The following is a 57,671-nucleotide window of genomic DNA, read 5'->3' as shown; positions in this document are numbered from 1 at the left end:
TACGCCGACGTACTCGGGTTGCCCGGCGATGCAACAGATCGCCGAGGACATCGACGCCGCCATGACGCGCGCGGGCCTCGGTCCGTGGCACGTCACGACGGTGCTCGCCCCCGCCTGGACGACCGACTGGATCAGCCCCGAGGCGCGCGAAAAGCTGCGCGGCTATGGCATTGCGCCGCCCACGGGCACGCACGCCGTGGCCGCCGACGCGCCCCGCAAGATCACGTTCTACGGCCGCCCGAAAGACGGCGTGACGTGCCCGCATTGCGGCTCGTCCGACACCGAAGTGGTATCCGCATTCGGTTCGACGGCCTGCAAAGCGCATTACCGTTGCCGTACGTGCCGCGAGCCGTTCGACTATTTCAAGCCCTATTGATTGACCCGATTGATCCGGCTTCGCGCGTAGCGATGCCGACACTTTGCCCGGCGGCAACCGCACCCGAGCATCAAGGAAGCCCACGATGACGACCCCGCAATTCCATTCGCTGACCATCCGCGAAATCCGGCCCGAGACCGCCGACGCCATCTCCATCGCCTTCACGGTGCCGGACGCGTTGCGCGACGCGTATCGCTTCACGCAAGGGCAGTTCCTCACGCTCAAGACCGAGATCGACGGCGAAGAAGCGCGTCGCTCCTACTCGATCTGCGTCGGCGTGCCCGACTACGATGCCACGGGCGAACTGCGCGTGGGCATCAAGCGCGTGCCGGGCGGCAAGTTCTCGAACTTCGCGAACGATCAGTTGAAGCCGGGGCAACAGATCGACGTGATGACGCCGGATGGCCGTTTCTTCACGCGTCTGTCGGCCGACCACACAAAGCACTATGTCGGCTTCGCCGGCGGCTCGGGCATCACGCCGATGCTCGCGCTCATCAAGACGACGCTGGCCGCCGAGCCGCACAGCCAGTTCACTCTGGTCTACGGTAACCGCGCGGTGCCCGCCATCATGTTCGCCGAAGCGCTCGAAGACCTGAAGAACACCTATCTGGGCCGCTTGCGTCTGTATCACGTACTCTCGGACGAAGCGCAGGAGGTGGAACTGTTCAACGGCCTGCTCAACCAGGACAAGTGCACCGCTTTCCTTGAGACGCTCATCCCGGCATCGAGTATCGACGAAGCGTTCATCTGTGGCCCGGGCCCGATGATGGACGCCGCCGAAGCCGCGCTCCATGCCGCCGGTGTGGCCAAAGAGAAGATTCATGTCGAACGGTTCGGCGTACCGACGCCGCAGGTCGCTGCGAAGCCGGTCGTCATCACCGACGATACGCCGATGGCGGAGCTGGTCGTCGTCATGGACGGCAAGGAGCGCCGCCTGCGTCAGCCGTATGAGGGCCAGAGCATCCTGGATACCGGTCTTGCCGCCGGTCTGTCGCTGCCGTACGCCTGCAAGGGCGGCGTGTGCTGCACGTGCCGCGCCAAGGTGCTCGAGGGCGAAGTGGCGATGGACAAGAACTACACGCTGGAAGACTACGAAGTCGAGCAAGGTTTCGTGTTGACGTGCCAGGCACGGCCCCTCACGGAACGCGTTGTGGTGAGCTACGACGAGCGCTGAACCCGCGCCGAATCTACGTTGAATCTGCGTTGAGCATTCGACTCGCCGGAGCCGCGACAGCGGAGCCGGCGGATCGAACGCCTGTTTGCCAAGTCGTGCGAACACTACGTCAACACGGCGGGAACAGGCGTGAAATCCCGGCAATGTCCCGATTATTTCGGGCATTACGGGAGCGTCAACCCGAGGTTGCGGGAATACCGTAAACTAGCGGGCATGAATACCATCCATGTCGTCTGTGGCGATATCGCCGCGCAGCAGTTGCGCGCGGCGATGGCGCAAGCGCTTCGCGCCGATCCCGTGCTTGTTCTGCGTGACGATCTGGCCATTGGTCCGCTGCGCGAGATCGACGAGAACGAGCGGCAGCGGGCGGCATTCTGGCAACGCGTGCTGCCGTCTGCCGGGCGCGACTACGCGGGGGAATTGCGCGAGGAACTGGCGTCGCTGCAACGCTTGGTCGAGGGCGACAGTGCGGTGGTCTGCTGGCATGGGGACAGTGCGTCGGACCAGCTCACGCTGCGACGCGTGGCCTTCATGTTGCGCAATACGCCCGCACGCCTGAACGAGATCGTGTTGCGTGGCAGCGATCTGGCGGCGTCCGGGTCCGCGCAGGACGCCACGCGACGGACGAGCGTCGGCATGTACGCGCCAGAGGTGCTGGCCGAGCGATTTGCACGTATCGCCCCGATTTCGCTGCTGCGCATTGGCCGTCTGTCGTTGGAATGGCGCGCGCTCAAGCAGGCGAACACACAGGTCCGCCGCTGGGTGAACAACACGTTCGAAGGCGCGACGTTCGGCGAAATCGATGACCAGATTCTCGGCCTGGCGCCCGTCGCATGGACGCCCATGGCCGCCTTTCTCGGCGAGGCAATGCCGCGCTTCGAAGGTTTTTTTGCGACCGACAGTTTTCTGCTGTGGCGCTGCCGCGAACTCGGCGCGGCAGGCCGGCTCGCGTTGCGCGGCGACACCACGGCGCCCGCCGCGTGCGATCTACGACTGGAGTAACCCCCGTTTATGGCACGTACCAAAGCGCCCGATCACGAATCGCAGCGCGAACAGATTCTCGATGTCGCCGCCGAAGCATTCGCACACGCGAGTTATCCGAGCGCCTCGATGTCCGAACTGGCTGCCGCGTGCGGCACGTCGAAGGCCCGGTTGTATCACTATTACGCGAGCAAGGACGCCATCCTGTTCGATCTGCTCGAGCGCTACACCAAGCGCTTGATGCTGATCGTCACCGAGGTCGAGGCGCTCGGCCAACGCCGCGGGCTGTCCGAGCGCGATACGTTCCATGAACTGATCCGCGCCTTTCTCGATGAGTACGAGACGTCGCAGACGCGTCATATTGCACTGCTCAACGACGTGAAGTTTCTCAACGACGAGCAACGGGAGATCGTGCTCAATCGTCAGCGTGACGTGGTCGCGGCGTTTGCCCGTCAACTCTCGCGAGCGTTCCCTGACCGGGTGACCAAGCACAACCAGACGGCACTCACGATGATGCTGTTCGGCATGATCAACTGGACCTTCACATGGCTCAAGCCCGGCGGTCGCATGCGGTATCGCGATTTCGCCAACGAGGTGATCGCCGTGCTCGAGCACGGCCTCGTCACCCCGCTGCCGGGCGGGATCGAAGCCGCCATCCCCGCAGCAGCGGCGCCATCGCGCGCTTAGCCAGTAGTCACTCACTTTCAAAAAAAGGGCGATGCATCGCCCTTTTTTGTTGCTTCGCAGCAACTTATCGTCGAACGTCATTGGGGGTGACATCGAGAAACGGCGCGGCTCTTCAGCGACTTAGACACTTCCCTCCAGACACTCCCGCCACAAACTAGGGTTTTCACCTAGCCAATCAGGTATAATTCTTTTGCGTCGCACAATCCAGTGCACGCACTAAAGAATACCCAAGGATTGCGCCATGACTGCCCCGAACCCCACGCCCGACGTCGCACGCGCGACGGTTGCCGCCAACGAGCGGTCGAGCGTGCTGATTCGTGAGCTGACCTCCGGCGACATCCATCGACTCCAGCGCCACTTCCTGGCCCTCGGCGAAGAAGACCGTCTGCTGCGTTTCGGCCAGATCGTCACCGATGACGTGATCACTCGTTACGTCGCCAGCCTCGACTTCTCGCGCGACAGCGTTTTTGGCGTGTACGACGACAATCTGGCCCTCGTGGCGGTCGCTCATGTTGCGCATCTGCCGGAAGGCCAGAACGGGCGTGTCGCCGAATTCGGGGTCTCGGTGCTCGAATCGGCCCGTGGCCGCGGGATTGGCTCGCGTCTGTTCGAACGCGCCACGATCCACTGCCGCAACCAGCGCGTCGACACGCTTTACATGCACTGCCTCTCGCGCAATGCCCGCATGATGCGCATCGCGAAGAAGGCCGGCATGGAAATCAACTACGCTTACGGCGAGGCCGACGGTTATCTGAGCCTGCCCCCCGCCGACACGCAGTCGATGCTCTCGGAAATGATGCAGGAGCAGGTCGCCGCCTTCGATTACGCGGTCAAGCGTCAGCTTCGCACTGCCCGCCGCCTGTTCGGGGCACTCCTACCGAACCAGCGCGCCGCCTGAGCCGCGCATCCACACCCCCTCCCGAAAAAACGAAACCCGGTCAGTTGGCCGGGCTTTTTGTTTGCGTCAGAATAGCGACCACCGCCGATTTACGGAAGCGGCAGCGCTGTCGTCTCCTTGAGCTGATCGAGGACGAAACTTGTTTTGACGTCGACCACGCTCGGATGCACGAGCAACTGCGCCTGCATGAAGCGCGAGAAGTGCGCCATGTCGCGCACGTGCACGCGCAGCAGGTAGTCCATGTCGCCAGCCATCGCATAGCAGCCGACGACCTCCGTCCAGGTATCGACCACGGCGCGGAAGTGTTCGATGACCGAGCCACCCTGCCCATCGCCAGGATGGCGCTTGTCTAGCCGTACATTGACGTAGGCCAGCAGGCCGAGGCCGATGCGCGTGGGCTCCAGCAAGGCGACATAGCCGCGAATGACGCCCGCTTCCTCGAGGCGACGAATGCGTCGCAGGCATGGGCTCGGCGAGAGTCTCACCTGCTCTGCGATTTCGAGATTGGACAGCCGGCCATTGCTTTGAAGCAAGGCGAGAATGCGGCGATCGATCTTGTCCAGTTCGAGTTTTGGCACATTATTCCCCGTTATTGCTACTAGTTCGCAATATTATTGCGCTTGATTCCAATCTCAAGGAATCCATCTCCCTGATTCGATGATTACGGGAGATTACAGCAAAGGCACTCGGGACAAAAAAAAGCGCCACCGGGTGAGGTGGCGCCTTGGGGTGTCGGGGCGCATCGCTGGTGGGCGACGCCTGTGGGACATCGGGTCGCCTCAGCGACGCTGGAATTCTCGCGGATCGATCGTGCGCTGGTCGAGCGGGCCTTCGTAACGCTGCGGCGATTGCGTGGAGCGCGGCTGCGTGATCGGGGCCACCGGGGAAACCGGGGAAACGATCGGAATGGGTTCGGCCGTCGTGTCGCGCGCCATTTCGTCGGCGCGAGCGACGCTCACTTCCAGGGTCAGAAACGAAGCGGAAACCAACAGGAATTTGGCGATGTTTCGTTGATTCACAGTGACTCCTTCTTACGTATTGCGGCATTGCAACGCGCACTGATTGTGCGCAAAGTACGTACCCAACGTGTCGGGTAAAGCGTTAGTAACCATTCTGCCCGCGCCGTTCCCTCCCGCCGCCAACCGTTACACGTTGTTACCCGCGCGTCAGAAGATGCTGACAAGCGTACGGTTGCCGACATCATCGCGACACAATCGCGCCATTTCGAAGTGAAATCCGAAAACCGCCCGTCGTCGCGATGCCGCATCGGTGGACACGACGAGGCACGGCACACCCACCCCATCGACGAGGGTATACGAGAGCTATCTGACGTTTACGTAAACGTCACAATGATCGTTATACTTCGCTGGATCGGTCACCGATGAGACGTCACCGTCCCCGTCAGGCAATGCCATGACACCGGTGCTACCATGAGTTCGACCGGTGAGCGCAATACAAAAAAGGCCCCCGCTCGCCTGGTGGCATCACGCAAGTGAGTCCCCGGGCACGGAACAATCAGAGGCCGGCATTCACCGCTGCCGTCCTGCTTCACGAGAGCGGGAGGGGCAGGAAGTTTTGGCGATCCCAAAATCAGTGAGAGTGAGGAGCACACCCCATGAACGCCCCCGTCAATCCGAGCTTGCTGGCCGCACTGGAATCGGTCACGCTCGACGACAAATACACGCTCGAGCGCGGTCGCGCCTACATGAGCGGCATTCAGGCCCTGGTCCGGCTTCCGATGTTGCAGCAGGCGCGCGATGCCGCGGCCGGACTCAACACCGCAGGCTTCATATCGGGCTATCGCGGCTCGCCGCTGGGCGGGCTGGATCTGTCGCTATGGAAAGCGAAGCAGCACCTCGCCAGCCACCATGTCGTTTTTCAGCCCGGCTTGAATGAAGATCTCGCGGCGACCGCCGTGTGGGGGTCGCAGCAGGTCAACCTGTACCCCGCCAAGTACGACGGCGTGTTCTCCATGTGGTATGGCAAGGGCCCCGGCGTCGACCGCTCGATGGACGTGCTCAAGCACGGCAACTCGGCCGGCTCGTCGAAGCACGGCGGCGTGCTGGTGCTCGCGGGCGACGACCACGCGGCCAAGTCCTCCACCCTCGCGCACCAGTCCGAGCACGTCTTCAAGGCCGCCGGCATTCCCGTGCTGTATCCGTCGAACGTGCAGGAGTATCTCGATTACGGCCTGCATGGCTGGGCCATGAGCCGTTACTCGGGCCTGTGGGTCGCGATGAAATGCGTGACGGACGTGGTCGAGTCGTCGGCCTCGGTGATGATCGATCCGCACAACGTCGACATCCACCTGCCGGACGACTTCATCATGCCGCCCGACGGCCTGAACATTCGCTGGCCCGACCCGCCGCTGGTGCAGGAAGCGCGTTTGCTCGACTACAAGTGGTACGCGGGCCTTGCGTACGTGCGCGCCAACAAGCTCGACCGCGTAATGATCGATTCGCCCCATGCGCGCTTCGGCATCATGACCGGCGGCAAGGCGTATCTCGACGTCTGTCAGGCGCTCGCCGATCTGGGGCTGGACGAAGCCACGTGTCAGCGCATCGGCATTCGTCTGTACAAGGTGGGCTGTGTGTGGCCGCTCGAAGCGCAGGGTGCGCGCGCGTTCGCACAAGGGCTCCAGGAAATTCTCGTGGTCGAGGAAAAGCGCCAGATCCTCGAATACGCGATCAAGGAAGAACTGTACAACTGGCGCGACGACGTGCGCCCGCGCGTGTATGGCAAGTTCGACGAAAAGGACGGCGCCGGCGGCGAATGGTCGGTGCCGATGGCCAACTGGCTGCTGCCCGCCCACTACGAACTCTCCCCCGCGCTGATCGCCAAGGCGATTGCCACGCGTCTGGAAAAGTTCGAGTTGCCGAGCGACGTGCGCGAACGCATCGCGGCCCGCCTGCGCGTGATCGACGCGAAGGAGCAAGCCCTCGCCAAGCCGCGCGTGGCCGTCGAGCGCAAGCCGTGGTTCTGCTCGGGTTGTCCGCACAACACGTCGACCAACGTGCCCGAAGGCTCGCGCGCCATCGCCGGCATCGGCTGTCACTACATGACCGTGTGGATGGATCGGCGCACCGACACGTTCTCGCAGATGGGCGGTGAAGGCGTGCCCTGGATCGGTCAGGCACCGTTCTCGTGCGACGAGCATATCTTCGCCAATCTGGGCGACGGTACGTACTTCCACTCGGGCCTGCTCGCGATTCGCGCGGCGATCTCGTCGAAGGTCAACATCACCTACAAGATCCTGTACAACGACGCGGTCGCCATGACCGGCGGCCAGCCGGTCGACGGCACGCTGACGGTGCCGCAGATCGTGGCGCAGGTGGATGCCGAAGGCGCTACAAAGATCGTCATCGTGACGGACGAGCCCGAGAAGTACGACGGCGTGAAGCTCGTCGGCGATGTGCCGGTTTACCACCGCAACGACCTCGACCGCGTGCAGCGCGAACTGCGTCTGGTCAAGGGCACGTCGATCCTGATCTACGACCAGACGTGCGCCACCGAGAAGCGCCGCCGTCGCAAACGCGGTGCATTCCCCGATCCGGCAAAGCGCGTGGTGATCAACGAAGCGGTCTGCGAAGGTTGCGGCGACTGCTCGGTGAAGTCGAACTGCCTCTCGGTCGAGCCGCTGGAGACGGAATTCGGCACGAAGCGTCAGATCAATCAGTCGACGTGCAACAAGGACTACTCGTGCCTGAACGGCTTCTGCCCGAGCTTCGTGACGGTCGAAGGCGGTCAGTTGCGCAAGCCCAAGACGGCGCAGGTCGACAGCAGCGAGCTGCCACCGCTGCCGGAACCGGCGCTGCCCGCCATCGCACGTCCGTACGGCATTCTCGTGACGGGGGTGGGCGGCACGGGCGTGGTGACCATTGGCGCGTTGCTCGGCATGGCCGCGCACCTCGAGAACAAGGGCGTCACCACGCTCGACGTGACCGGCCTCGCCCAGAAGGGCGGCGCGGTGACGAGCCACGTGCAGATCGCTCTGCAGCCGGAAGACATTCATGCCACGCGCATCGCCATGGGCGACGCCCGCGTCGTCATCGGCTGCGACGCCATCACGACCGCGAGCGACGACACGCTCTCACGCGTGCAGCACGGCGTGACGAACATCGTGGTCAACAGCGCGCATACGCCGACGGCCGACTTCATCCGCAATCCGAACTGGCGCTTCCCCGGCACGAGCACGGAGCACGACATCCGCGCGGCTGCCGGTGAAAACGTTGACTTCGTCGACGCCAATCACCTCTCGCTGCGACTGCTCGGTGACACCATCTACACGAACCCATTCGTGTTGGGCTACGCATGGCAGAAGGGCTGGGTACCGCTCTCGTACGCTGCGCTCACGCGCGCCATCGAGCTCAACGGGGTGGCCGTCGAGAAGAACAAGCAGGCGTTCGAATGGGGACGTCGTGCCGCGCACGATCTGGCGAGCGTGCGCAAGCTCGCGCAACAGAACGAGGCGCCGGAGCCGGCGGCCGCCGGTGGCAAGCTGATCACGCTGCACACGCCGCGCGCGCTCGACCGGTTGATCGAGCGTCGCTACGACCAACTCGTGGCATATCAGGATCGCGCCTACGCCGAGCGCTTCAAGCAGACGGTGGATCGTGTGCGCACGACCGAGGCCGCGCTGACGCCTGAGGGCATGCCCATGCCGCTCACCGAAGCGGTCGCCCGGGCGCTCTACAAGCTCATGGCCTACAAGGACGAGTACGAAGTCGCGCGTCTGTACACCGACCCGGCGTTCATGAAGAAGCTCAACGAGCAGTTTGAAGGCGACTTCACGCTGCGCTTCCATCTCGCGCCGCCGTCGTTGGCCAAGCATGATGACAAGGGGCATCTCATCAAGCAGGCGTACGGCGCGTGGATGATGAAGGCGTTCGGCGTGCTCGCCAGGTTCAAGGGGCTGCGCGGCGGGCCGTTCGACATCTTCGGCCGGACGCAGGAGCGTCGCATGGAGCGCGCACTGATCGGCGAGTACGAGACGCTGGTCAACGAGGTGTTGTCGCGTCTGGGCGAGCACAACCTGTCGCTGGCCGTGCAATTGGCCGAGCTGCCGCAGGAGATTCGCGGCTTCGGGCACGTCAAGGAGCAGAACCTCGCCGCCACGCGCATCAAGTGGACGAAGTTGCTCACGCAGTTCCGCGAGGGCGATTCGCATCGCGTGGCCGCCTGATGCGCTGACACGTCACCCGTCAGTCCAATAAAAACCCCGCCAGCGCGTGAGCATCTGGCGGGGTTTCTTTATGCGCTAGCGCACCGTCGACGGACATGCACGCCGCAACATCGGCGGCGGCACATCCGTCCTGACACTCAACGGGTGACGTTGGCCGCGGCAACGGCCGTCATGTTGATGATGCGGCGCACCGTGGCGGCCGGCGTCAGGATGTGAACCGGCTTGGCGCAGCCGAGCAGGAACGGGCCCACCGTCACGCCTTCGCCGCCCGTCATCTTGAGCAGGTTGTACGTGATGTTGGCCGCTTCCACGTTCGGCATGATGAGCAGGTTCGCTTCGCCCGTCAGACGCGACGCCGGATACGCGGCACGACGCACCGCCTCCGACAGCGCGGCGTCGCCGTGCATTTCACCGTCGACTTCCAGCGACGGTGCACGCTTGGCGAGCAGTTCGCAGGCGCGGGCCATGCGTTGTGCCGAAGCCGACTTCACGCTACCGAAGTTCGAGTTCGAGAGCAGCGCCACCTTCGGGGCGATGCCGAAGCGCTCGATTTCCTTCGCGGCGAGCACGGTCATCTCGGCGAGCTGCTCCGAGGTTGGCGTCTCGTTGACGTAGGTGTCGCTGATGAACAGGTTGCGCTTCTCGAGCATCAACAGGTTCATCGCCGCGTAGTTCTCGACACCGGCGGCACGGCCCAGCACCTGATCGACCACATCCAGATGGCGGTGGTACGTATCGATCATGCCGCAGATCATGCCGTCGGCTTCGCCCAGATGCACGAGGATCGCGCCAATCAGCGTGTTGTCCTTGCGCATGGCGGCCTTGGCGACTTCCGGCGTCACACCGTGACGCGCACCCAGGTCGTGATACGCCTGCCAGCAACGCTGATAACGCGCGTCGTCTTCCGGATTCACGATCTCGAAGTCAACGCCCGGCTTGAGCTTCGAGCCGATCTTCTGCAGGCGCATTTCCACCACGGCCGGACGGCCGATGATGATCGGTTTGGCGATGCGCTCGGCCAGCACGAATTGGGCAGCGCGCAGCACACGCTCGTCTTCCCCTTCGGCGAACACGATGCGCGCGGCGTCGTTACCGAAGCGCGCACGGGCGGCAGCGAACACCGGGCGCATGATGAACCCGGTGCGATACACGGTCGTGCCGAGTTGCTCGCGGTAGGCGTCCATGTCCGCGATCGGACGCGTGGCCACGCCCGAGTCCATCGCGGCTTGCGCCACGGCCGGTGCGATCTTGATGATCAGGCGCGGATCGAACGGCTTCGGAATGATGTATTCCGGCCCGAATTCGAGCGACTGGCCTTCATAGGCGCGCGCGACTTCTTCGCTTTGCTCTTCTTCCTGCGCCAGCTCGGCGATGGCGCGCACGGTGGCGAGCTTCATCTCTTCCGTGATGGTGGTCGCACCAACGTCGAGCGCACCGCGGAAGATGAACGGGAAGCACAGCACGTTGTTGACCTGGTTCGGGTAGTCCGAACGGCCGGTCGCGATGATGCAGTCCGGACGCGCAGCCTTCGCGATTTCCGGACGGATTTCCGGCTCGGGGTTGGCGAGCGCGAGAATCAGCGGCTTCGTGCCCATGGTCTTGACCATGTCGCCGGTCAGCACGCCGGCGGTCGAGCAGCCGAGGAAGACGTCGGCCCCGTTGCTCGCGTCGGCCAGCGTACGGGCATCGGTCGCCGCGGCGTAGCGCGCCTTGCTCTCGTCGAGCTTGTCGCGGCCGGTGTGGATCACGCCCTTCGAATCGAGAACGAGAATGTTCTCCTTCTTCAGGCCGAGATTCACGAGCAGGTCCAGACAGGCGATAGCGGCAGCGCCCGCGCCCGAGCACACCAGCTTGACGCGGCCGATGTCCTTGCCCACGACCTTCAGGCCGTTGAGGATCGCGGCCGAGGCAATGATGGCGGTGCCGTGCTGATCGTCGTGGAAGACGGGAATCTTCATGCGCTCGCGCAGCTTCTTCTCGATGTAGAAGCACTCGGGCGCCTTGATGTCTTCGAGGTTGATGCCGCCGAGCGTCGGCTCGAGCATGGCGATCGCTTCAACGAGCTTGTCCGGGTCATGCTCGGCGAGTTCGATGTCGAACACATCGATACCGGCGAACTTCTTGAACAGGCAGCCCTTGCCTTCCATCACCGGTTTGGCGGCGAGCGGACCGATGTTGCCCAGGCCGAGCACGGCCGTGCCATTGGTGATCACACCGACGAGATTGCTGCGCGACGTGTAGCGATTGGCAGCGAGCGGATCTTCGGCAATCGCCTCGCAGGCGTAGGCCACGCCGGGAGAGTAGGCCAGCGACAGATCGATCTGGTTCGACAGCGGCTTGGTCGGCGTCACCGAGATTTTGCCCGGACGCGGATTCTCGTGGTACGCCAGGGCGCTTTGTTTCAGTTGTTCATCCATATCTCGATACCTAAGAACAGGGCGACGGCCGGGTCCGTGCCGCATGCGGGCAGCGCGTGGACTCAGCCGTCTTTTGACGGATCACGGCGGGGGAAGAGCCAACCGGAGGGATTCGGCGATTGTGTCGTCGACGGGGTTCTTCACCGCGCGGCAGCGTGATGGCCGCCGCGCGTCCCCCGATCCTGCATGCCGCGCTCGCGCGCGTCGGACCGTGGGGGCTTGCGGTGCGCCGGATGCACCGCAGGACGCAAAGTGTACACCTTGCGCCGAAAGCTCGACGCTGCCTGCGCGGCCGGCGTAGCGGGCAACAGAGGTTAGGACAGCGCTTCGCCGCGACGCTCCGGAATCAGGAAAAGCGTGGCGAGAATATCGAGCACATAAATGCTAGCGAGGAAGACGAGCGCCAGCTTGAACGAGTAGGCCGCCGCCAGCGCACCGACGGTGAGCGGCCCGAAACCGCCGACGGCACGGCCGATGTTGAACAGCACGTTCTGCGCCGTGGCACGCGCCGCGGTCGGGTACAGCTCCGAGATCAGCGCGCCGTAGCCGCCGATCATGCCGTTCACGAACATGCCCATCGCCGCGCCGCCGATCAGCAGCGAGAACGGCGTGTGCAATTGCGCGTAGACGAACACCATCACGACCGCGCCGATCTGGTAGCCGATGAACGTCGGCCGACGTCCGAAGCGGTCTGCAAGCCGGCCGAACAGCCAGATGCCGAATGCCATGCCCAGCACCGTCACCGCCGTCCACATGGCCGACTTGGTGAGCGAGTAACCGAACGTCTTCGACAGATACGAGGGCATCCAGATCATCAGGCCGTAGTAGCCGAAGTTCTGTACCGAGCACAGAATCGCCACGCCGAGGCTCGCGCGCGTGGTCGTGCCGTCTTTGACCAGCAGCTTGAGCGGCGCGTGTTCGCGCGGCTGCCGCTGTTGTGCAAGGAACATCTCGGGCTCGCCGAGCGCGCGACGCATGATGAACGACACGACCGCCGGCAGCAGGCCGACGGCGAACATGCCACGCCAGCCGATGTGCGGCAGCAGCAACGGCGTGAGCAACGCGGCGGCAAGCACCCCGGCCTGCCACCCCAGCCCCACGAACGACGATGCCCGCGCACGACGCGCCGGCGGGCAAGCCTCCGCCGCGAGCGCCATGCCGATGCCGAACTCGCCGCCCAGTCCGATACCGGCAATCGTCCGGTAAGCCAGCAGATCCCAATAGCCCTGCGCAAGCGAGCACAGGCCCGTGAACACCGCGAACAGCAGAATCGTCCACGACAACACGCGCACGCGCCCGTAGCGATCGGACAGCATGCCGAAGACAATGCCGCCAACGACCGCGCCCACGAGGGTCCAGGTGACAAGCGCGCCCGATTGGGCGCCGGTGAGCGCGAGATCGGCCGCAATGGCCGGCAGGATGAAGCCGAGGATCAGCAGATCGAAACCGTCCATGGCGTAGCCGATGGCCGACGCCCACAGGGCGCGGTTCGCGTAGGCGGTATCGTGCGGCACCACCGGTGCGGCAAGCGAGGGCGAGGCATCGTTAGGCATGGGCGCGTTTCGTCAGGTCGGAATTTTGGGCGTGAGTGTATGCCTGTCATTAAGCGCCGGCAACTGTCTCTTTTTTTGGATTCATCTGTCGGCGGCGGGTTCTGATATGCGCCGTGCGCAAACATTGTGCGGAGTGATCGAATGGTGAATATACGCTCCGTGCATAATTGACCGCGCGTTTGCTGAAACTTGTGGCATAATTCGCGCTTAAGCGCCGGTCGGTCGTTGCCAGACGTGCCGACCCGCCGCCTTAGACGGTGTCCTGCCGCAGCGCCTTGCGCTACGGTCCCCGCCGACTCACCCATGACTCCTGGCTGCGCGCCGCACGGCGGGCAGCTACGCTTAGGAACCGCATCATGATTGGCATCGACCGCCAGGCGATTTCCGACATCACCGCCAAGATCCTGCTCGAAGTGGGCGCGGTGCATTTCAACGCCGAGAAGCCGTACATCTTCACGTCGGGCTGGGCCAGCCCGGTGTACACCGACTGCCGCAAGTTGATCTCGTACCCGCGCGTGCGCCGTACGCTGATGGATTTCGCCGAAGCCGTCATCATTCAGGACGTCGGCTGCGAGCAGTTCGACACGGTCGCCGGCGGTGAAACCGCAGGCATTCCGTTCGCGGCCTGGATCGCCGACAAGCTGATGCTGCCGATGCAGTACGTTCGCAAAAAGCCGAAGGGTTTCGGCCGCAACGCGCAGATCGAAGGCGATCTGCCGGAAGGCTCGCGCGTGCTGCTCGTCGAAGACCTCACGACCGATGGCCGCAGCAAGATCAACTTCTGCAAGGCGCTGCGCGACGCCGGTGCGAAGGTCAATCACGTGTTCGTGGTCTTCCACTACGACATCTTCCCGGAGAGCCGCCAGGTGCTCAAGGACATCGATGTCGAGCTGCACTCACTCGCCACGTGGTGGGACGTGCTGCGCGTTGCCAAGCAGCAGAACCACTTCGACACGAAGACGCTCGACGAAGTCGAGAAATTCCTGCACGCGCCGGCCGAGTGGTCGGGCGCGCACGGTGGCGCCACGTCGTTCCCGAAGGACTGAGTCTCGTGGCAACGCCCGCAGTATTCGCTTGAGAGGCGAGAGCGGCCGGCCTGAAAAGGTCGGCCGTTTTTTTCTCCGCATCCGCTCGGCAGAGGAGTCAACCATGTTTGCGTCGGTCTTCGCCATCAGCCTCGGGGCAGCGTTAGGCGCGCTACTGCGCTGGGCACTGAGCGTACAGCTCAATGCGATCCTGCCGACGCTCCCGCTCGGCACGCTCGTCGCCAATCTCGTCGGCGGCTATCTCATCGGTGTTGCCGTCGCGCTCTTCAGCCACTTTCCGTCGATTCCGGTCGAGTGGCGACTGTTGATCGTGACCGGCTTTCTCGGTGGCCTCACAACGTTCTCCACCTTCTCCGCCGAAGTCACCACGCTGCTGCGCGAAGGGCAGATGGGCTGGGCAGCGCTCACCGTGGCGGTTCACGTCGGGGGCTCGCTCATCATGACCCTGCTTGGCATGGCCAGCATCACGCTGCTCATCCAGTGGTTGCGCCCAGCCCTCTGAGCGACCGCACTACGGCAGCAACATCACGAGCTTGACGTCGTCGTGCCCCGACAGGCGGAACGTGACCTGTGCGAAATCGATATCGCCGCGCACCGGGTGATGAAAACCACGCCGCCCGCCTTCGCGTTCGACGACATCCTGCTGCGACCAGAGCGAGGCGAACCTGCGGCTGTCGCGCTGCAATTCGTCCGTGAGGGCACGCACGGGCGTATCGTCAAGGTAGGCACTGCATTCGGCACGAAACTCCGCGACCACCCGGCGCGCGCGACGCTCCCAATCCTGAATCAACGTGGGCGCACCCGCATCGAGAAAGATGTAGCGCAGCAGATTCTTCGCGCCCGGCGCGTCGAGCCAGCCATGGAAGATGTCGGCGGCGGCCGCGTTCCAGGCCAGGACGTCCCAGCATCGATCCAGCGCGTAGGCCGGAGCCGCCACGGCGGCGACGGCCGCCTGCACCTGTGCCGACGCATGGTGCGGCAACGGCACGGCACCGCGCTCCGGATCGCGCTTGCCCGCCAGATCGAACAGGTAGGCCCGTTCGGCACGCGAAAGCCGCAGCGCGCCGGCAACGGCCGCCAGTGCGCCCGCCGAGATCGACACGTCGCGTGCCTGCTCGATCCAGGTGTACCAGGTGGCCGACAAGCCGCACAACTGCGCCACTTCCTCGCGCCGCAATCCCGGCGTGCGACGCCGCCCCAAAGGCGGCAGTCCGGCGGCCGCCGGGGTCAGCCGCTCGCGATGCGCGCGCAAGAAGTCGCCGAGCGCGCGACGCTGGCGCGCATCGTCACCGTGAGGGGCTGGCGCGTCAGACGCCAATTCGGGCTTAGGGATAGGGGTAGTTTTCATACCAGGATAAATAGGTAACTTGTACCGGTATCAACGAGCCATTATCGTGAGACTTACCAACATCGCGCAAGCGCCCAGGCGGGCCGACTCCCCTTGCATCGCGCCCTGCCCCACCCACGTAGGAGACTCACCGTGAGCGAAACCCCGTCATACCCTTCCCGCCCGGGTTCGTCCACCGCCCCCGCAGGGGCGCAGGACACCCACCACGCGCATCATGGCCATAACGCCGTCGTCACCGGCCAGTTCGGCCCGCAGGCATCGGCCTATCTGACGAGTGCCAATCACGCGCAGGGCGCCGATCTGGAGCAACTCGCCGCGATCGCTCGCGCGCATCCGGGTGCGCAGGTGCTCGACCTGGGGTGCGGCGCGGGACACGTGAGCTTCTTCGCGGCGCCGCACGTCGCGCGCGTGGTGGCGTACGATCTGTCCGCCGACATGCTCGGTGTGGTCGCAGGCGAAGCGGCCAAGCGCGGCCTGACGAACATCGACACGCAACTGGGCGCAGCCGAATCGCTGCCGTTCGCCGATGCCAGCTTCGATCTCGTCTTCAGCCGATACAGTGCGCATCACTGGGCCGACGTGGGTGCCGCGCTGCGCGAGATGCGTCGCGTGCTCAAGCCCGGCGGACGCGTCGTGATCTGCGACGTCGCCTCGACGGGGCGGCCGCTGTTCGACACGTATCTGCAAGCGGTCGAAGTGTTGCGCGATACGTCGCACGTGCGCAACTACGCCGCGAGCGAATGGCTGACGATGGCCGCTGGGGCGGGATTATCGGTGGCGTCGCTCACGCCGCGCACGCTCGATCTCGACTTCAAGACGTGGATCGCGCGCATGCGTACGCCAGCGCCGATGCAGGTAGCCATTCGCGCGCTGCAAACGGCCATGGCCGACGACGTGCGTCGTCATTTCAGGATTCAGGACGACGGCTCGTTCACGCTCGACACGCTGACGCTCGAACTGATTGCCGGTTGAGCGTCGGGAGGTAGAGGCAGGCGAGCGCGATCCCTCGTAGCGACGCGCCCGCTTTCCTTTTATGAGCGGTCACTTTTGTCCGTTTTTCCTCACACCCGCCAAATCCCGTGGGTAACGCGATGCGGAACGTCGCGGCGCAAATGCGAGCGCCGCGCGCTGCGAGGCAATCCGCCAGGCAACCCGCGCCGTCACCGAGGGGGCAAACAACGCGGACGGCGGCTCGACCATGTGCATCACGCGCAGAAAGCGTCGGTAGATGGCGGCATCGTCGACGGCGAGACCGAGCAGCGACTCCACGTAATGTTGCATGAGCCGCGCCCGCCAATGCGTGGCGCCCCGCTCCCCCGTCTGACGTAAATCGACGCCAGTCGCGAAAATCCACGCGCGCTGCGCCACGTGGGCGAGGGCGCGCTGCAAGGCCAATCCACCCGGGGCATCGTTGGCGCGACGAATGAGATGCAGATGGGCGTCGAGCGCCACCGCGCTCAATGCCGCAATCGTCATGCCCTGCCCGTACACCGGATTGAAGCTGCATGCGGCGTCGCCAAGCACCGCGAAGCCCGCGGGCCAGCGCCGCATTTCGTCGAAGTGGCGTAACCGATTTTCCGTCCGGCGAAACTGACGGATCGACGAGACCGGCTCGGCGTGGGCAATCGCGTCGTGGAGGGTCGGCACCCGCAGGCTTTTCGCGAAAGCCAGGAAGCCGTCGGCATCACCCGGCGGATAATCGCCGCCCGCCCCCGTCAACGTGACGATCCATCGGTTGTCCTCGATGGGGAAGATCGTGCCGCTGCGCAGGCATTCGGGTGGCCGGCCGTGCACCACCAGCGCTTGCCAGTCGCGCCAGACCGACGGCTTCGGCACCGCATAGAGTCGGCTCGCGTACCCGACACGGGCGTCGACGACCGTCTCGCGTACGGCGTCCAGCCCCATCGCTCGCAGCCACGACGGCGCATGCGAGTTGCGACCGCTCGCGTCGACAACGAAGGCGGCCGGCAAGGTCGTGACATCTTCGGCATCTTCGGCTTGTCCGCGCGATCCGCCCGCGCGACGCCGAATCGTCACGCCGCAAACGCGTGCGAGCGTCGCATCGAAGCGCAACCCCGTGACGTCGCAGCCCGTCAGAACACGAACGTTCCGCTTGGCGAGCACGCGCTGGCGCACCGCGAACTCGAGCAGGCCACGGCTCGTCGACCATGTGACGAAGCCCTCGCCTGCGGGCGGCATCCAACCCGCGGCACCGAACCAGCGCACGGACCGATACCAGTCGAGCGGCACCGCGCCCGCGTCGAGCAAGGCCTGACCCAAATCGGGAAACAGCGCGTCGAGCGTTCGGCGCCCCCGCATCAGCAGTTGATGCACATAGTGCCCCTGCGGCACGCCCGCCCTCGGGGCTGGAGAATCGGGCAGCGCGTCGCGCTCGACGAGCCACACTTCATCGAAGTGCCCCGCCAGTGCATGCGCGGCGAGCAAGCCCGCCATGCCTGCGCCGACGACGATGGCACGCCAGGCGGTCGATGGGGCTTCGGTGGGCGTGCAGCGCGCCCGTGTCGATGAAACCGTCATGATCTCCCCCGGATTATCGGAACCAGCGATTCAATGGCGTCGACGATGGCGGCACGTCGATCCGGTGGGCGATCTGCCGATGGAATTCCGGTAGCCGGCTCCAGTGCAAGCCCGGCCGCACGTGATGCGCGAGGTGGTAGCCGTTGTTGAAAAACACAAGATTGAGCCACCGGTTGGCCTTCGTGTGCGATGCCTTGAACGGATCGCTGGCGTAGAGATCGATATGATCGTCGTACGTCATGTGAATGAAGTTGAGCCAGACCAGGATCCTTGGCACGACGAAAAATAGCAGCGCATTGCGCGGGTCGTGAAACAGCAACGCGACCAATACGAGGTTGCTGGCCGCGACCTGCCAGAGGCAGCGTCGACGCAATCGCGCGCAGGTCCGCCCGATGCGCAGCACGTGATAATCGTATGTCAGGAAATAATGAGCAACGTAAGCGAGCCGCGACATCCGGCAACCGCCAGCATCGATCCAGCGCGACGGATCCCGCTCCGGTTCGGTGTAGTGCAGGTGATGTCCCCGGCTGTGATGCAGGCGAAACTTTGCCGCGTACATGCCGGTCTCCAGGGTCATCACCCATTCCAGCACGCGATTGGCCCAGGTGCCCGCGAACATGCCCATGTGCGACTGGTTGTGCACGGCGGTCGAAACGGCGATCTGGGGCAACAGGAGCACCGTCGCGCACGTGATCGCCACCCACGGATCGTGCACGAGAAAATAGGCGGCCCACTGCAACAATGCCGCACCGGCCACCAGCGCCAGCGGTGCAAGATCTTCGGTGTAACGCAGACCCAGAAGTCGGGCGAGATGTCTCATGATGCCTCCCTGCAACGCACGGCTCATCGCCATCGATGCGATTCAATGGATGTCGTCCGCCTTGGCCGAGTGACGCAAGCGGGCAAGCAGCGCCGGCGAAGAGAAGCTCCAGCGCGCGTTCATCGTGCCCAGTGGGCGGCCGAACTGCAGCCACTGCGTTTCGCAAGCCAGCGCGGACAAGCGGTCATGACGATAGGATTTGGCGACGATCACGAATCGCACCGACAGTGGCGCGTGCAGCTCGGCGAAATGCTCGAAGGTGACTTCCAGCGAATTGAGCACAAAGACGAGGTCGTGCGGCACCTCGTAGAAGCGGTGCGAGATCGCAGTGCCGGTCTGGCGAGTGGCTTCGATCATCATCAGGCCGGGAACGTGGTCGAGTGGATGTTCGAAGAAGAACGCGTGGTGCGGATCGATCGCAAGCACAGCGGAAAAGGTATCGTGCCCCTCGGGTGTGGCTTGCGCCCGCTCGATCGACGCGACGAAGACATTGACGGGATTGGTCTTGTGAACCATCGCCCGGTCGAGCTTGCCCGGCATGGCAAAGGCGTCAGCGGTGGTGACATCGGAGGTACCGGCAGGGCGGCCGGTCACGGGCGTTTGAAGGTTCATGGCGACTCCGTTCAGACAATGGGGGGGACGGAACCTGGCCCACCGGGTTGACGGCGAGCCGGCCTGGGGGATCGATGCTGGACTTACGACGATGCGTGCAAGCCGTAATCGATGGCGCGCGATGCGCGTAGATCGTGCGCGAGGTGCGACTGGGCGATGCGAACCGCCGCCTCCTGCGCAGAGAGCATGCAGGCCTCAATCGACGCGCCGCGCAGATAATCGCCGGCGAACGCAAGACCGTCGATGCCATGGCGCCGATCGTCGAGCCATGCGCGCAGCCGATAGTGATGCGGCGCGTACGCACACAACCCCGGATCGAAAAGATGCGCGACAACGTCGCGCCGGTCGGCCCGTTCCACGGGAACGTACTGGCGCAGGGTCGTCTCGGCGAGATCCAGCAATGCTTCGGCTTCCGGCCCGGCAAGGCTGCCCGCGCTTCGCGCACTTGCGATGACGGCGCGCGCCTTGCGGCCACTGAACGTGTAGCGCACGCGGTCGAGTCTGTCGATGCCGTAGGCGCCGGCGTTGCTCAGCGCATTGTCCGGGCCGAACGACAGCCCGCGCACGTTCGCAGAGAATATCGGCCGGCGGTAAGCGGCCACCACCACGAGCACCGGAAAATAACGTATTTCGTCGAGTGCGGCGGCGAGTGCCGCGTCGTGTTCGCGCAGCAGATCCGCGCTCACCCCTGCCGGCGTGGCGAGCACCACATGGTCGTATTCCAGATGATCGGTACGCCCATCGAATTGCCGCACCTGCAAACCGGAAACCCGTCCGTGACGCACCATGAGCCGCTCGACGCGGGCATTGAATCGCGCCTCCAGCGGTGCGGTCGCCGCACCGATAAACGCCCCCATGCCCGCCTCGAGCTGATCATAGGTGTCGAGCCACATGCCCAGGTGGGTGCCGAAATTGCCGAGGTGAATTTCGTCGGGCTCCGCACCGTTCATTCGCACCGACATTGCCCGCACCACAGCGCGACAGAACGCCGGGCTGAAATGCGAAGCCAGCGGCGCATCGTCGGCATCTCGCGCTAGCCGGGCAAATGACGGTCCGTCCAGGAACCGATTGCGCGCGTCGAGCCACACGCGTGCGCAAAGCGCGGCAAGGCGCATGGCATCCGCCGCAGGACAACCGCGCAGATACGCAAGCGTGCTGCCAAGGCGGCGCGTGCTATCGAGCGTGACGATCTTTCCGTCGCGAATGCGCGATGTGTTGATGCCGAACGGCTCGAACGCGAAGGGTCCGAGGGCGTGCGCGAGCTTGCGAAAGCGCAGATAGTGCCGGCCGATGTTCTTGCCGCCGAGATCGATTCGGTCGCCGTCGAGCGTCGCAGTGGTGATCCGGCCACCGGGGGACCGGTGCTGCTCTATAAGCTCGACATGAAGGCCGGCGTCGCGTAGATAATGCGCAGCCGCAATGCCGGAAATACCGCCGCCAACGACGGCGCACGTCGCAGTGGTTGCCATCAGGGATCCCCCGCATGTTCATTAGGCATGCTTTAAGTATCGTGAAAATGACACCTGAATATCACGACATCCTAAGGATAGGCGAACGCGGTTCATCGTTTGCATCCCATCGGGCGGTCACCGATAGTGCTCTACACGAGCGATGGCAAACGTGAACTCCACAACGCATTGGATCCCAATCCAATCATTGGATGGCACATGACGACGGCAACGCGGGCGCGGTGCGCTGCCTCACCGAACGCGCTGCGTGGCGCGGAAAAACGAAAGGGCTGGGTTCTGCCTGACACAGAACCCAGCCCTTTGGGACACAACACTGAACGCTACGACGTTGCCCGATCAGTCCATCGACACACTCGCGCGCCCTGCCGCACCTGGCTGGACACGCACGCCGCTCCGACAGCCGACCATCCGCTATTGCACACGCACCGGTCCGTCATCGTCGTTGGCGCCGCTAATTTCGGCGACACCGGCGAGCAGCGCCACGTAGTGCCGCAGTGCCCGCGCACGCGCCTGCTCGTACAACTGCGCGGCGATGCGCTCGGCCACGCGTTCGTAGGGCGGCATGTGCCCTTTCACCCGGCGTTCGATCCGCACAACGTGGAAGCCGTAGCGCGTGTTGACCAGTCTCGGCACCACGCCGAGTCGGTCGCCGCAAAACAGCACCAACTCAAACTCGGGTGCGCCACTGCCACGCGCGAGCATACCTAGACTTCCGCCCGTGCGACCTGACGGGCAATCCGACATCGATTGCGCCACCGCTTCGAACGAATCGGGATTGGAGCGCACGGCATCCAGTGCCGACTGCGCCCTCTCCAAGGTCGTCGACAGCGGCACACTCGCCGACATCGCAAACAGAATATGACTCGCCTGCACCCGGTCGCCCACACGGAACTGCCCGGCGTGTTCGTGGAAGTAGGCCCGGCATTCGGCGTCGGTGGGACGATGCACTTGAACGTCCCGCGTGAACAGTGCATCGACGATAGCGTCGTCGCTCGCGGGCATCGCGTCGTTCTCGTCGAATAGCCGCAAGTCGAATGCGCGCTGGCGCAGCAATTCGCGACTCACCAACGCGTGCTGTGCGGCGACCTCCGGATCGGCCTCGTCCTGATGCTGATCGATCTCATCGGCGACGCGACGTGCGTCGATGACAATTCCGTTGACTCGCAAAGACATAACGCACTCCCGCCAAAACATTGACTGCCACCGGTCGCGCCGCTTCGCATGCCGGGGCGCGACGGTATATCGAAGTTGTAGGCGATGCGCGTCAGAAAGGCAAATGCCCGCGATGACGGTGTGGGCGGCCGTTGCGCGCCGCACACACTCGCATGCGGCGCACGAAAACACTCAGTGAGACGGACGTGTGACCACCGCCGGCGCATCGTTGGCGGTGCCGGTCGGACGACCCCGCCAGTAGCCCGCGAGCAGCGAGCCCGACAAGTTGTGCCAGACCGAGAAGAGCGCCCCCGGCAGTGCGGCGAGCGGCGTGAAGTAGATTTTGCCGAGTGTTGCCGCCAGGCCGGAGTTCTGCATACCGACTTCGATGGCCAACGTGCGGCAGATCGATTCGTCGAAGCCCAGCAGACGACCGCCCCAGTACCCGCCCAGCAGGCCCAGACCGTTGTGCAACACGACACCGAGCATCACCAACGGACCCACCGTGGCAATGTTGCCCTGATTCGCGCCGACTACCGCGCCGATGATGAGCACGATCGCGATCATCGACACGAGCGGCAGATAGCCTTCGACCGCGCGCACCGCACGACCGAAATAGCGATTGATGAGCAGGCCCGCGCCAATCGGCAGCGCCACGATTTGCAGAATCGACAGCAGCATGCCCTCGACGTCGACCACGATGGAGGCGTCGACGTACAAGCGCGTGAGCAGCGGGGTCGCGAACACGCCGACAAGCGTCGACATTGCGCTGATCGTCACCGACAGGGCCACGTCGCCGCGGGCGAGATAAATCATGACATTCGAGGCTGTGCCGCTAGCAACGCTGCCCACAAGCACCATGCCGGCCGTCAGATCGGGCGGCATGTGCAGCACGCGCGCGATCACCCAGGCGGCCAGCGGCATCACGAGATAGTGCAACACCACCCCGGCGACGATCGGCGCGGGTCGCGTGAGCACGCGCTTGAAGTCGTCGACGGTGAGCGTGACGCCCATCGCAAACATCACCACGGTCAGGAGCGCCGTGACGTGCGGCGTAACGCTGGAAAAACTGCCCGGCGAGAAATAAGCGGAAACGGACAGCAGCAGAGCCCACAACGGGAACAGCCGGGTAATACGGGCGATCATGAAATCCTCAGGGAAGGGGAATGCGGCACGTGCGCGGCTGAGCCGATGAGGCCGCCTTGCCTGACGCCTCATTGTCCCTGCCACGCCCGGGCCACCGGGCGCAAAAGCTTAATATTTTACTTAATTTGCGCCCGATGCCCTTCCTGAGCCGTTCAGTCGCGTTTTGCCTTGCCCATCAGCAAGGCGCCGCCAACCGCGTCGCGACGCGCCGGACGCGGCGCGCGCTGTGCGAAATCGCTGCGCTCCGCGCCGCCTCCTTGCCCGCGCGAGGCGGTCTGCCCCGTGCGGCCGTCACGACCTTGGCGTGCTGCACCGGCCGCCGGTGTGGCCGCGCGTTGGGCATCGCCCTGACGCTTGGGCGCCTGCGCCTGATGGCGTTGCTGCCCGCCTTGTCCCGCGTTCGCGACCTGCGCGCCGTGCCCCGCATTTCCGCCGTTCACGGCACTGCTGTTCTTTCGGCCACCGCGCTCGCCTTCGCGACGCGCCTTCGGCTCGTTGCCCTGGCGTGCGCCACGACCGCCATCGCGCGGCTCACGCGCTTCACGCGGGGCGCGGGCCGGTTGGCGCGCGTCGTCGTCGTCGCCGCCGCGCCCGCCCCGTCCACCACCGGCCCCACGGCCTTGTTGCGCCTTGCGAATCGGTTGCGCCACGGCATGCGGATCCGGATCGAAGCCCGGGATCACTTCGCGATCGATCGTGCGCTTGATGAGACGTTCGATCTGCGTGAGCAGTTGATGCTCGTCCACGCACACAAGCGACACGGCCTCGCCGTTTGCGCCGGCGCGTCCGGTGCGGCCGATGCGGTGGACATAGTCCTCCGCCACTTCCGGCAGGTCGAAGTTGACCACGTGGGGCAACTGGTCGATGTCGATGCCGCGCGCGGCAATATCGGTCGCAACCAGCACCTGCAATGTGCCGCTCTTGAATTCGGCGAGCGCTCGCGTGCGGGCGCCCTGACTCTTGTTACCGTGAATGGCGAGCGCCGGAATGCCGCCCTTCGTAAGCTGCTCGGCGAGCCGGTTCGCGCCGTGCTTGGTGCGCGTGAACACGAGCACCTGGAACCAGTTGTGCTCGCGCACGAGGTGTTCGAGCAGCTCGCGCTTACGGTCGCGATCGACCGGGTGGATCTTCTGCGCGACGGTTTCCGCCGTCGTGTTGCGACGCGCCACTTCGATGAGCGCGGGCGACTTGAGCAGGCCGTCGGCCAGTTGCTTGATCTCGTCGGAGAACGTGGCCGAGAACAGCAGGTTCTGGCGCTTCGACGGCAGCACCGCCAGCACACGACGAATATCGCGAATGAAGCCCATGTCGAGCATGCGGTCGGCTTCGTCCAGCACGAGAATCTCGACGCCAGAAAGATCGACCGTTTTCTGCTGCATGTGATCGAGCAGACGGCCAGGGGTCGCGACGAGAATGTCCACGCCGCGCGCCAATTGTTTGACCTGCGGCACCATCGACACGCCGCCGAACACGGTCATGGACGTGAGCGGCAGGTACTTGCCGTATTGCGTGACGCTTTCCTCGACCTGGGCGGCCAACTCGCGCGTGGGCGTCAGCACGAGCGCGCGCACGGAGCGCTTGCCGTTGGCCGCCGCCGCGCGCGCACGCGTGGAGAGCATTTGCAGGATAGGCAGCGTGAAGCCCGCCGTCTTGCCGGTCCCGGTCTGGGCACCGGCGAGGAGATCGCCGCCTTGCAGGACGGCCGGAATCGCTTGCAGTTGAATGGGCGTCGGGTGCGTGTAGCCAAGGTCGGCCACGGCACGCAGGATGTCGGCCGACAGGCCGAGCTTTTCAAAAGACATATATGGACCAATGCGCGGACTCCACGAAGTGTGTCCCCGCGCGTATCGATGTTGTGTGTTCTTGAGGGAATGCCCGCGTAGGGCGTGCGACAGGCATCGCGCTCACTAGGGCGATGCGCCGAAAGACGCCTGCAAGACGACCCGCCGGCGAATGAAATCAAGCGGCTTGGCGGGCGAGGCCGTCGCGGGTACGGCCGTGTCTTGGAAGCGCGTAGTTTACCATGTGCCCTTTCCCAAGTCAGTCGGCATCGCCATTTGCCCTCCCCGGGGTCCGAAATTCGGACGTTCCACCGGGTGTCTGCGCGCCTATCGCCCAAGCCGCTACACTGGCGTCATTGCCCCCGAAGCCTCCCGGCCTGCCTGCCCCGTGCGATTCGACCTGACCGACCTGCGACTGTGCCTGCTGGTTGCCGAAGCCGGCAGCATCACCGGCGGCGCCGAGCGCGCCCATCTGACACTGGCGTCTGCCAGCGCCCGTATCCGCGGGCTCGAAGAGGCGCTGGGCGTCGCGCTCTTCATGCGCCACCGCCAGGGCGTAATGCCCACCCCCGCTGGCCGCGCCCTGCTCGCTCACGCCCGGCGCGTGCTCGCCCAGATCGAGCAGATGCGCGGCGAACTCGGCGAATACGCGGCTGGGCTCAGGGGGAACGTGCGTATTGCCTCGAACACCGTGGCGATGTCCGAGTTTCTGCCGGATCTGCTGGGGGCATTCCTCGCCGAGCATCCGAATGTTGAGGTCTCCCTGCGCGAGCAGACGAGCCCGGCCGTCGTGCAAGCGGTCCTGGAAGGCGCCGCCGACATTGGCGTGGTCTCGGACTGGATCGAATTGACGGGGCTCGAGACGGTGCCATTCCGGCAGGACCGGCTGGTGGTCGTCACGCCGCCTGGGCACGCATTGGCCTCGCGCGCCGAGGTGGCTTTCATCGACGTTCTGGACTCGGAGTTCATTGGCCTGCCCGAGCACAGTGCACTGGCCGAGCACCTCGACGGGCACGCCAGGCGAGCCGGTCGGCCGTTGCACTACCGTGTGCGCCTGCGAGACTTCGACAGTCTGTGCCGCGCCGTGGCGGCGGGGGCCGCGCTGGGCATCGTGCCGCTGAGCGCCGCCGCACGCTCGGCCGCCGCGCTGGGCCTCGGCATCGTGCCGCTCTCCGACGCGTGGGCCCTGCGCACGCTGGTGCTGTGCGTGCGTGAGCGCGACGCCCTGCCTGTCTACGCGCGGCAATTGCTTGAACGGCTGCAGGCCACGCCCGCTGTCACCCATGAAAACGGCACGACGTAATCATCGTGCCGTGATCTCTCGTGCCGTCAATTCCGGCGAATCCAGCCGGTCCAGCGCGTCCGGTGTGACCGGTGAGGCGAGCGAGTCGACCTACATCGCCGCCGGTGCCGACGCCCCACGCCCGCGCAGCAACGCGTAGAGGATGATGGCGCCGAACGTGGCGCAACCGATGCCCCCCAGCGAGAAGCTACCGAACTTCAGCGTGAAGTCGCCCGCGCCGAGCACCAACGTGACGGCGGCAACGATCAGGTTGCGGTTATCCGAGAAGTCGACCTTGTTCTGCACCCAGATGCGCGCGCCGGCCACGGTAATCAGACCGAACACCACGATCGACACGCCACCCAGCACCGGACCCGGAATCGTCTGAATCACCGCGCCGAATTTCGGCGAGAAGCCCAGCACCAGCGCGATCACCGCCGCCACGGCAAACACCAGCGTCGAATAGATCTTCGTGACGGCCATCACGCCGATATTCTCGGCGTAAGTCGTCACGCCCGTGCCCCCGACGCTGCCCGACACAATGGTCGCCAGACCATCGCCGAGGAAGGCGCGGCCCATGTAGCGGTCGAGGCTCTGCCCGGTCATGGCGCTTACCGCCTTGATGTGTCCGAGGTTCTCCGCCACAAGGATGATGGCAATCGGGGCGAGCAATACCATCGCTTCCGGCTTGAACACTGGCGCCGCGAAGTGCGGCAGGCCAAACCAGGCGGCATGGGCCACCACGGCGAAGTCGATCGGCTTGCCGAGGCCCATGCCGTTGGTCAGCACGGCGTACAGCGCATAGGCCAGCAGCAGGCCCACGAGAATCAACAGGCGTTGCACCATGCCGCGCGCGAGCACCGCCACGAGACCGACGCACAGCACGGTCGCCAGCGCCATCCACGTGTCGAAGGGCGTCGCCGAGACGCCCTTCACCGCGACCGGCGCGAGGTTCAGGCCGATGACGGCGACGACCGCGCCCGTCACCACCGGCGGCATGAGGGCTTCGATCCAGCGAGTGCCGACGGCCATCACGATCAGGCCGATGATGGCGTAGAGCACGCCGCAGGCGATGATCCCGCCGAGCGCCACCGGAATATTCAGGTTCGGCCCGCTGCCCGCATAGCCCGTCACCGAGATGACCAGGCCGATGAAGGCGAAGCTCGAGCCGAGATAGCTGGGTACGCGTCCGCCGACGAGCACGAAGAAGAGCAGCGTGCCAATTCCCGACATGAAGATGGCAAGGTTCGGATCGAACCCCATGAGCAGCGGTGCAAGTACGGTCGAGCCGAACATGGCGACCACGTGCTGCACGCCCATCGCGATGGTTTGCGGCCACGCCAGACGCTCATCGGGGGCGATCACGCGGCCGGAGGCCGTGTCCTGCTGCCGCCACTTCGGGAAATAACCCTCTGCCATGTCGATCTTCTCCTGGGTGTCGTGCCGCCGAATCCGAACGGTGCGGAAGGTGCGGGACGTGGGTCGATGGGAAAACTGGCGGCAGTGTACGGAGCCACTGCACGGAAGGCAAGGCGGCGCGCCAAGCGGCGCCGCCCCGCCATCGGCCGTCACCGCTTGGCGACGCCCTGGAGAATCACGTCGGCCAGCCCAGTGTAGTTCCCGTCGAAATGGTGCCCGCCGGGCATCTTGACGACCTGAACGCGCTTGGGATCGAGCCCCGGACAGTTGCTGTCGTCCTCGTCGGCCCCATAAATGCACATCGCCATCCCGTCGGGCAAACGCTCCACCTCCGGACGAATCGGCAGGCCGTTCTGGCTCGACATCACCCAATTGGTCATGCGGAACTCGAAGTCCGCCTTCTGCCCGAGTCCCATCAGCACCAGTAGCGCCACCCGCTCGCGGGCCACCGGCGACAGACGATTGACCATGAACGGCAGCACATCGGCCCCTTGCGAGTAGCCGATCAGGATCACGCGCTTCTTGTTCCAGCGCGTCTGATAGAAGCGCATGAGGCGGTCGATATCGAGCGCGCCGGAAGCCGGGGTGCGCGCCGACCAGAAATAGCGCAGCGAATCCACGCCCACCACCGGAATGCCGTGCGCGGAGAGCGCGCCCGCGACATCGCGGTCGAGTCCGGCCCAACCGCCGTCGCCCGACATCAGTATGGCGAACGTGTCGGTCATATTGGGGGCGGGCTTGCCGGTGGCCGGCACCTCGACGACGGGCAGATCGGCCACCGCGGCGGGCGGCCGGGCCGTTCCCGCCACGTGGTGCGCGTTCAGACGCCGGAACGCGTTCTTGTACTGCGTCACCCAATCGGCCAGCACGGACGTCGGCGGCGTGCCCGTCTCGGCGGGCGTGCCCGAGACCTCCATCGCGCCCAGGCTGCCCGCCAGCCCACCGACGAGCCAGCTCGAATTCGGCGTGCGGGCGGCGAACGCCTGTGCCACGTGATCCGGGCAGCGCGGCGCGCGCGCGTTGGGTCCGCCGACCGGCCCGCCCATTGCCACCCATGGTGCGCTCATGACAGGCGCGGGCAGCAATCGCATCGGCGCGCCGCCGGCCGTGTGCGTGATACCGCGTCCGAAGTGCACCCCCTCGCCCTGACACAACGGCCGGGACATCGGCAGTACCGGACAGAAGTCGACGGACAGCGCGCCGGAGAACGTATCGTTACCCGCCTGCGCAAGCATCGCATAGGCGAACGTGCCGCCCACACCGTCGCCGACGAGAATGGGCGGCGTGTAGCCGGGCAGCTTGACGGCCGCCTCGACCCATCGACCGAAGTTGTCGAGATCGCCCGCCGCATATACGCAAGCGATCTCGTCCTTGGTGTAATTCGCCATCAACCGTGCCGTGTCGATGCCGGCCACCAACGCGCCGGTGTCCGCGAGGGCGCGAGCCATCCGTTCGGCGCGCGGCGTCCAGCCGTCGTCGTCGGAGAAAAAGAGCACCGTCGCATTCGGCGCCCCTTCCGGACGGAAGATGGGCACGTTCTCGAAGCGGCCATGCGTCAGGATCTCCGGGGCTTGCGCGGGTGCCGGCGTCTGGGCCAGTGCGGCGACGGACGTCATCATCACCGCCCCTGTCGCGGCACTCGCCGCGACGCGGCGGACCCAGCGCGGCGCGCCCTCGCCGCGCCCGCGCTTGCGCGATCTCGCCTGCCCATCGTCCGCCTTGTCGTGCATCGCCATCGTGTGACCTGTCATTTCGTCATGATTCCTTTCCATCCGCCGCCCACCAGCGAGGCCACGTCGGCCAGCGTGAGCATCGGCGCGATACCGCCCGGCGTCATCAGATAACGCGCCTCCCATTGCGGATCGAATTTGTCCTTGAAGCTGCGCAGCCCGCGGAAGTTGTAGAAGCGCGCGCCGTGCGCGAACATCATGCGGCCGAAGCGATGCCAGCGGGGCGCAAGCTGATGCGTCTCCATGCCCGACATCGGGGCCATTCCCAGGCCGAAGCGCTGATAGCCCTGCGATTTGAAGTGCAGCATCAGCTTCGCGAACAGGAAGTCCATCGTGCCGGGGGGAGCGTCCGGTACCTGCCGCATCAGATCGATGCTCGCTTCGATGCGCTGGACGTCGGGACACATCAACGTGGCAAACGCGACGAGACGCGTCTCGCGGCGCACAAGCGCCACGGGTTGGCGCGCCACATACGCGTCGGTGAACGCGCCCAACGAGAAACCCTTCTCGCGCGTATGTTGGCGCGCAAGCCACGCGTCCGACACGCGCCGCATTTCGGCGAGATGCGGCGCGACGTCTTCCGCCGCCACAATCTCCAGCGTCAACCCTTCGCGTTCACCGCGCGCCACCCCATGCCGCAGATTGGCGCGACGCGCGCCTTGCAGCCCGAACTCCGGCAGCGAGACGAACGCTTCCTCGCCGAGCTTGAAGGCCCGCAGTCCCGCGTCGATATAGAGCGGCAGCGCCTGCGGGCGGGTCTTGTAGAACGCCGCGCGTCCGCCGTGCGCATCGGCCAGCTCGATGAAGCGCCAAATCAGTTCAGGCCACTCCTTCTGGTCGCCCACCGGATCCGAGAGCGACACCCACGAACGGCGATGCTTTGCGTACATGATGAAAGCGTTGCCAGACGGCGAGAACAGGAAGCTCTTGTCGCCCATCAGCGCCAGACAGGCGTCGGCGGCCGGTTGCTTGCGGATGACGGCGCGCGCGCGCGCCAGTTCCTCCTCGCTCGCGGGCACGATCGCGCCGGCGGACTGACGCAGCAATTGCCACAAGGACAGCCCGAGTCCGATCACGGCCACGACCATCAACGCGCGCATGGAACGCGGGGCGTCGCCGTCGAACGTGAACTGCCACCAGAGCTGATTCGCGTATTCGACGCGCCGGTACGCCATGAACATCAGCCAGGTACAGGCCCCGAGCACCGAGAGCACGGCAATGATCCAGCCCGGCTCGAACGTTTGCGTGAAAAGCGACGAGCGCCGGTCGAACTGTTCGCGCGAGACGAGCAACAGCGTCGCCAGCATGGCCAATACGAAGCACTCCGACACTGCAATGCCCTTGGGAATCGCGAGGACGGCAGCGATGATCGTCAGGCCGAGCGAGCCCCACCAGGCGGCATCGAGCCGGTGCAGCAGACCTCGCGCGAGGAACAGCATGGCCAGCCCCGCCACACTGCCGAGCAAGTGCGACACTTCAACGAGGAACAGCGGCACGTGGTGGCGAAGGAAGTCTTCCGCGTCGCGCGTGGCGGGCGTCACACCGGAGATCAGCAACATGACCCCGGCAACGAGCGTGAGCGCCGCCAACAGGCCGGGGAAGAGCCGCACGGCCGCACGGCCAATCGGCGCCGCCGGGCCCTGGCGCAACTCGAACCCGGCAAGCAGACAGGCGGCAAGCATCAGCGGCAGCAGATAGTAAATACCGCGATAGAGCACCAGCGCCCCCGCCACCTGACTGATCGGTGCGTGCCCGTTGGTCGCGAGCAGAATCACCGCTTCGAACACCCCCACGCCGCCCGGCACGTGGCTGAGTACGCCAAGCGCCATAGCAATGGCATAGAAGACGACGAAGGTCGGCAGATCCACCACATTGGCGGGCAGCAAACACCACAAGGCGGCGGCCGCCATGCCCAGATCGGCGGCCGAGATCAGCAACTGGCGCACCGCGACCCGCAGCGGCGGCAGCGGGATCGGCCAGCGGTTGAGCAAGCGCACCGTGCGCTTGCGCGCGCACAGTACCAGGAACGCGGCGGCGCCGGCCAGCAGCAGCAAGGCGAGCATCTGCAACACCCACGCCGGAATCGGCACCAGCGCCGAGACGCGCGACGCGCCCCACAACATGCCGAGCGAACCGAACACGGTCATGCCGAGACCGAACGCGCCGGCGTTGAACGCTACCGCCTGCGCCACCTTCGATGCATCGACGCCCGCGGCGGCGTACATCCGCATTCGCACCGTGCCGCCGGTGAGCACCCCCAGACCGACGGAGTTTCCGAGCGCGTAGGCGATGAACGAGGTGAGCACGACTGTCGAGCGCTTGACCTTCGCCCCGGCGAAGCCAAGGCCTGAGATGTCGTAACCGGTGAGGGCCGCGTAACTCGCCAGGGTTGCCAGCATGGCAAGCGCCAGACGTGTCACGGGGGTGTTGTGTATCTCGGCAACGATGTCGTCGTAATGCACGTGACGCAGCATGTGATGCAACGCGTCGAAGACAAAGAGGCCGAGCAGAACGACGCCGGCCGCGATCAGCCACGGCCGGGCCGCGGTCCACGGCACGCGCCGGAGCCAGCGCAGGGGCGCGGGCAACGCAAACCAGGCGGCTTCGTCGGCGGGCGGCGGCTCGGGCGGGCCGCCCGCGGCCCCGCCACCGGCGGACGCCGCAACGGCATCCATCGGCAGCGCCACGGAGGAAGGTGCATCGGCGGGCCGGCTCGGGCGCGCGCGGGAGGGTTCAGTCATGTATCGGTCGATCCTTCAGCCGGCACGACGTCACCTACGGGACGCCGCTCCCATGGCCTGTGGGCGAGTCAGAGCCTGTCAGGGCGATAGCTTACACCGCGATGCGTGACAGGTCTCGTCGGCGACGGCTCGGGAGCCGCCCCGGCCGCCCGACGTTGCCACCGCGCGATTGCGCGCCACTATGGGTGTTTGATCTCCATAAATGCAATTTAATGTAGAATTCAGCGTTTTTACTGGTTACTTGAACGAAGTTTTTCCTAAACTTCGATATCGAAGAGCGCCGCAAAGCGGCACGTGCGCACCCCGAACCTTTCCGTCTCCGAAGAGAGTCGATTTGTGGTTCGAAGCATCGTGCGCGGGGGGAATAGAAAATGTACGTCGAACGGCACAGCCGTCCGGCAGGGGCACGTCTGACAATGCCGCGGGTATCGCGGCGCAACGAGCATGTCGTCGCTCTCGCGACGGGGCGACGGAGTGCCTCCGTGCGCCGCGCTGTCGTCGGTGTCCTGAGTGCCTTGCTGGGCACTGCCATGTTAATGACCGCGGGCCATGCGCTCGCCCAAACCGCGTCGACGGCCACGTCCACGTCGGCAGCGGCGTCGTCGCCCGTTGCCGCGAATACGAATCCGGTGGTCGTGGCGCTGCCGTCATCCGGCGCGCCCAAACCGATCCAACCGGCGGTGCCCATCGGTCAGGCGACGCTCACGCAGGGCGTGGCGCAGCTCAAGGAGCGCTACAACCTGTCGCATGTCTGGCTGCGCACGGAATCCGATGCAGGCGTGGGGCTCGAAGCGGCCACGTCGGGCGACAACGTCCGACAGCTGCTGCCCGTCGCCAGCCTGTCGAAGTCGGTGACGGCCATCGGCATCGCGCTGCTCGTGCAGGCGGGCAAACTCTCGCTCGACGCAACACTCGGCGATCTGCTCGACACTTATTCGAAACAGCACGGCAAGCCGCTCGACCCGTCGTTGCGCGAGCTGACCGTGCGACGCCTGCTGGCGCATCGCGCGGGGCTTGCCACGAACGGCTACAACGATCCCGTGAACGGCCTGTTCAGCGGACTGGCGATCCGGCGTGTGGGCGGCAGCGCGGACTTCTTCAACTATCTCGACGCCGGCGACGCCGGGCACTCGACCGGCAAGTCCGATTTCGTCTACTCGAACGTGTCGTACCTGTTGCTCGGCATGGTGATCGAAGCGGTTTCCGGCGACGATTACAAGCACTTCTGCGAAACGCACATTTTCGCGCCGCTTGGCATCACCGGCGCCACCCTGCCCGACAACTGGCGTCTGCTGGCTCCGTTCGCCGGGTGGCAGATGTCGACGAGCGCGCTGCTCAAGGTGTGGCGCGTGTTCGACATTCGCCGGCCGAGCCTGCTCACAGAGAAGACGCTGCGCACATTGTTGCTTGACAAGCGGTCCGGCCCGGTCAGCGCGGATCGCGACGTTTACTACACGCTTGGCGTATTCATGGTGCCCGGCGCGGGCGAGCGAAACTATCGCATCAGCCACGACGGCATCGCCGACTTCTTCCGCACCCAGTCGACCTATTACACCGTGGTGGAGAAGACCGTACCCGGCGACAGTTGGGCGCTCGTGGTGTCGCCAATTCCGTCGCGCGGCCAGTTCGGCGCGATCCAGCGCGACGTGCGCCGGATCATTCGTCAGGCACGCCTGGTGCCTTGAAGTCGGCGGCGGCGCGGACATCGCCGAGATCGCAAGGGAACGTGCCGGCAATGAGCGCGCGCTTCTGCGACGCGCTCAGTTGCTTGACGCGGTACTCGGCCCGCGAGGCGGCTGAGCGATCGGCAAAGGTGAGCGAGAGCAGGATGCGCAATGGCGGATAGGCGCGCGTGAAGCGTGCGCCCTTGCCCGCGACGTGCGCCGCATATCGCGCCTCGACGTCGACGGCGATGCCCGTGTAGATGCGACCGCCCGCGCACTCCAGCAGGTAGAGGAACCAGGGCTTCGGTGGGACAGCCGTCATCGCGTCGCCCACGATTCGTGGCGGAAGTCGTGCGGTCTGCGCGGTATGGCAAAGACGTTGGGGCACTGGGCAGGCACGAGTACAGAGCGTGGCATGTTCGCGACGGAATTTGTCCTGATCGGGTGACGCTGTCGAAGTCGCTAGCATACGATATGCCCACGGCGATGCAAGCGCGCCCCCCATCGCCGCCGGACCGCGTAACACGCCTGCCTGGCCTAACACCACAACGACAAGCGCCATGACCGAATCCGCCTCGCCGGACACCCCTGATCCCCGCCATCACCGCCCCTCGGCGGCCGACGCATTACGCCGCGAACGCCTGCGCTCACGCGTGCGCACCCTTGGCGGTTACGTCATTTACGCGATGTTCGCTGCCGCCTTGTGGGCCGCCAGCCATGGCAGTTCCGCCCTTGGCCTGTCGCCCACCGCCGCGCAGGCCGCCGTGCTCGTGCTGTTCACCATTGGGGCGTGGGCGTTCGGCCTGTTCCCGGAGCCGATCACCACGCTGACGTTCTTCCTGCTCGCCGTCCTGCTCCATGTCGCGAAGCCGGAAGTGATCTTCGCCGGGTTTCATTCGGCTGCGTGGTGGCTCGTCTTTGGGGGTGCGGTGACGGGTATCGCGGTGCGCACGACAGGACTCGGCGCGCGGCTGGCCGCGACGTTGTTCGCACTCAAGCGCCCAACGTATGCGCGTTATGTGGCGTCGGTGATGGTCGCCTGCGTGGGTCTGGCTTTCGTCATGCCCTCGACGACGGGACGTATTCTGCTGCTGATCCCCATCGTGCTCGCGCTCGCCGATCGCATCGGCCTCACCGAGGGTCGGCGCGGACGCACCGGTCTCGTGATGATGGTCGCCGCCGCGAGCTACATGCCGCCCACGACGATCCTGCCCGCCAACATTCCGAATAGTGTGCTCATGGGCGCGGCGGACTCGTTCTACGGCGTAAAGCTGCACTACGCGCCCTACCTGCTGCTGCACTTCCCTGTCCTCGGTGCGCTCAAGGCTGCCATTCTGGTGTGGGTGATCTGCCGCCTGTTCCCCGACGACGGCCCCCTCACCCAGGTGACCAACGGTGCCACGCAGCCGCTGTCAAACGACGCCCGCCGCTTGTCGGTATTGCTGGCGTTGGCGCTCGCCGGATTCGCGACCGATGCCTGGCACGGCATCTCGCCCGCGTGGATTTCCGTTGCCGCGGCAATTCTCTGCCTGCTCCCCGCGATTCACATCATCACGCCCAAGACCTTCACCGAACAGATGCATATCACGCCGCTTATTTACGTCGCGGGCTTTCTCGGTGTGGGCGCGGTCGTCGCGGATTCGGGACTGGGCGAGAAGCTCGCACGGCTATGCCTGGATGCGGTGAGCATGACGCCGGGCACCCCCGCGATCAATGCCGCATGGCTCATCGCCATCGGCGCGGCCATCGGACTGGTCGCCACGCTTCCCGGTCTGCCGGCGGTGCTCACTCCGCTCGCGGGACAGCTCGCGAGCGCGAGCGGCCTGCCGCTCTACACGGTGCTGATGTTGCAAGTGCCGGTGTTCTCTACCGTTCTCCTGCCCTATCAGAGCCCGCCGATGATGATTGCGATGCATCTGGGCGGCGTCGGCATGCGCGATGGCACGCGGCTGACCGTCGTCATGACACTCATCACCCTCGTCTTTCTCTTCCCGCTCGACTATCTCTGGTGGCACCTGCTCGGCATGTTGCCCTGACTGCCCCTATCGGCGGCTGGGTTCCCGACAGAACACCAGCCATCGATCGCCGTCTTCCTCACGCCAGAACGCCCCCTCGCGTTCGAGAATCGCACCGAGGCGAAGGCGTGTCGCACGAACGCGCGTGTCGCTCACGCCGGGCAGGATCATGCCGCGCACGTAGCCGACATGGGGCACCGTGCGCAACAGTGTCCGAATCAGTTGGCAGAAGCGCCGCACGGCGTGCTCGCTCGCCTTCGCTTCGGCATCGAGGCGGAAGTCGGTGATCGTCAGCACGACACCGGAGGGCACCCGATCAAGTCGATGACAAAGGGACAGCTCGCCGTTCTCGACGCGCTGTCCCAGTTCGACGTGCGTGCGCTCGCAGATTTCAACGCGCGCCGTGAAACGGTGGGCTCTGAAGAATGCCGCAACGGCGCGCTCGCAAACGGTCATGGGCTTATCGGATGGTGTCGTACATCTTCGTGACTTGCTGGCCGATCATGCCGTACATCGCGCGCGACACTTCACGGATGTCCGCACTGGTCGCGTCAATGCGCTGACGCAGCCGATCGTTCGTGCGACGCGTCTCCTCGGTGAGCGACATCTCGAACTCGCCGAGCACATCGTTATCGCGTCCGGCAAGCGAATCGTCGTTGGACACGACATCGAACGGCGACTTCACGAACTGGCTGACGCCCTTGGTCGTTTCGCCGACCGCCGTGCCGACCACTCGCAACTTGCCCAACTCGCCCCCAAAACCTGCCACGCCCGATCCCACACCGCCGGCCAATGAGAAGGTGCCGGAGACGATACCGCCAATGGCCGAATACAGCCCGGCGCGGTAATGCAAGTTGTTGGCGTTGTACTTCTCGCTGCGCGCGGTCTGGCCGCGCTCGAAGACCATTGCATCGTGACGCGTGCGATACGCCTGGTCGGTGTTGCGCTCGGCCACCCGCATGGCGAGAAACAGGGCGATGAGCGCCTGCGCGGATTGAAGGCCGTCGACCTGCTCGCGAATGCGCGGCAATACGCGCGCGCCCTCGTCGTCGGTCGCGGCGCGTTGCTGGGCGTCGTAGGCGGCAATACCGGCCTGACGCGGATTCGCCGACGTCGAACTCAATGCATAAGTCATGTCATCACTCCGTAGGTAGACGACGCGGCGGCAAACCGCGTCCGAAAGATCCGCGCGGGCTCACGCCCGGGACAACGAGGCCGCGATACGAATGCGCATCTCGCCCGTTTTCTGCACTTGCTCGCCCGTGGACACTGCGATGTCGCTCTGCTGACCCACGAGCGTTTCCATCCGCTTGGCGGCACGTTTCTTGTCGTCGCCATTCATTTGCATGAGCATCTGCAGCCACATCATGTCGACGCCGAGATCGCGCGCTTCGAGTTGCAGCTTCGCGCGCTGTGCGCCGACGATCCCCTGCCCAAGGGCGTTGGCGCCGGTGAACGTGCCGCGCAGTGCGCCCGAGAGCGACCATGAGCCACGCGCCACGGCAAAATAGCCCTGAATATTCATGCTCGACGTGAAAGACTTGGTCAGTTCCTTCGATGTCACCGCCTTGCCCTTGGCGACTTGCTTCGCGGCGGTCTTTACGACTTTGTCGAAAGCGCGCGAGGCCATCTGTTCGACCATCTGCTGCGTGAACTGCTCGGCCATGCGATTGAAGCCCGCTTTCGCCAGCCTGCGCGCGCCTTGTGTACCGCTTTGCAGCAGCGACCGGCCCACACGCTTGCCAACCTCGTTGCCGACCACGAAACCGATCTCGGAGACCACACGGGTCTTGATCGCGCCAATCGCGGCCTTGTCCCCCGACTTGACCGCCTGCTCCAGCGCCTCGCCCGCGCCCGCCTTGAACACACGGCTCGCGGCTTTGGTCGTCGCGCGCTTGGCAATGAAGCCCCTGATCGACGTGCCGAAGCCGATGACCATGCCGAGCATCTGGAACGCCAGTTGGGCGTGTCCCCACTTGGTCGCTTCTTTCTCGTGATAGGCCGCGTTCTTGGGGTCGACCAGCGCCATCGTCTTGTGGAACGCCACGCCGAGCCCGGCAATGCCTGCGCCAACATCGGCCACACCGCCCGCGATCATCAGCGGATTCATGCTGAGGACGCCCGTCACGACCTTGACCGCGCCGACCACCACGTCGACCGCCGCGATGAGCCAGTCGAACACCACGCCAAAGATGCCGCCTTTGCGGGCCTTGTTGGCATCCTCGGTCTTCGCGTCCATCTGCTCGCGATACTTCTTGATGTCCTCCTGACGCAGCTTTTCCTGACGCTCGCCCATCAACGTCAGCGCCCGCTGCGTGGACTTGGCGGTGTCACCCAGCGCGTCCATCGCGATCATCGACGCCATCATCGCCAGCGTGGACGGATCGACGTTCTCGAGCGCAGAGAGCGTTGAGGTGTTCGCAGCGTTCGAAGTGCCGTCGGCGCTGGACGCCCCCAGCGCGTTCGCCGCCAGTCCGCTGCCGACGGCAAAGAGGCGATTCAGCAGGCGGGCGAACGCGTCGTCGGCGTCTTGCCAGTCGACGCCGGTCGACGGGTCTGGCGCAAAGTCCTCGGTGCGCAGCCAGTCCAAGCGTTCGCGTCGTTGACGAGCGGCATCCGGCGACTCGATGACGTCGTTCGCAACGGCGACGGCAGCTGCGGGCGCGTTGCCGACGTTGCCGGTCCAGGCAGGCGCGTACGCGGCTCGTGGGGAATAAATGGCGGTCATGTTGATTTAGGATCCGAAGTGGCATTCAGCGCGTCGCGCCGCGCCCGTGCTGAGCGGGCGAGCTTGTCGTGCTGAGGCAGTTGTCCGCAGATGCGCAGCGTTGCGTCAAACGATTTGCGAGCGAATTCCCGGTTGCCTGCGTGCTCGTAGCTCATCCCGGCGAGATACGGCGGGCGCGGGTCCGACGCGTGAATCAGGCCGGCTTTCGCGAAGCACGGCAGCGCCTGTTCGTGCTGCCCGAGTCGCTGGTAGCACAGGCCGAGCCCGAACCAATCGTCAAACGACCATTGGTCGAGCGTGGCGAGTACGAAGTACACCCGTTGCGCCGCCGCGATCTGGCCTTGGGCGAACCGCTGACAGGCATGGGCGCGCACACGCGCGAGGTCCGCCTCGTCCAGATCGGCCAGCATGCGCAGCGCGCCCCCGCTTTCGAAGAATCGCGAAAGGATCGCTGGCGCTCCGTCCGCACCCGGGGCCGGCGGCGCGGTGGCCGGGGACGTTGTCGCCATCATGTGCGCATCGACCCGTTGATCTGGTTGAGCTGCGAGCCCTGAGAACTGTAGATCGTGTTCACCAGCGTGGAGGCGCCGTTGTACTCCTGCAGCTTCTTGTTGATCTTGATCTGGTCAACCGTGCGGCTGTCAGAGGCCTGCTCGGTGAAGCCCTCGGCGGCAGCCTTCAGTGTGCGCAGATCGGACGCGTTGTATTGCGCGTTGCCTCCCGTCGGTGTGGTGTAGCCTGGCTCGCCGACCCGCTTGGTGCGCGACTCCCACTCCATCATGGTCTTCTTCGTCCCGTCGCCGTACACGGTGATCTGGATGTTGTGCTTGTCGAAGAACGCCCGGATGCCGTCACCGACGTTTTTCTTCTTCGACGTGTCCGAGCCGATGTCGTTGATCAGCGATTCGATCAGGTTCCCGACCTCGCGCGCCTCTTGTCCCTCTTTCTGACGTCGCTGCATTTCCTGGATCATGTGCTGCGCCTCGCCGTTGTTCATCTCCATCATCAACATGGCGTATTGCGCGAGCGTTCCGTGAAAATCTAGCGACTTCGTGACACCACCGACATTGATGTCGCGCGTGAGTCCGGTTTGCGAGGGTACGAGGCGGGAAGAGGCGTACTGGATAGGCGTCATGACACTTGATTCCTGAAGTCGGTGAAATCGGGGCGGGCAAACGCGCGTCAATATCGACGCGCAACGGCAGACCTGCGCGGCCCTTTGGATCTTTGGATGCGGGTTAGATGCTGGTCACGATCTTCTTCATGATTTCGCCAAGTTTGGCGATCACCGCGTTGTAGAGCGTGAGGGTGTTGTCGTAGCGGGTAACGAAACGTTTGAGCTGGATCTGCTCGCTAGTGCTTGACGCCCCGTCGGTCAGGGCCAGCGACTGAAGCCGGGATTCCAGCGCCTTCAGAGCAGCCGCATCTAACGGCGTGTCGGCGGCCTGAGTCGACAGCAACTCGTGCCGAATCGCGAAGTCTCGCAGCGCTGGCGGCAACCCTTCGGGAGTCGTGCCCAGGGAAGCCCGCTGCGCCATGTCCCCCGCCACCGTTGCAAAATCGCGGGCATCGCGAGCAACGTTGATGCGCGTTTGCGCCTGCGCCAGCCACGCGTCGGCCATCGATTGCAGGGTAGTCAACTGATCGCTGGCGACGGCGATCGTCGAGAGCAGCGGATTTTGGGAATCGGTGGGCTTGGCGCGAAGCTGGCCAGCGACATCGGTGTACGCGCGCGATGGGGATGGGGTGCCGGAGATTCGATCGATCATGCCGAATCTCGTCTCAGGCGCAGACGCGGCGCACGGCGGGCGCACGCTTCGCGGGAACGGTTGACGCCGCGGCGAGCGGCACGGGCGCATCGGCTCGCATCCGGTCGAGCGTGTGCGCAAGGGCCGCCGTCATGCGACGAATTTCACGTTCGTCACGTTGAAATGCCTCGCTCCGCACGAGTGCCTCAAGACGCTTGAGCTTCTCGCGGGCGTCGGGGGTGCCGGCCGCTTCGAGACGCGCCACTTCGTCGAGCACCGCGTGGTAGTCCTGCATCTGGCGGTGCAACTTGCGCCCGGCCAGCTGCATGTCGGCGCATGCGCGTTCGTACTGAACGAGAAGATCGTCCGCCGCGTCCTGCACTGGAGCGACGGACGCGGGGGGCGTGAGGGTGGGATGTTGCAACGGGTCAGACATGGAAGCGCCTCCGTATGTTGCGGTCAGTCGAAAGACATAACGCATCGTACAAAGACACTCGACGCTCGCCTTTGCAAAGGCAGCATTCCCTTCCGGTATCACGCCGCGCTTCAGTGATTTCCCATTCGCGCGGCGTGTTTATCGCTCACGATTCACTCACGCGACGCCGAACCCGCCCCCTCCCGGCGTCTCGACGACGAAGATGTCGCCCGGCTGCATTTGCGTGCGTCCGATGTGCGCCAGTGTCTCGCGCGTGCCATCCACGCGCTCCACGTAGTTCGCCCCCAGCGCCCCCACCGCCCCGCCTTGCGCCCCGAACGGCGCATGCACGCGGTTGTTGGAGAGAATCGACGCGGTCATCGGGGTAAGGAAGCGAATACGTCGCACGGCCCCGTTACCGCCATGCCAGCGCCCCGCGCCGCCCGACCCGACGCGAATCCGGTGGCTCTCCAGGCGCACCGGATAGCGCCACTCCAGTACTTCGGGATCGGTCAGTCGCGAGTTGGTCATGTGCGTCTGTACCGCGTCGGCGCCATGGAATCCCTCACCCGCACCGCTACCGCCCGCGATGGTCTCGTAGTACTGATACGTCTCGTTGCCGAATGTGAAGTTGTTCATCGTGCCCTGGCTCGACGCCACGCGTCCGAGCGCACCATAGAGCGCGTTGGTGATGGCGGACGACGTCTCCACGTTGCCGGACACCACCGCCGCCGGGTACACAGGATTGAGCATCGAGCCCTGTGGCACGATCACGGTCAGCGGCTTCAGGCAGCCCGCGTTGAGCGGAATGTCGTCGTCGACCAACGTGCGGAAGACGTACAGCACGGCGGCCATGCACACGGCCCGCGGCGCATTGAAGTTGTTCGGCAACTGCGCCGACGTTCCGGTGAAGTCGATGGTCGCGCCGTGCGTGGCGTGATCGACGCGAATTGCCACCTCGATCACCGCACCGTTATCCAGCGCGTAGCGATAGTGCCCGTCGGCCAACGCGCCGATCACACGGCGCACAGCGGCTTCGGCGTTGTCCTGCACGTGCCCCATATAGGCGAGCACCACGTCGCGCCCGAACTCGCTCACCATGCGACGCAGTTCATCGACCCCCTTCTGGTTCGCCGCGACCTGCGCCCGCAGATCGGCCATGTTCTGGTCGATGTTGCGTGCCGGGTAGCGCGCACCGGCCAACAGCCCGCGCGTCTCGCGATCGCGCAGTTCGCCCGCCGCGACCAGTTGCCAGTTATCGATGAGCACCCCCTCCTCCTCGACGTGCGTCGAATCCGGCGGCATCGATCCCGGCGTGATCCCGCCGATATCCGCGTGATGGCCGCGCGAGCCGACGTAGAAGAGCGGCTCGGCGTTCGCGGCACCGTCCGCGCCCACGAACACCGGCGTGATGACCGTGACGTCCGGCAAATGCGTACCCCCGTGATACGGGTCGTTGAGCATGAAGACATCGCCGTCGCGCATCTTGCCGCGATTGCGCTCGATCACCGTCTTGATGCTCTCGCCCATCGAGCCCAGATGCACCGGCATATGCGGCGCGTTGGCGATGAGGTTGCCGTCACGGTCGAACAGTGCGCACGAGAAATCCAGACGCTCCTTGATGTTCACCGAATACGCCGTGTTCTGCAGGCGCAGCCCCATCTGTTCGGCAATCGACATGAAGAGATTGTTGAAGATCTCCAGACGCACCGGATCGGCTTGCGTGTCCCGGTCAGCGGCATCGCGTTGCGTGGCGCGCGGCACCACGCGCGCCAGCACGAGGTTGCCCTGCGCGCTCATCTGCGCCTGCCAGCCGGGCTCGATTACCGTCGTGCCGCTCTTCTCGGCAACGATGGCGGGCCCATCGATGGTGTCACCCGCGAGCAGCGTATCGCGGGCAAACAGCGCCGCCTCGTGCCAAGCGCCACCGGCGTAGAGCTTCACGCCATCGACCGCCTGCGGTGCGCCCGACGTGCGGGCATCGAGCGAAGCGATGTCGACGGGGGCGTCCGAGCGGCCGATGGCTTCGACCGACGCCACCTCGACGATCAGCGCCGCGCCGTCCATCAGGAACGAATAGCGCTGACGATAGGCGGCTTCGAAGGCCGCGCGCATTTGTGCGACGTTACCGAACGGCACCGCCAGCGCCGAATCGGTGCCCGCGTAACGCACATGAACCCGACGCACCGTGTCGATGCGCGACGGCGGCACGCCCTGCGAGAGCAGGACATTCACTGCGTCGTCGGCGAGCCCGTCAAGCGCGTCTTCCAGCGCCGCCAGACCGTCGTCTGATAGCGGCGCTTCGATCATGCGCTCACGCATCGCCGTCTGATCCGCGAGGCCCATGCCATAGGCCGAGAGCACCCCGGCGAGCGGATGCGCGAAGACCTTCGTCATGCCGAGCGCATCGGCAACGCCGCAGGCGTGCTGACCGCCCGCCCCGCCGAACGTCGTCAGCACGTAGCGGCTCACGTCGTGACCGCGCTGCACCGAGATCTTCTTGATGGCGTTGGCCATGCTGCCGATCGCGATTTCGAGGAAGCCTTCGGCGAGCGCTTCGGGCGTCTGACGGCGGCCGGTCGCCTGCTCGATCTCCGCGGCCATTGCGGTGAACTTCGCCACCACGACATCGCGGTCGAGCGGCTCGTTGGCGTGCGGGCCGAACACCTTCGGGAAATGCGCGGGCTGAATCTTGCCGAGCATGACGTTGCAGTCGGTGACCGTGAGCGGGCCGCCGCGTCGATACGCCGCCGGGCCCGGATTGGCGCCGGCCGAATCCGGCCCCACGCGCAGACGCGTGCCGTCGAACGACAACACCGACCCGCCACCCGCGGCCACCGTGTGGATGCTCATCATCGGCGCGCGCATGCGCACCCCGGCGACTTGCGTTTCGAACACACGCTCGAACTCGCCGTGGTAATGCGAGACGTCGGTCGACGTGCCGCCCATGTCGAAACCGATCACCCGCTCGAAGCCGGCCGCGCTCGACGCGCGCACCATCCCGACGATGCCGCCAGCCGGGCCGGACAGAATGGCGTCCTTGCCCTGGAAGTTGTCGGCACGGGTGAGGCCGCCGCTACTCTGCATGAACTGCAGATTGACGCCCGGCATTTCCTGCGCGACTTGCTCGACGTAGCGTCGCAGGATCGGCGACAGATACGCGTCGACGACGGTCGTGTCGCCGCGCGAGACGAGCTTCATGAGCGGCGAGACTTCGTGCGAGACGGACACTTGCGAGAAGCCCAGCTCGCGCGCCATCGTCGCCAGCGCCTTTTCGTGGGCCTGATAACGATAGCCATGCATCAGCACGATGGCGAGTGCGCGGATCCCCTTGGCGTAGACCGCTTCCAGTGCGCGGCGCGGCGCCTCGGCATCGAGTACGCGCACGACTTCACCATGCGCACCGACACGTTCGTCGATCTCGACGACCTCCGCATACAGCGCCTCCGGCAATGCGATATCGAGATCGAACAGGCGCGGGCGGTTCTGATAGGCGATGCGCAGCGCGTCGCGAAACCCTTGCGTCGTCACGAGCGCGAGCGGCTCGCCCTTGCGTTCGAGCAGCGCGTTGGTGGCCACGGTGGTTCCCATTTTCACCATCTCGACCCGCTCGGGCGTGATCGGCTCGCCCGGCGCGAGGTCCAGCAGGTGACGAATGCCGGCCACGGCGGCGTCGCGATATTGCTCGGGGTTCTCGGAGAGCAGCTTGTGCGTGACGAGCGTGCCGTCCGGGCGGCGCGCCACGATGTCGGTGAAGGTGCCGCCTCGGTCGATCCAGAACTGCCAGCGTGAAGCGGTCTGGTGCGCAGGGGCGCGGTTTTGGGCGGAGGGCGTGAGGGCGTTCGTCATGGGGTCACTCGCAAAGCAATGGTCAAACGTGAATCGACAGGGCGACGGTGCGGGGGCACCGCCGTCATGCTGTGTTGGCGCAGGGCGCGCGTGTCCCGGCGTGTGACGCGGCCGATGTCGTCCGCCGCGCCACACACTCGCAAATCTCGCTACCGGGAGAATTAAAGAGAAGTCATCGGACGCGGCAGCGACGGCTGCCGCGGTATTTCATTGGCACAGGGTGTCGCGTGTCACTGCGTGTGCGCCTCGAGCGAATCGAGATCACGGCCACGCGTCTCGGGCAGCGTGAGCGCCGCGAGAATCAGCACGCCGTAGGCCACGCCGGCGAAGATCCCGATGGTCGTGCCCAGGCCGTATTGCTTCGAGAGCATGCCGATCAGGAACGGGAACAGGGCGCCCACGGCACGGCCGACGTTGTAGCAGAAGCCCTGGCCGGAACCGCGCACGCGGGTCGGGAACAACTCGGTCAGGAATGCGCCCATGCCGCTGAAGATGCCCGAGGCGAAGAAACCGAGGGGGAAGCCGAGCCAGAACATGGCGCTATCGGTCAGCGGCAACGACGTGTACGAGAACGCGATCACCATCGAGCCCACGGCGAACAGAATGAAGTTCGGCTTGCGGCCGAGCCGGTCCGTCAGATACGAGCTGACCAGATAGCCGACCCACGAGCCGAAGATGATCATGGCGAGGTAGCCGCCGGTGCCCATCACCGTGAGATGGCGCTCCGTCTTCAGGTACGTGGGCAGCCACGTCGTGATGGCGTAGTAGCCGCCTTGTGCGCCGGTGGTCAACAGGGCGGCGCGAATCGTCGTCGAGAGCAATGCCGGGCTGAAGATGGCCGCCAGGCCGGGCGCGTCGTCCGACGTCTGCTTGGCCTTCTCCTTCTGATAGACCTCCGGCTCCTGCACGTAGCGACGAATGAAAAGCACGAGCAGCGCGGGCAGCAGGCCGATCAGGAACAGTCCGCGCCAGGCCATTTCGGCGGGGAACAGCGAGAACAGCACCGAGTAGAGAATGGCCGTCAGGCCCCAGCCGATGGCCCAGCCGGACTGCACGAGCCCCACGGCCTTGCCACGGTCGCGGGCGCGCATCACTTCACCGATGAGCACGGCGCCGGCCGTCCATTCGCCGCCGAAACCGAAGCCCATGAGCGCACGCGCGGCGAGCAGTTGATGGTAGTTCTGCGCGAGTCCGCACAGCCCGGTGAAGACGGCGAACCACAGCACGGTGAGCTGCAGTGTGCGCACACGACCGATGCGATCCGACAGAATGCCGGCCGCCCAGCCGCCAAGCGCCGAGGCGAGCAGCGTGAGCGTGCCGATGAAGCCCGCGTCGGCAAGGCTGATGCCCCACGTCGCGACCAGCGTCGGAATGACGAAGCTCAGCATCTGGGTGTCCATGCCGTCGAGCATGTAACCGACCTTGCAGCTCCAGAAGGCACGCTTTTGGCGCGGGGTGGCGTCGCCGTACCAGCCGAACAGGCTGCCGCCTTTGTCAGACGTATCCAACGTGCCGGCGGAGACTGCCGCCGCCGGGGGCGCGAGAGGGGTTTTGCTTTCCATGAGAAAAAAGGCTCCGGTGATGTCGTGACTTGCCGTGTGATGTGCCCTCGGGCCGCGCTCTCCGATGGGCGTGTGCGGTCACCGGCAGGCGATCGTTCCCCTGCCGCCTCCCGTCATGGCGCGGTGTTTCTGTCGTGCTTGGTGCTCGGGTAAAGCTTCAGTGATGCGTGCTGCTTGCGTGAAATTTGCGGGGTGCTTCAGGTCATGCGTCGCTGGCCGGTATTGCCGTGATGCCCGGGTGCCGTGCAATGCACGTCGCGCGCGATCAGAAAACGGCGAGCGACGCGTTCGGGATATCCGTCATCAGCATGTAGCCCGGCCGGTGCGCGATGGCGACTGGCAGCCTGGCCTCCATGATTGCGGTCTGCGGCGTCACGCCACAGGCCCAGTAGACAGGCAGCTCGCCGTCGCGAATGGTGACGGCGTCGCCAAACTCCGGCTTATTCAAATCCGCGATGCCGAGCGCCGCCGGGTCACCGATATGGATCGGCGCGCCGTGCACGCCGGGGAACCGGCTCGTGATCTGCACAGCGCGAATGGCGTCGGCCCCCTTCATCGGGCGCATCGACACGACCAGCTCGCCACCGAACTTTCCGGCGCGCTGATTGGCGATATTGGTTCGATACATCGGCACGTTGCGTCCCTCTTCCACGTGACGCAACCCAATGCCCGCCTGCGCCAGCATGCCCTCAAAGGAGAACGAGCAGCCGATGGCGAAGACGACGAAGTCGTCCTGCCAGACTTCGGCCAGGTGATCGACCTGTTCGGCGAGCTTGCCGTCGCGGTAGACGTTGTAACCCGGCACGTCGGTGCGGATATCCACCTCGCGACCCAGCGCCGGCACGTGCCATTGCCCTGGCTCGCCCACGCCCAGCAGCGGGCACGCCTTCGGATTACTTTGGCAGAAGCGCAGGAAGTCGTGTGCGTGAGCGTCCGGCAGAATCGCGAGGTTGGCTTGCGCGAAGTCGCCGCAGTACCCGGCGGTCGGCTTGCGGAACTGACCGCTGCGCACGGCCTGACGGAAGGCGAAGGGCGTGATGGCGTCGCGTTGCGAGGCGAGGTCGTCGAGCACGGCGGGATGGTTCATGACAGCTCCAGCATTGAGGGGGATGCATCGGTGGCATCGGATGGCTGAAGCATAGAAAGAAAAAAAAGTTGTCGCTAACGAGTTTTTCTACGCGCTGCCGTATAGAATTTCTTAACAACGTCACGGGTTTTCCCGAGGTTCGTTGTTTTTTTCTTCTCCGATCCGAGGTCAAATTTTGGGCACGCTCCCGACCCGCCGAGTCCCATGAACACGCGATTTCTCGAAACGTTCGTCACGCTGGCCAAGCTGCGCAACTTCCGTGCGACGGCCGCGGCACTGCACGCCACGCCGGCGGCGATCTCACAGCGGCTCAAGGCGCTCGAGGAGGAGCTGAAAACCGTGCTGGTCGATCGCGACAGTCGCGAATTTCGTCTCACACCCAACGGCGAATACCTGCTGGGCTATGCCAAGGCGGTGGTGGAGGCGGCGCGCCGTCTGCAGACGGCGGCATCGGGCGAAAGCACCTTGCGCGGACGGTTGCGTCTCGGCGTGATCGAGACCGTCGTGCATAGCTGGCTGCCGCACTATCTGCGACGCCTGGCGGCCGACTATCCCTCGCTGGAAGTCGAGTTGACGGTGGACGTCTCGGTGCAGTTGCAGCGCCGCCTGATCGCGGACGAGCTCGATCTCATCATCCGCGTGGAGGGCAGCGACGACAGCAGCGTGGTGTGCGATGCGCTCGCCAACTATCCGGTGCACTGGATCGCGCGCACGGGCATGTTTCCGAACACGCGCAGCGGGCTCGCGAAGCAGGTGCTGCAGCATCCGATCCTGACCTACGGGCGCGGCACGGCGCCGCACCGGGCGCTGGAGGACATCGTGGCGAAACTGGCGGGCGTGCACGGCGTGCCGCTCTCGGAGACGCGCATCACCGGGTCGCCGTCGATTGCCGTGATCGTGCAGCTGGTGAGAGACGGGTTTGGTGTCGCGGCGATTCCGCGTCTGTTTGTCGACGATCTGATTGCGAGCGGTGAAGTCGCGGAGCTGCCGTTGCAGCCGGCGCCGCCGTCCATCGTGGTGTCGATGTCGCGACGCGCCGACGCGCCGCTCTTCGTGCATGGGGCGGCCACGGCCGCGCGCACGGCGTGCTCGGAATACTGCCGCAAGAGCGACCGGCGGCTGGTGGAATTGTTGTGAGGCGTCGCGGCGGGCGCTCGGTGCGATCTACCGAAAATGCGCCAGCCGCGTGAGGAACGTGTAGTCGGCTTCCGCGGCCATGAGGGCCATCAGCACAAGCAACGCGAGCGGCGGAATCAGGATCGCGTAGACGAGTGCGAGCCGCTCCCAGCGCATGTGCATGAACACCGCCACGATCAGGCCGGCCTTGGCCACCATCAGCGCGAGAATCAGCCCCCATCGCAAATAGCCCTGCAGATCGGCGTAGTCGACGAGATACGACAGCGTCGAGAGCACGAACAACAGCCCCCACACCTTGAGATAGAGGCTGACCGAATGCTGCTGGCCCGAGTGTTCGCCGCTGGCGCCAGACGCTTGCGGTGCGGATGTCGCAGAGGATTCCATCGCTCCTCCTACCAGAGATAAAACAGCGCAAAGATGAACACCCAGACGAGATCGACGAAGTGCCAGTAAAGGCCCGCGATCTCGACGAGCTGGTAGTTGCCGCGCCGTTCGAGTGTGCCGTTGAGCACCTTGCGCATCACCGTGAGCAGATAGATGACGCCCGCACTCACGTGCAGCCCGTGAAAGCCCGTGATCATGAAGAAGCACGCACCGAACTGCGCTGCGCCCATCGCATTGCCCCAGGGCCGGATGCCTTCGTGCACGATCAGGTTGGTCCACTCGAATGCTTGCATGCCGACGAACGCCATGCCGAAATAGGCCGTGGCGAGAATGCAGGCGGCCGTCTTGTCGCGATCGCGCCGGTAGGCGTAGTTCACCGCCATCGCCATGGTGCCGCTGCTGGTGATGAGCGTGAACGTCATGATGGCGATGAGCAGCAGCGGCACCGGATGGCCGTTCACATTGAGCGCGAATATCTCCGCCGGATTTGGCCAGGGGGCGGTCGTCGAGATGCGCACCGTCATGTAGCCGATGAGGAAGCTGCTGAACACGAACGTGTCCGAGAGCAGGAAGATCCACATCATCGCCTTGCCCCATGGCACGTGGAACGCGGCGCGATCTCCCGACCAATCGGTGACGACGCCGCGCCAGCCGGCGGGTAATTCGGTCGACGAGGACGATGCAGACGAAGGCGTATTCACGATGTCGCTCCTCGGCGCGTTACGAACCGACGGCGGCAGTGCCGCACAGTCGCTGCGCGATCTCCGGCGTGAGATTGACGATGGCCGCGAACAGCACGATCCAGAGCACGAAAAGGAAGTGCCAGTACTGCGCGGTCAACGACAGGCGTCGTGCACGCGCGGCATGGGCGAGCCGACGCGACGCGAGACACGCCCACGCCACCCCGCCCCCGAGCAGATGCAGCGCGTGCAACCCGGTGAGCAGGTAGAAGAAGCTGTTGGCGGGATTGCCGGCCACACCGAAGTGACGCAGCGTCAGGTCGTGCCACACCCAAAGCTGCCCGATGACGAACGCGAGCGCGAACCCGCCCGCCAGCGCCCAGTCCCGACGTGAGCGTCGCAACTCTCCGCGTCGAGCTTGCCAGACCGACGACTGCATCACGAGGCATGCGGCGGCCAGCATCCCCGTGTTGATCCACAGTGTGTTGATCGACGGTAGCGGACGCCAGTCGCCGAGACTCATGCGCATCACATACGCCACGAGCATCAGCGCGAACAGCATGCCGATCACACCCATGAGCCACCAGAGCGCGACCTGCGACGCCGCGCGACGCTGCGGCTGAGCGATGGGCACGCCCCCCGATGGCGGGGACGGCCATGACGGAGCGGGCTTCATGGTGCGGCTCCCTTGGGTGACTTGGGTGACTTGGGTGACTTGGGCGTCTTGCGCGGTGGCGGCGGCGGCGTGTCGCGACGGTGCAGCGCCGCCGAGTCGCCCTGTACGAGCGTGGCGGGGCGTCGTGGATCTGGGGCGAGGTTCTGCGGCACGACGTCGTCGATGTCGCCCGGCACGCTGTATTCATAAGGCCAGCGATAGACCACGGGCGCAATCGGCCCCCAGTTACCATGCACAGGGGGCACGTCCGGCGTTTGCCATTCGAGCGACGCCGCACGCCACGGATTCGCGCCGGCCGGCTTGCCGTGCCGCACGCTCCAGGCGAGGTTGAACAGGAACAGCAATTGCCCGGCGGCCACGATGAACGCCGCTATCGAGATATAGGCATTCATCGTGTGTGCCGACTCGGGGATGAAACTGTAGCCCTTGAACTCGTAGTAGCGGCGCGGCATGCCGAGAATGCCGAGGTAGTGCATCGGAAAGAAGATCGCGTAGGTGCCGAGGAACGTGATCCAGAAATGCCATTGGCCGAGGCGGTCGTTCATCCGTCTGCCGGTGATGAGCGGATACCAGTGGTAGATGCCGCCGAAGATCACCAGCAGCGGCGACACGCCCATCACCATGTGGAAGTGCGCGACCACGAAGTAGGTATTCGACAGCGGCATGTCGACGCTGACGTTGCCGAGGAAGAGTCCGGTGAGGCCGCCGATCACGAAGGTGCTGATGAAGCCGATGGCGAACAGCATCGGCACGGTCAGATGGATGTCACCGCGCCACAGCGTGAGCACCCAGTTGTAGACCTTGATCGCGGTAGGGATGGCGATGATGAGGGTGGTCGTGGCGAAGAAGAATCCGAAGTACGGATTCATGCCGCTGATGAACATGTGGTGCGCCCAGACGACGACGGAAAGCCCGCCGATGGCGAGGATCGCCCAGACCATCATGCGGTAGCCGAAGATGTTCTTGCGTGCGTGCACACTGATGAGATCGGAGACGATGCCGAAGGCGGGCAGCGCAACGATGTACACCTCGGGGTGACCGAAGAACCAGAACAGGTGCTGGAACAGCAGCGGGCTGCCGCCGCGATAGTCGAGTGGTTGGCCCATCGACACGATAGCCGGCATGAAGAAGCTCGTGTGCAGGGTCTTGTCGAGCAGCATCATGACGGCGGAGACGAACAGCGCCGGGAACGCCAGCAACGCGAGCACCGTGGCCATCACGATGCCCCAGACCGTGAGCGGCATGCGCAGCAATGTCATGCCTTCGGCGCGGGCTTGCAGCACGGTGGTGACGTAATTGAGGCCGCCCATCGTGGCGGCCACGATGAAGATCGCCAACGAGACGAGCATCAGCACGATGCCCCACTCGGTGCCCGGCGTGCCGGGGAGAATCGCTTGCGGGGGGTAGAGCGTCCAGCCCGCGCCGGTCGGGCCTCCGGGCACGAAGAAGCTCACCATCAGCACGATGACGGCGAGCAGGTAGACCCAGTAACTGAGCATGTTCAGGAACGGGAAGACCATGTCGCGCGCCCCGACCATCAGCGGGATGAGGTAGTTACCGAAGCCGCCGAGGAAGAGTGCCGTGAGCAGGTAGATCACCATGATCATGCCGTGCATGGTGACGTACTGGTAGTAGTGGTTGGCGTCGATGAAGGAGAACTTGCCCGGGAACCCCAGTTGCATGCGCATGAGGTTCGAGAGGACGAGCCCGACGAGTCCCACGGCGATGGCCGTGCACGCGTATTGCACCGCAATGACCTTGTGGTCCTGGCTCCAGACGTACTTCGTCCAGAAGCTGTGCGGGGCGCCGTGGTACCCACCGGCGTGGGCTGCACTGTCGGAACTGTCGGAGTCGCCGGTCATGACTTGTCTCCCTGTGGGTTCTGCCGCTGATTTGAGTCGTGTTTTCTCGTGTTGTGTTGTCTTGTGACGTCTCGCGCTATGTCGTTCTGCGTCGTGCTATGTCGCACGGTGCCGCGCTATGTCGAGGTATCTCGTGCTGTCTCGCGTCGTGTTGCCCCCTGCTGTCCCCTGCTGTGCCGTCTTGCGCCGCGGCGCTGACTTTGCGGTGCTTTTTCCGATGTTTCCGTGGTGATGCGTCCGCGAGTATGCGTCTACAAAATCCGAGGCCGCGCTAAGGCGCGGGGCGAATCATCGGCACGCGCGGCTGCGCGGGCCCCGACGGCGGATTGACGGGCTGTGCCGGCGGGATGGCCAGCGGCGGCAACGTCGTGTTCGGGTCGTTCTGCAACGGTAGCCCCGGCGCTTGCCACGACCGGCGTGCCGGCTGAGACGGCGGCTGCGAGCTTGAGCTTGACGGACCGGATGGCGTCAGCGGCGCGTACTGCGCGGGCGGACGCGGTGTAAGCAACGAGTTTTGGGCGAGTTGTACCGCGGGCTGAGCGCGAGCCGATTGGGTCGTCAGGCCCAACGCTACCGGTTGGAGAAGCGCGTGCATGGCAGCGGCGGGCGCAGGCTTTGCCGGCGGTGAAGGGGCGGCCTCCGGGGGGTGCGCGGCACCCAGCGTCCGGATGTACGCGATGAGCGCCTTTAGCTCGTCGTCAGTGAGATCGAGCTTGGGCATGATTGGCGCGAAGCCCTTGGGCACGCGTGCGGTCGGATTGCGGATGAAGGTCGCCAGGTACGCGTCGTCGACGTGCGCCGAACTGCCATCCTGAAACGTCTGCGTCGTGCCGTACAGACCTTTCCAGGTCGGCCCGACGCCGGGCGAGCCGTCGACCGTGTGGCACGCGGCACAGCCCTTCGCCTGCGCCAGCAATTTGCCTTTCGCCGCGAGCGGGTCAGACGTCGCCGCCCCGGCATGTTGCGCTTGCAGTGCAGCAAAGGTGGGGAGTGTGGCCACCCAGGCGTCGTAGGCGGGCTTGCCGTCAACGACAACGACGCCGCGCATGTTGGCATGGCCGACGCCACAAAGCTGTGCACAGAGGATGTCGAAGCGCCCGATTCGCGTGGGAGTGAGCCACATCTGCGTGACCATGCCCGGCACCATGTTCATGCGCGTGCGGAAGGGCGGGACGTAGAAGTCATGAAGGACGTCTTTGGCGCGCAGCAGCAATTTCACTGGCTGGCCGACGAGCAAATGCAGTTCGGGGGCGTCGACGATACGGTTGTCCTGATTCGCGGGATCCTTGGGGTTCAGGCCGAGCGGGTTGTCGGCGGTGACATAGCTCGGATCGGAACTGCCGAGCCGTCCGTCGGGACCCGGCAGGCGGAAACGCCATTGCCACTGCTGTCCGACGACTTCGACGACATGGGCATTAGCGGGGGGATTGATCAGCTTGGCATAGACGAATAGGCCAGGCGCGAGCATAGCGGCTATGCCAATGGTCGTGATACCGATGAGCCAGGCTTCGAGACGCCGGTTATGCGGTTCGTAAGCAGCGCGGTGCCCGTCGCGGTGGCGGTAACGGTAGATCGCCCAGGCAACGAAGAGATTGACCGCGACAAAGGCCACGCCGGTGATGACCAGTGTAATCGTGAGGGTGTCGTCCATCTGGCGCCAGTTAGACGCCAGCGGCGTCTGCCACCACGGGCTCCAGAAATGGAAGGCCAGGGTGGCGGCAACCAGGACGGTTAGGAGGATGGGGAGGGACATGGCTCGCGCAACCGGTCAGTGATTGAGGGTTACCGGCGCCGGGGCAACCGCCATATGGCTCATCATGGCGACCTCCTTGTCCTATTTTCGCCACAGCCGTCATTCTTGACACATGACATTAAGGCTAGCTCGGCTTGCCAAAGTGTCAAGTCAAGTACGCGGGGGTACGGCCAAAATCTTGTACTGGTTAATGCCGCAATTCCGAGACTGCTTAGTCTCCAGTTTCAAGTGCAACACCGCGAATGATGTAGGGTGTTGCGATGAAGAAGAACTACAGGCATTTGAGCGCGGAGGAACGCGCGGTAATCATGATTGAACATACGAAGGACACGAGCGCGATGGCGATTGCGCGGATGCTTGGGCGTGCGACTTCGACGGTGACACGGGAACTCAAGCGCAACTGCGAGACGGCGTCGGCCCACTATGACGCCACGCACGCGGCTTGGGCATACCGGACGCGGCGTGAGCACTGCGTGCGTCGGCGAAAATTGATTTCCGGCAGCCCGCTTTATCAGCATGTACATAACCGGCTGGTCTACTGGCGCTGGTCGCCGCAGCAGATTGCTGCCGGACTTCGTCGGATGTATCCCCACGACCCCGACCAACGCATCAGCCACGAAACGATTTACGCCGCGATCTATGCGCATCCGCGCGGCGGGCTCAAGCAGGCGATGATCGACGCCTTGCGCCAGGAAAAGCCTGCGCGCGGGCGTCGGCGTACGAGCCTTGCTCAGCGCAGTTTCGTGCCCGAGGATTTGCGCATCATGTATCGGCCCGAGCAGATCGAACTGCGGCAGTGGCCTGGGCATTGGGAGGGCGACCTCATCAAAGGTGCTTTTAATCGCTCCTGTGTGGGAACACTGGTGGAGCGTAAGACGCGTTTCGTGGTGCTGTGCCGCATGGGCGGCTGCAAGGCTCAGGATGCGCTGGAGGGCTTCACACGCCAGATGAAGAAGCTGCCGGCGTTTCTGCGTGAGAGCCTGACGTACGATCGAGGCACGGAAATGACCTGTCATGTCGAACTGTCCAACCGATTGAATCTTGATATCTGGTTTGCCGATCCGTACGCGCCCTGGCAGCGCGGCAGCAACGAGAACACCAACGGCTTGCTGCGTCAGTTCTTGCCAAAGGGCATGGATCTCTCAAGCGTCAGCCAGATCCAGTTCAACGACATTACCAAATTGCTCAATGGGCGCCCGCGTCAGACGCTCGGCTGGGACACGCCCGAGGAAGCAGTGGCCAAGGAATTGGGAGCGGCTGGATTGGCTCAACGTTGCACTTGACTCTTGAGACCGCCCCGCCCTCCACCAGCAACCAGAACGTTCATTTCATTGTCTTGTTCACGCTGCTCGAGTAATCAGAGCTAAGCCCACCATTAACCCCAAAGAAAAACCCTGAAAAGAAAAATTTATTTCTTTTTAAAGGTTCATTGAATAAGAAATTTTTCATTGGCACAATAAATAGTCGAATCATCAGCAAAAATACCAGAAAATTCATGACTCCATGTTTTTTTATTAGATATGCGGTATTAATACCCTGCATATGAAGCCTCATCGACGAGGATCGATTTATCGACCCGAATATGGTCTTTTCCGGATCACCTAGCTGATGTCCAATATGAATATCATCAAGTTGGCCTACTTTCCCTCCCGCCTTGAACAAGCGATATGAAAAATCCCAATCGCCGTAATCCATGAATAGCTTCTCATCAAACCAATCAGACAGCAGTTTTTCGACGCGCGCCTTCGACATCAACGACGTTGACGCTTTAGTCAGAACAAGTTCACGCTTAAGAGGCGAAATATAGTTTTTTTTATCGAAAACCGTTACACAAACAGTATCTTCATTATCATCAAAACAACGCTTTGCCCGATTGACGAATTTATCAACATCTTCCTTCGAAATCACGCTATCCTGATCCCATAACCAATAGTAGCTATACCCAGGCTGCTGGGAGATGACCAAGTTATAGGACGCGAGGGTCCCCAAATTTCGCCCCGAATCCAGAACGGAAACGCGATTTCCGCCGGATGGAAGATCGAAATCGATCGGACCACCGTTGTTGACAACAACCACATCGCCAGCACTCATTAAAGCAGAAACCAGCGACGACAAGCGATTATTATCGGGAAAGTATGCGCAAACAACCGATAGTATTTTATCCATTCGAATAATCCTCGGATGGTGAGGTGATCCAACAATCGGTTTTCTTGCCCCCTGATCGTTTGAGAGCGATGGTCCGTGAGGGATCTGACCTCGAATTTTGCTTTGGCTCAGTACCGCACGCCCGGAATAGGCGCGGTAAATTTTGTTATGGATGCTAAGTCAGCTAAGCTTCATATGAAAGTTATCAGATCGAAATCTCTGCATCGATCCGCTGCTCGAAAACTCTGAACCATCATTCAACGCGCAAAGCAGTGAACCGATCATTTATAGCGATTTCATACATACCTGGGCGTCAAACGAAGAGTTGGCTCCCCAAGTCCTTCGCTTGGCGCATCCGCATTTGGAGCCGCGACGCACGGATTCAGCCGCGCGCGCAACTCCGCGAATTTCTGTTCGAGCCCGAACAAACTCACTCTTTGATACTCGAACCACAAAGTGTCTTCATGACCATGTGACCGAACATGAGGTGCACATCTTCACAAAGTTGCATATCGAACGACGGCACATGTACATGGTACTTCGCAAGTGCTTTCACTTTTCCTCCGTCGTATCCAATTACAGCGAGCGTATTAATGCCATTATTGTTGGCATACTCAACTGCCTTGACGATGTTCGGCGAATTTCCGCTACCGCTAATGGCCACCAAAAGGTCACCCTCATCGGCAAGCGCTGCCAGTTGACCACTGAACACATCCTCATAGGATAAATCATTACCGTATGCAGTAATTAGTCCAATGTTGTCGCACAAGGATACGCCGCGAAATTTCTTCCCCGTTGCCAAATTCACCATCTTGTTCCAATCGGTAATGTAATGCGACGCCGTCGAAGCGCTCCCGCCATTACCACAGGTGATAATTTTCTTCCCAGCGTTGAATGTATCTCGAATCACGTCAATTCCGGCTTGGAATTGCGATAAATCCATTTTCCGCACTAGGTTGGCATGTGCATTAAAGTAATTCGAAACCGAAAACTCAATCATCTTGTTCATAAAATACCTTCACTGCGGTTGATAGAAAACAATTTGTGATCCGTTTCGGTCAAAACGAAACTCCACGGGCTCGAGTTCGGCAAGAGAATTTTTGATATCGGCATGCCGTTCTTGCGGCGCAAAAAACATCAAAAAACCACCGTTACCAGCACCAAGCAGCTTCCCCCCCTTGGCACCATTACGCATCGCCCTTTGATACCAATCATCGATTTGTGGATCGGTAATACCGCTCGCCAATTGGGCCTTCAGCCTCCAATTTTCGTCGAGAATTGCGCCGAAGTTATCAAGTCTGCCGGCTTCAAGTTCCGACTTGAGTTCAAAAGCCAGTTGCACCATGCGGCGCATGAGCTTACGGCGATCGGCCTGCCGCATCGCTTCCGATTGGTCTTTCAAAACGGCGGACGCACTGCGCGTTCTCCCTGTAAAAAAAACCAAAGTAGAGTCTTGAATTTCATCGGTCACCGCCTTTTGACAAATCACGGGGTCCACCGATACTGTTTCGTCCCCGTGAAAGCGTATTAGGTTCAATGGAGCGGCCCCACGTATCTGAGGACACAAGGACTCTCTTAAAATAACGGATAGTCTTGTGTCTATCAGTAAGCCTA

46 protein-coding genes and 2 pseudogenes (1 of these 48 running past the window's edge) are annotated in these 57,671 nt (G+C 64.2%); 14 read left to right on the top strand and 34 right to left on the bottom strand.

The genetic code is table 11. The features are described 5' to 3' along the window. The 5 genes from paaD to PCE31106_RS21505 form a co-directional block, all read left to right on the top strand. A protein-coding gene (paaD, locus tag PCE31106_RS21525) for a 1,2-phenylacetyl-CoA epoxidase subunit PaaD (RefSeq protein ID WP_026132152.1) crosses the window boundary here: on the top strand, positions 1 to 376 show its 3' portion. It extends 200 nt beyond the left edge of the window; 376 of the gene's 576 nt are visible here — the last part of the coding sequence; the start codon falls outside the window, past its left edge; its stop codon occupies positions 374 to 376. An 85-nt stretch (positions 377 to 461) separates the two neighbouring features. After that, positions 462 to 1,550 (top strand): 1,2-phenylacetyl-CoA epoxidase subunit PaaE, encoded by a 1,089-nt coding sequence (gene paaE / locus PCE31106_RS21520; protein ID WP_150564610.1) that lies wholly within the window; start codon positions 462 to 464, stop codon positions 1,548 to 1,550. 213 nt (positions 1,551 to 1,763) lie between these two features. Continuing rightward, on the top strand, positions 1,764 to 2,552 hold the full coding sequence (locus tag PCE31106_RS21515; protein WP_150564609.1) for a DUF1835 domain-containing protein: 789 nt from the start codon (positions 1,764 to 1,766) through the stop codon (positions 2,550 to 2,552). A 9-nt stretch (positions 2,553 to 2,561) separates the two neighbouring features. Next, on the top strand, positions 2,562 to 3,218 hold the full coding sequence (locus PCE31106_RS21510; RefSeq protein WP_017234986.1) for a TetR/AcrR family transcriptional regulator: 657 nt from the start codon (positions 2,562 to 2,564) through the stop codon (positions 3,216 to 3,218). 241 nt (positions 3,219 to 3,459) lie between these two features. After that, positions 3,460 to 4,116 (top strand): GNAT family N-acetyltransferase, encoded by a 657-nt coding sequence (locus PCE31106_RS21505; RefSeq protein ID WP_017234985.1) that lies wholly within the window; start codon positions 3,460 to 3,462, stop codon positions 4,114 to 4,116. Between the two features lie 89 nt (positions 4,117 to 4,205). On the opposite strand, the gene PCE31106_RS21500 is transcribed toward PCE31106_RS21505, so the two are convergent. Together PCE31106_RS21500 and PCE31106_RS21495 are read right to left on the bottom strand one after the other, a co-directional pair. Then, entirely contained in the window at positions 4,206 to 4,694 is a 489-nt protein-coding gene (locus tag PCE31106_RS21500; protein WP_017234984.1) for an Lrp/AsnC family transcriptional regulator, read from the bottom strand. A gap of 201 nt (positions 4,695 to 4,895) precedes the next feature. After that, on the bottom strand, positions 4,896 to 5,135 hold the full coding sequence (locus PCE31106_RS21495; RefSeq protein ID WP_017234983.1) for a hypothetical protein: 240 nt from the start codon (positions 5,133 to 5,135) through the stop codon (positions 4,896 to 4,898). A 596-nt stretch (positions 5,136 to 5,731) separates the two neighbouring features. Between PCE31106_RS21495 and PCE31106_RS21490 the strand changes: the two genes are divergently transcribed. Continuing rightward, the gene (locus PCE31106_RS21490) at positions 5,732 to 9,298 is read left to right on the top strand and encodes an indolepyruvate ferredoxin oxidoreductase family protein (protein ID WP_150564608.1); all 3,567 of its coding nucleotides are present in this window, start codon (positions 5,732 to 5,734) and stop codon (positions 9,296 to 9,298) included. A gap of 137 nt (positions 9,299 to 9,435) precedes the next feature. Here PCE31106_RS21490 and PCE31106_RS21485 read toward each other — a convergent pair whose 3' ends face one another. Together PCE31106_RS21485 and PCE31106_RS21480 are read right to left on the bottom strand one after the other, a co-directional pair. Beyond that, on the bottom strand, positions 9,436 to 11,715 hold the full coding sequence (locus PCE31106_RS21485; protein WP_150564607.1) for an NADP-dependent malic enzyme: 2,280 nt from the start codon (positions 11,713 to 11,715) through the stop codon (positions 9,436 to 9,438). Positions 11,716 to 12,029: 314 nt separating this feature from the next. Then, complete coding sequence (locus tag PCE31106_RS21480; protein WP_150564606.1) at positions 12,030 to 13,268, bottom strand: MFS transporter; 1,239 nt, start codon at positions 13,266 to 13,268, stop codon at positions 12,030 to 12,032. A gap of 356 nt (positions 13,269 to 13,624) precedes the next feature. Between PCE31106_RS21480 and PCE31106_RS21475 the strand changes: the two genes are divergently transcribed. Then, complete coding sequence (locus PCE31106_RS21475; protein ID WP_017234978.1) at positions 13,625 to 14,314, top strand: orotate phosphoribosyltransferase; 690 nt, start codon at positions 13,625 to 13,627, stop codon at positions 14,312 to 14,314. Positions 14,315 to 14,417: 103 nt separating this feature from the next. Beyond that, positions 14,418 to 14,816 (top strand): fluoride efflux transporter CrcB, encoded by a 399-nt coding sequence (gene crcB / locus PCE31106_RS21470; RefSeq protein ID WP_017234977.1) that lies wholly within the window; start codon positions 14,418 to 14,420, stop codon positions 14,814 to 14,816. Between the two features lie 9 nt (positions 14,817 to 14,825). Here crcB and PCE31106_RS21465 read toward each other — a convergent pair whose 3' ends face one another. Continuing rightward, positions 14,826 to 15,662: a helix-turn-helix transcriptional regulator gene (locus tag PCE31106_RS21465; protein ID WP_254441240.1), complete on the bottom strand. Its 837-nt coding sequence runs from the start codon at positions 15,660 to 15,662 to the stop codon at positions 14,826 to 14,828. A 267-nt stretch (positions 15,663 to 15,929) separates the two neighbouring features. Here PCE31106_RS21465 and PCE31106_RS21460 point away from each other — a divergent pair, with 267 nt between their 5' ends. Beyond that, complete coding sequence (locus PCE31106_RS21460) at positions 15,930 to 16,634, top strand: class I SAM-dependent methyltransferase (RefSeq protein WP_254441245.1); 705 nt, start codon at positions 15,930 to 15,932, stop codon at positions 16,632 to 16,634. Between the two features lie 69 nt (positions 16,635 to 16,703). On the opposite strand, the gene PCE31106_RS21455 is transcribed toward PCE31106_RS21460, so the two are convergent. The 7 genes from PCE31106_RS21455 to PCE31106_RS21425 form a co-directional block, all read right to left on the bottom strand. Continuing rightward, on the bottom strand, positions 16,704 to 18,200 hold the full coding sequence (locus PCE31106_RS21455) for an NAD(P)/FAD-dependent oxidoreductase (RefSeq protein ID WP_150564604.1): 1,497 nt from the start codon (positions 18,198 to 18,200) through the stop codon (positions 16,704 to 16,706). 13 nt (positions 18,201 to 18,213) lie between these two features. Beyond that, positions 18,214 to 19,020, bottom strand: a complete 807-nt coding sequence (locus PCE31106_RS21450; RefSeq protein WP_254441238.1) for a fatty acid desaturase family protein — start codon at positions 19,018 to 19,020, stop codon at positions 18,214 to 18,216. Between the two features lie 42 nt (positions 19,021 to 19,062). Further along, positions 19,063 to 19,632, bottom strand: a complete 570-nt coding sequence (locus PCE31106_RS21445) for an AfsA-related hotdog domain-containing protein (protein ID WP_150564602.1) — start codon at positions 19,630 to 19,632, stop codon at positions 19,063 to 19,065. An 83-nt stretch (positions 19,633 to 19,715) separates the two neighbouring features. After that, the gene (locus PCE31106_RS21440; protein WP_150564601.1) at positions 19,716 to 21,101 is read right to left on the bottom strand and encodes a protoporphyrinogen/coproporphyrinogen oxidase; all 1,386 of its coding nucleotides are present in this window, start codon (positions 21,099 to 21,101) and stop codon (positions 19,716 to 19,718) included. 411 nt (positions 21,102 to 21,512) lie between these two features. Then, the gene (locus PCE31106_RS21435) at positions 21,513 to 22,274 is read right to left on the bottom strand and encodes a peptidylprolyl isomerase (protein ID WP_254441236.1); all 762 of its coding nucleotides are present in this window, start codon (positions 22,272 to 22,274) and stop codon (positions 21,513 to 21,515) included. A 171-nt stretch (positions 22,275 to 22,445) separates the two neighbouring features. After that, a complete protein-coding gene (gene panS, locus PCE31106_RS21430; RefSeq protein ID WP_017231737.1) occupies positions 22,446 to 23,399 on the bottom strand; it encodes a ketopantoate/pantoate/pantothenate transporter PanS in 954 nt (317 codons plus the stop codon). Between the two features lie 152 nt (positions 23,400 to 23,551). Further along, a complete protein-coding gene (locus PCE31106_RS21425) occupies positions 23,552 to 25,201 on the bottom strand; it encodes a DEAD/DEAH box helicase (RefSeq protein WP_150564599.1) in 1,650 nt (549 codons plus the stop codon). Between the two features lie 367 nt (positions 25,202 to 25,568). Between PCE31106_RS21425 and PCE31106_RS21420 the strand changes: the two genes are divergently transcribed. Next, positions 25,569 to 26,483 carry a LysR family transcriptional regulator gene (locus PCE31106_RS21420; RefSeq protein WP_150564598.1) on the top strand — a complete coding sequence of 305 codons (915 nt, stop codon included), beginning with the start codon at positions 25,569 to 25,571 and terminating at the stop codon, positions 26,481 to 26,483. Positions 26,484 to 26,573: 90 nt separating this feature from the next. Here the strand turns inward: PCE31106_RS21420 and PCE31106_RS21415 are convergent, their stop codons facing one another. From PCE31106_RS21415 to mprF, 3 genes are all read right to left on the bottom strand, one after another. After that, the gene (locus PCE31106_RS21415; protein WP_130027478.1) at positions 26,574 to 27,881 is read right to left on the bottom strand and encodes a solute carrier family 23 protein; all 1,308 of its coding nucleotides are present in this window, start codon (positions 27,879 to 27,881) and stop codon (positions 26,574 to 26,576) included. 149 nt (positions 27,882 to 28,030) lie between these two features. Beyond that, the gene (locus tag PCE31106_RS21410; protein WP_174975349.1) at positions 28,031 to 29,632 is read right to left on the bottom strand and encodes a virulence factor family protein; all 1,602 of its coding nucleotides are present in this window, start codon (positions 29,630 to 29,632) and stop codon (positions 28,031 to 28,033) included. Then, a complete protein-coding gene (gene mprF, locus PCE31106_RS21405; protein ID WP_254441234.1) occupies positions 29,629 to 32,352 on the bottom strand; it encodes a bifunctional lysylphosphatidylglycerol flippase/synthetase MprF in 2,724 nt (907 codons plus the stop codon). Before mprF ends, PCE31106_RS21410 begins: the two co-directional genes overlap by 4 nt. Positions 32,353 to 32,834: 482 nt before the next feature. Between mprF and PCE31106_RS21400 the strand changes: the two genes are divergently transcribed. Beyond that, positions 32,835 to 34,037 (top strand): serine hydrolase domain-containing protein, encoded by a 1,203-nt coding sequence (locus PCE31106_RS21400; RefSeq protein ID WP_174975347.1) that lies wholly within the window; start codon positions 32,835 to 32,837, stop codon positions 34,035 to 34,037. Here the strand turns inward: PCE31106_RS21400 and PCE31106_RS21395 are convergent. Next, a complete protein-coding gene (locus PCE31106_RS21395; protein WP_150564595.1) occupies positions 34,009 to 34,338 on the bottom strand; it encodes a GIY-YIG nuclease family protein in 330 nt (109 codons plus the stop codon). The genes PCE31106_RS21400 and PCE31106_RS21395 overlap by 29 nt on opposite strands. Before the next feature lie 238 nt (positions 34,339 to 34,576). On the opposite strand from PCE31106_RS21395, the gene PCE31106_RS21390 reads away from it, so the two are divergent. Then, on the top strand, positions 34,577 to 36,052 hold the full coding sequence (locus PCE31106_RS21390) for an SLC13 family permease (protein ID WP_150564594.1): 1,476 nt from the start codon (positions 34,577 to 34,579) through the stop codon (positions 36,050 to 36,052). A gap of 6 nt (positions 36,053 to 36,058) precedes the next feature. Here PCE31106_RS21390 and PCE31106_RS21385 read toward each other — a convergent pair whose 3' ends face one another. From PCE31106_RS21385 to PCE31106_RS21340, 10 genes are all read right to left on the bottom strand, one after another. Continuing rightward, a complete protein-coding gene (locus PCE31106_RS21385) occupies positions 36,059 to 36,487 on the bottom strand; it encodes a hypothetical protein (RefSeq protein ID WP_150564593.1) in 429 nt (142 codons plus the stop codon). Positions 36,488 to 36,491: 4 nt separating this feature from the next. Then, complete coding sequence (locus tag PCE31106_RS21380) at positions 36,492 to 37,166, bottom strand: hypothetical protein (RefSeq protein ID WP_150564592.1); 675 nt, start codon at positions 37,164 to 37,166, stop codon at positions 36,492 to 36,494. A gap of 60 nt (positions 37,167 to 37,226) precedes the next feature. Beyond that, on the bottom strand, positions 37,227 to 38,759 hold the full coding sequence (sctE, locus tag PCE31106_RS21375; protein ID WP_150564591.1) for a type III secretion system translocon subunit SseC family protein: 1,533 nt from the start codon (positions 38,757 to 38,759) through the stop codon (positions 37,227 to 37,229). Further along, the gene (locus PCE31106_RS21370) at positions 38,756 to 39,271 is read right to left on the bottom strand and encodes a tetratricopeptide repeat protein (protein WP_150564590.1); all 516 of its coding nucleotides are present in this window, start codon (positions 39,269 to 39,271) and stop codon (positions 38,756 to 38,758) included. Before PCE31106_RS21370 ends, sctE begins: the two co-directional genes overlap by 4 nt. Next, positions 39,268 to 39,894, bottom strand: a complete 627-nt coding sequence (locus PCE31106_RS21365) for a hypothetical protein (protein ID WP_150564589.1) — start codon at positions 39,892 to 39,894, stop codon at positions 39,268 to 39,270. Before PCE31106_RS21365 ends, PCE31106_RS21370 begins: the two co-directional genes overlap by 4 nt. Before the next feature lie 103 nt (positions 39,895 to 39,997). Further along, positions 39,998 to 40,528 carry a hypothetical protein gene (locus PCE31106_RS21360; protein ID WP_150564588.1) on the bottom strand — a complete coding sequence of 177 codons (531 nt, stop codon included), beginning with the start codon at positions 40,526 to 40,528 and terminating at the stop codon, positions 39,998 to 40,000. 13 nt (positions 40,529 to 40,541) lie between these two features. Further along, positions 40,542 to 40,943, bottom strand: coding sequence for a hypothetical protein (locus PCE31106_RS21355; RefSeq protein ID WP_150564587.1), 402 nt, complete (start codon positions 40,941 to 40,943; stop codon positions 40,542 to 40,544). 156 nt (positions 40,944 to 41,099) lie between these two features. Beyond that, positions 41,100 to 44,771 carry a hydantoinase B/oxoprolinase family protein gene (locus PCE31106_RS21350; protein WP_150564586.1) on the bottom strand — a complete coding sequence of 1,224 codons (3,672 nt, stop codon included), beginning with the start codon at positions 44,769 to 44,771 and terminating at the stop codon, positions 41,100 to 41,102. Positions 44,772 to 45,001: 230 nt separating this feature from the next. Beyond that, the gene (locus tag PCE31106_RS21345) at positions 45,002 to 46,333 is read right to left on the bottom strand and encodes an MFS transporter (protein ID WP_150564585.1); all 1,332 of its coding nucleotides are present in this window, start codon (positions 46,331 to 46,333) and stop codon (positions 45,002 to 45,004) included. 265 nt (positions 46,334 to 46,598) lie between these two features. Continuing rightward, positions 46,599 to 47,372, bottom strand: a complete 774-nt coding sequence (locus tag PCE31106_RS21340; RefSeq protein ID WP_150564618.1) for a putative hydro-lyase — start codon at positions 47,370 to 47,372, stop codon at positions 46,599 to 46,601. Positions 47,373 to 47,624: 252 nt separating this feature from the next. On the opposite strand from PCE31106_RS21340, the gene PCE31106_RS21335 reads away from it, so the two are divergent. Further along, positions 47,625 to 48,557, top strand: a complete 933-nt coding sequence (locus PCE31106_RS21335; protein ID WP_017233545.1) for a LysR family transcriptional regulator — start codon at positions 47,625 to 47,627, stop codon at positions 48,555 to 48,557. Between the two features lie 27 nt (positions 48,558 to 48,584). Here the strand turns inward: PCE31106_RS21335 and PCE31106_RS21330 are convergent, their stop codons facing one another. From PCE31106_RS21330 to PCE31106_RS21310, 5 genes and pseudogenes are all read right to left on the bottom strand, one after another. Beyond that, on the bottom strand, positions 48,585 to 48,941 hold the full coding sequence (locus PCE31106_RS21330; protein WP_150564584.1) for a cytochrome C oxidase subunit IV family protein: 357 nt from the start codon (positions 48,939 to 48,941) through the stop codon (positions 48,585 to 48,587). Between the two features lie 8 nt (positions 48,942 to 48,949). Then, complete coding sequence (locus tag PCE31106_RS21325; protein WP_150564583.1) at positions 48,950 to 49,642, bottom strand: heme-copper oxidase subunit III family protein; 693 nt, start codon at positions 49,640 to 49,642, stop codon at positions 48,950 to 48,952. A 19-nt stretch (positions 49,643 to 49,661) separates the two neighbouring features. Beyond that, complete coding sequence (locus tag PCE31106_RS21320) at positions 49,662 to 50,297, bottom strand: cytochrome c oxidase subunit 3 (protein WP_150564582.1); 636 nt, start codon at positions 50,295 to 50,297, stop codon at positions 49,662 to 49,664. Continuing rightward, complete coding sequence (ctaD, locus tag PCE31106_RS21315; RefSeq protein WP_150564581.1) at positions 50,294 to 52,159, bottom strand: cytochrome c oxidase subunit I; 1,866 nt, start codon at positions 52,157 to 52,159, stop codon at positions 50,294 to 50,296. The genes PCE31106_RS21320 and ctaD overlap by 4 nt, the downstream gene beginning before the upstream one ends. A 631-nt stretch (positions 52,160 to 52,790) precedes the next feature. Next, positions 52,791 to 53,912 (bottom strand): annotated as a pseudogene (locus PCE31106_RS21310) (cytochrome c oxidase subunit II); the annotation flags it as partial. A gap of 260 nt (positions 53,913 to 54,172) precedes the next feature. Between PCE31106_RS21310 and PCE31106_RS21305 the strand changes: the two are divergent. Further along, positions 54,173 to 55,195: an IS30 family transposase gene (locus PCE31106_RS21305; RefSeq protein ID WP_150564579.1), complete on the top strand. Its 1,023-nt coding sequence runs from the start codon at positions 54,173 to 54,175 to the stop codon at positions 55,193 to 55,195. Between the two features lie 40 nt (positions 55,196 to 55,235). On the opposite strand, the gene PCE31106_RS21300 is transcribed toward PCE31106_RS21305, so the two are convergent. The 3 genes and pseudogenes from PCE31106_RS21300 to PCE31106_RS21290 form a co-directional block, all read right to left on the bottom strand. Beyond that, on the bottom strand, positions 55,236 to 56,078 hold the full coding sequence (locus tag PCE31106_RS21300; protein ID WP_150564578.1) for a glycosyltransferase family protein: 843 nt from the start codon (positions 56,076 to 56,078) through the stop codon (positions 55,236 to 55,238). Positions 56,079 to 56,487: 409 nt separating this feature from the next. Further along, positions 56,488 to 57,066 carry a D-sedoheptulose-7-phosphate isomerase gene (locus PCE31106_RS21295; protein ID WP_254441232.1) on the bottom strand — a complete coding sequence of 193 codons (579 nt, stop codon included), beginning with the start codon at positions 57,064 to 57,066 and terminating at the stop codon, positions 56,488 to 56,490. Positions 57,067 to 57,075: 9 nt separating this feature from the next. Then, positions 57,076 to 57,671: pseudogene (locus PCE31106_RS21290) on the bottom strand (hypothetical protein); the annotation flags it as partial.

Origin of the sequence: Pandoraea cepalis, assembly GCF_902459665.1 — a bacterium.
Taxonomy (GTDB): domain Bacteria; phylum Pseudomonadota; class Gammaproteobacteria; order Burkholderiales; family Burkholderiaceae; genus Pandoraea; species Pandoraea cepalis.
This window is presented reverse-complemented; position numbering and strand designations above follow the sequence as displayed.

What these genes read in the sequence shown, in the direction of transcription:
- PCE31106_RS21370 (WP_150564590.1), bottom strand. Translation starts at nt 39,271, where the DNA reads ATGATGGCGACAACGTCCCCGGCCACCGCGCCGCCGGCCCCGGGTGCG.
- PCE31106_RS21450 (WP_254441238.1), bottom strand. Translation starts at nt 19,020, where the DNA reads ATGAGACATCTCGCCCGACTTCTGGGTCTGCGTTACACCGAAGATCTT.
- PCE31106_RS21515 (WP_150564609.1), top strand. Translation starts at nt 1,764, where the DNA reads ATGAATACCATCCATGTCGTCTGTGGCGATATCGCCGCGCAGCAGTTG.
- PCE31106_RS21440 (WP_150564601.1), bottom strand. Translation starts at nt 21,101, where the DNA reads ATGGCAACCACTGCGACGTGCGCCGTCGTTGGCGGCGGTATTTCCGGC.
- PCE31106_RS21390 (WP_150564594.1), top strand. Translation starts at nt 34,577, where the DNA reads ATGACCGAATCCGCCTCGCCGGACACCCCTGATCCCCGCCATCACCGC.
- PCE31106_RS21435 (WP_254441236.1), bottom strand. Translation starts at nt 22,274, where the DNA reads ATGTCTTTGCGAGTCAACGGAATTGTCATCGACGCACGTCGCGTCGCC.
- mprF (WP_254441234.1), bottom strand. Translation starts at nt 32,352, where the DNA reads ATGACTGAACCCTCCCGCGCGCGCCCGAGCCGGCCCGCCGATGCACCT.
- PCE31106_RS21300 (WP_150564578.1), bottom strand. Translation starts at nt 56,078, where the DNA reads ATGGATAAAATACTATCGGTTGTTTGCGCATACTTTCCCGATAATAAT.
- PCE31106_RS21385 (WP_150564593.1), bottom strand. Translation starts at nt 36,487, where the DNA reads ATGACCGTTTGCGAGCGCGCCGTTGCGGCATTCTTCAGAGCCCACCGT.
- PCE31106_RS21485 (WP_150564607.1), bottom strand. Translation starts at nt 11,715, where the DNA reads ATGGATGAACAACTGAAACAAAGCGCCCTGGCGTACCACGAGAATCCG.
- crcB (WP_017234977.1), top strand. Translation starts at nt 14,418, where the DNA reads ATGTTTGCGTCGGTCTTCGCCATCAGCCTCGGGGCAGCGTTAGGCGCG.
- PCE31106_RS21355 (WP_150564587.1), bottom strand. Translation starts at nt 40,943, where the DNA reads ATGTCTGACCCGTTGCAACATCCCACCCTCACGCCCCCCGCGTCCGTC.
- PCE31106_RS21415 (WP_130027478.1), bottom strand. Translation starts at nt 27,881, where the DNA reads ATGGCAGAGGGTTATTTCCCGAAGTGGCGGCAGCAGGACACGGCCTCC.
- PCE31106_RS21445 (WP_150564602.1), bottom strand. Translation starts at nt 19,632, where the DNA reads ATGAACCTTCAAACGCCCGTGACCGGCCGCCCTGCCGGTACCTCCGAT.
- PCE31106_RS21425 (WP_150564599.1), bottom strand. Translation starts at nt 25,201, where the DNA reads ATGTCTTTTGAAAAGCTCGGCCTGTCGGCCGACATCCTGCGTGCCGTG.
- PCE31106_RS21295 (WP_254441232.1), bottom strand. Translation starts at nt 57,066, where the DNA reads ATGAACAAGATGATTGAGTTTTCGGTTTCGAATTACTTTAATGCACAT.
- PCE31106_RS21330 (WP_150564584.1), bottom strand. Translation starts at nt 48,941, where the DNA reads ATGGAATCCTCTGCGACATCCGCACCGCAAGCGTCTGGCGCCAGCGGC.
- PCE31106_RS21380 (WP_150564592.1), bottom strand. Translation starts at nt 37,166, where the DNA reads ATGACTTATGCATTGAGTTCGACGTCGGCGAATCCGCGTCAGGCCGGT.
- PCE31106_RS21335 (WP_017233545.1), top strand. Translation starts at nt 47,625, where the DNA reads ATGAACACGCGATTTCTCGAAACGTTCGTCACGCTGGCCAAGCTGCGC.
- PCE31106_RS21360 (WP_150564588.1), bottom strand. Translation starts at nt 40,528, where the DNA reads ATGATCGATCGAATCTCCGGCACCCCATCCCCATCGCGCGCGTACACC.
- PCE31106_RS21350 (WP_150564586.1), bottom strand. Translation starts at nt 44,771, where the DNA reads ATGACGAACGCCCTCACGCCCTCCGCCCAAAACCGCGCCCCTGCGCAC.
- PCE31106_RS21505 (WP_017234985.1), top strand. Translation starts at nt 3,460, where the DNA reads ATGACTGCCCCGAACCCCACGCCCGACGTCGCACGCGCGACGGTTGCC.
- PCE31106_RS21395 (WP_150564595.1), bottom strand. Translation starts at nt 34,338, where the DNA reads ATGACGGCTGTCCCACCGAAGCCCTGGTTCCTCTACCTGCTGGAGTGC.
- PCE31106_RS21365 (WP_150564589.1), bottom strand. Translation starts at nt 39,894, where the DNA reads ATGACGCCTATCCAGTACGCCTCTTCCCGCCTCGTACCCTCGCAAACC.
- PCE31106_RS21320 (WP_150564582.1), bottom strand. Translation starts at nt 50,297, where the DNA reads ATGAAGCCCGCTCCGTCATGGCCGTCCCCGCCATCGGGGGGCGTGCCC.
- PCE31106_RS21410 (WP_174975349.1), bottom strand. Translation starts at nt 29,632, where the DNA reads ATGACAGGTCACACGATGGCGATGCACGACAAGGCGGACGATGGGCAG.
- paaE (WP_150564610.1), top strand. Translation starts at nt 462, where the DNA reads ATGACGACCCCGCAATTCCATTCGCTGACCATCCGCGAAATCCGGCCC.
- panS (WP_017231737.1), bottom strand. Translation starts at nt 23,399, where the DNA reads ATGATCGCCCGTATTACCCGGCTGTTCCCGTTGTGGGCTCTGCTGCTG.
- PCE31106_RS21490 (WP_150564608.1), top strand. Translation starts at nt 5,732, where the DNA reads ATGAACGCCCCCGTCAATCCGAGCTTGCTGGCCGCACTGGAATCGGTC.
- PCE31106_RS21345 (WP_150564585.1), bottom strand. Translation starts at nt 46,333, where the DNA reads ATGGAAAGCAAAACCCCTCTCGCGCCCCCGGCGGCGGCAGTCTCCGCC.
- PCE31106_RS21455 (WP_150564604.1), bottom strand. Translation starts at nt 18,200, where the DNA reads ATGACGGTTTCATCGACACGGGCGCGCTGCACGCCCACCGAAGCCCCA.
- PCE31106_RS21475 (WP_017234978.1), top strand. Translation starts at nt 13,625, where the DNA reads ATGATTGGCATCGACCGCCAGGCGATTTCCGACATCACCGCCAAGATC.
- PCE31106_RS21480 (WP_150564606.1), bottom strand. Translation starts at nt 13,268, where the DNA reads ATGCCTAACGATGCCTCGCCCTCGCTTGCCGCACCGGTGGTGCCGCAC.
- PCE31106_RS21510 (WP_017234986.1), top strand. Translation starts at nt 2,562, where the DNA reads ATGGCACGTACCAAAGCGCCCGATCACGAATCGCAGCGCGAACAGATT.
- PCE31106_RS21305 (WP_150564579.1), top strand. Translation starts at nt 54,173, where the DNA reads ATGAAGAAGAACTACAGGCATTTGAGCGCGGAGGAACGCGCGGTAATC.
- ctaD (WP_150564581.1), bottom strand. Translation starts at nt 52,159, where the DNA reads ATGACCGGCGACTCCGACAGTTCCGACAGTGCAGCCCACGCCGGTGGG.
- PCE31106_RS21465 (WP_254441240.1), bottom strand. Translation starts at nt 15,662, where the DNA reads ATGAAAACTACCCCTATCCCTAAGCCCGAATTGGCGTCTGACGCGCCA.
- sctE (WP_150564591.1), bottom strand. Translation starts at nt 38,759, where the DNA reads ATGACCGCCATTTATTCCCCACGAGCCGCGTACGCGCCTGCCTGGACC.